42 protein-coding genes, 6 tRNA genes, 3 rRNA genes and 2 pseudogenes (2 of these 53 running past the window's edge) are annotated in these 57671 nt (G+C 33.5%); 42 read left to right on the top strand and 11 right to left on the bottom strand.

Annotated features, from left to right (window positions below):
* The 3 genes from AOB58_RS13870 to AOB58_RS12530 all read left to right on the top strand — a co-directional run.
* On the top strand, nucleotides 1–551 hold the 3' portion of the coding sequence (locus tag AOB58_RS13870; RefSeq protein WP_237283159.1) for a hypothetical protein. 187 nt of this gene lie to the left of the window's left edge; 551 of the gene's 738 nt are visible here — the last part of the coding sequence; the start codon falls outside the window, past its left edge; it ends in the stop codon at nucleotides 549–551.
* Between the two features lie 391 nt (nucleotides 552–942).
* The gene (locus AOB58_RS12525) at nucleotides 943–5706 is read left to right on the top strand and encodes a type ISP restriction/modification enzyme (protein ID WP_064783536.1); all 4764 of its coding nucleotides are present in this window, start codon (nucleotides 943–945) and stop codon (nucleotides 5704–5706) included.
* A 367-nt stretch (nucleotides 5707–6073) separates the two neighbouring features.
* Nucleotides 6074–6952, top strand: a complete 879-nt coding sequence (locus AOB58_RS12530) for an alpha/beta hydrolase (protein WP_021338385.1) — start codon at nucleotides 6074–6076, stop codon at nucleotides 6950–6952.
* 72 nt (nucleotides 6953–7024) lie between these two features.
* Here the strand turns inward: AOB58_RS12530 and AOB58_RS12535 are convergent, their stop codons facing one another.
* Nucleotides 7025–8020, bottom strand: coding sequence for an LLM class flavin-dependent oxidoreductase (locus tag AOB58_RS12535; protein WP_021338384.1), 996 nt, complete (start codon nucleotides 8018–8020; stop codon nucleotides 7025–7027).
* 147 nt (nucleotides 8021–8167) lie between these two features.
* On the opposite strand from AOB58_RS12535, the gene AOB58_RS12540 reads away from it, so the two are divergent.
* From AOB58_RS12540 to AOB58_RS12565, 6 genes are all read left to right on the top strand, one after another.
* Nucleotides 8168–9175 (top strand): NADP-dependent oxidoreductase, encoded by a 1008-nt coding sequence (locus AOB58_RS12540; RefSeq protein ID WP_002506995.1) that lies wholly within the window; start codon nucleotides 8168–8170, stop codon nucleotides 9173–9175.
* A gap of 21 nt (nucleotides 9176–9196) precedes the next feature.
* Nucleotides 9197–10216 (top strand): zinc-binding alcohol dehydrogenase family protein, encoded by a 1020-nt coding sequence (locus tag AOB58_RS12545; protein ID WP_064783537.1) that lies wholly within the window; start codon nucleotides 9197–9199, stop codon nucleotides 10214–10216.
* 259 nt (nucleotides 10217–10475) lie between these two features.
* On the top strand, nucleotides 10476–12086 hold the full coding sequence (locus tag AOB58_RS12550; protein ID WP_031265816.1) for a BCCT family transporter: 1611 nt from the start codon (nucleotides 10476–10478) through the stop codon (nucleotides 12084–12086).
* Nucleotides 12087–12212: 126 nt separating this feature from the next.
* The gene (amaP, locus tag AOB58_RS12555; protein ID WP_002506998.1) at nucleotides 12213–12749 is read left to right on the top strand and encodes an alkaline shock response membrane anchor protein AmaP; all 537 of its coding nucleotides are present in this window, start codon (nucleotides 12213–12215) and stop codon (nucleotides 12747–12749) included.
* A gap of 12 nt (nucleotides 12750–12761) precedes the next feature.
* Nucleotides 12762–13001 (top strand): DUF2273 domain-containing protein, encoded by a 240-nt coding sequence (locus AOB58_RS12560; RefSeq protein WP_002506999.1) that lies wholly within the window; start codon nucleotides 12762–12764, stop codon nucleotides 12999–13001.
* Nucleotides 13002–13069: 68 nt separating this feature from the next.
* Complete coding sequence (locus AOB58_RS12565; RefSeq protein WP_002507000.1) at nucleotides 13070–13576, top strand: Asp23/Gls24 family envelope stress response protein; 507 nt, start codon at nucleotides 13070–13072, stop codon at nucleotides 13574–13576.
* A 124-nt stretch (nucleotides 13577–13700) separates the two neighbouring features.
* On the opposite strand, the gene AOB58_RS12570 is transcribed toward AOB58_RS12565, so the two are convergent.
* On the bottom strand, nucleotides 13701–15662 hold the full coding sequence (locus AOB58_RS12570) for an IucA/IucC family protein (protein WP_064783538.1): 1962 nt from the start codon (nucleotides 15660–15662) through the stop codon (nucleotides 13701–13703).
* A 402-nt stretch (nucleotides 15663–16064) separates the two neighbouring features.
* Between AOB58_RS12570 and AOB58_RS12575 the strand changes: the two genes are divergently transcribed.
* The 6 genes and pseudogenes from AOB58_RS12575 to AOB58_RS12600 all read left to right on the top strand — a co-directional run bounded on the left by AOB58_RS12575 (nucleotide 16065) and on the right by AOB58_RS12600 (nucleotide 23577).
* The gene (locus tag AOB58_RS12575; protein ID WP_064783539.1) at nucleotides 16065–17822 is read left to right on the top strand and encodes an IucA/IucC family protein; all 1758 of its coding nucleotides are present in this window, start codon (nucleotides 16065–16067) and stop codon (nucleotides 17820–17822) included.
* A gap of 2 nt (nucleotides 17823–17824) precedes the next feature.
* Complete coding sequence (locus tag AOB58_RS12580) at nucleotides 17825–18886, top strand: alanine/ornithine racemase family PLP-dependent enzyme (protein WP_064783540.1); 1062 nt, start codon at nucleotides 17825–17827, stop codon at nucleotides 18884–18886.
* 92 nt (nucleotides 18887–18978) lie between these two features.
* Entirely contained in the window at nucleotides 18979–19989 is a 1011-nt protein-coding gene (locus AOB58_RS12585) for an ABC transporter substrate-binding protein (protein ID WP_056935812.1), read from the top strand.
* A gap of 11 nt (nucleotides 19990–20000) precedes the next feature.
* Nucleotides 20001–21035 carry a FecCD family ABC transporter permease gene (locus tag AOB58_RS12590; RefSeq protein ID WP_064783541.1) on the top strand — a complete coding sequence of 345 codons (1035 nt, stop codon included), beginning with the start codon at nucleotides 20001–20003 and terminating at the stop codon, nucleotides 21033–21035.
* Nucleotides 21032–21994, top strand: coding sequence for a FecCD family ABC transporter permease (locus AOB58_RS12595; RefSeq protein ID WP_064783542.1), 963 nt, complete (start codon nucleotides 21032–21034; stop codon nucleotides 21992–21994). Before AOB58_RS12590 ends, AOB58_RS12595 begins: the two co-directional genes overlap by 4 nt.
* A gap of 210 nt (nucleotides 21995–22204) precedes the next feature.
* Nucleotides 22205–23577 (top strand): annotated as a pseudogene (locus AOB58_RS12600) (YjiH family protein).
* A 123-nt stretch (nucleotides 23578–23700) separates the two neighbouring features.
* Here AOB58_RS12600 and AOB58_RS12605 read toward each other — a convergent pair.
* Nucleotides 23701–24015, bottom strand: a complete 315-nt coding sequence (locus AOB58_RS12605; RefSeq protein ID WP_002507008.1) for a heme oxygenase — start codon at nucleotides 24013–24015, stop codon at nucleotides 23701–23703.
* A 159-nt stretch (nucleotides 24016–24174) separates the two neighbouring features.
* On the bottom strand, nucleotides 24175–24435 hold the full coding sequence (locus AOB58_RS12610) for a SunI/YnzG family protein (protein WP_002507009.1): 261 nt from the start codon (nucleotides 24433–24435) through the stop codon (nucleotides 24175–24177).
* A 176-nt stretch (nucleotides 24436–24611) separates the two neighbouring features.
* Between AOB58_RS12610 and AOB58_RS12615 the strand changes: the two genes are divergently transcribed.
* The 19 genes from AOB58_RS12615 to glmM all read left to right on the top strand — a co-directional run bounded on the left by AOB58_RS12615 (nucleotide 24612) and on the right by glmM (nucleotide 41272).
* Complete coding sequence (locus tag AOB58_RS12615) at nucleotides 24612–25106, top strand: metal-dependent hydrolase (protein WP_002507010.1); 495 nt, start codon at nucleotides 24612–24614, stop codon at nucleotides 25104–25106.
* A gap of 124 nt (nucleotides 25107–25230) precedes the next feature.
* Nucleotides 25231–26418, top strand: coding sequence for a UTP--glucose-1-phosphate uridylyltransferase (locus tag AOB58_RS12620; RefSeq protein ID WP_064783543.1), 1188 nt, complete (start codon nucleotides 25231–25233; stop codon nucleotides 26416–26418).
* A gap of 17 nt (nucleotides 26419–26435) precedes the next feature.
* Nucleotides 26436–27119 carry a PAQR family membrane homeostasis protein TrhA gene (trhA, locus tag AOB58_RS12625; protein WP_021340028.1) on the top strand — a complete coding sequence of 228 codons (684 nt, stop codon included), beginning with the start codon at nucleotides 26436–26438 and terminating at the stop codon, nucleotides 27117–27119.
* Between the two features lie 338 nt (nucleotides 27120–27457).
* Complete coding sequence (gene sdrM, locus AOB58_RS12630) at nucleotides 27458–28798, top strand: multidrug efflux MFS transporter SdrM (RefSeq protein ID WP_064783544.1); 1341 nt, start codon at nucleotides 27458–27460, stop codon at nucleotides 28796–28798.
* A gap of 224 nt (nucleotides 28799–29022) precedes the next feature.
* A complete protein-coding gene (locus AOB58_RS12635) occupies nucleotides 29023–29475 on the top strand; it encodes a SepA family multidrug efflux transporter (protein ID WP_002507014.1) in 453 nt (150 codons plus the stop codon).
* Nucleotides 29476–29797: 322 nt separating this feature from the next.
* Nucleotides 29798–30862 carry an Mrp/NBP35 family ATP-binding protein gene (locus AOB58_RS12640; protein ID WP_002507016.1) on the top strand — a complete coding sequence of 355 codons (1065 nt, stop codon included), beginning with the start codon at nucleotides 29798–29800 and terminating at the stop codon, nucleotides 30860–30862.
* A 492-nt stretch (nucleotides 30863–31354) separates the two neighbouring features.
* Nucleotides 31355–32907, top strand: a 16S ribosomal RNA gene (locus AOB58_RS12645).
* A 287-nt stretch (nucleotides 32908–33194) separates the two neighbouring features.
* Nucleotides 33195–36116, top strand: a 23S ribosomal RNA gene (locus AOB58_RS12650).
* An 81-nt stretch (nucleotides 36117–36197) separates the two neighbouring features.
* A 5S ribosomal RNA gene (gene rrf, locus AOB58_RS12655) occupies nucleotides 36198–36312 on the top strand.
* The 16S, 23S and 5S rRNA genes sit together here with 6 tRNA genes alongside, the layout of an rRNA operon.
* Nucleotides 36313–36323: 11 nt before the next feature.
* A tRNA-Asn gene (locus AOB58_RS12660) sits at nucleotides 36324–36398 on the top strand.
* A gap of 3 nt (nucleotides 36399–36401) precedes the next feature.
* A tRNA-Glu gene (locus AOB58_RS12665) sits at nucleotides 36402–36473 on the top strand.
* An 8-nt stretch (nucleotides 36474–36481) separates the two neighbouring features.
* Nucleotides 36482–36557, top strand: a tRNA-Val gene (locus AOB58_RS12670).
* Nucleotides 36558–36573: 16 nt separating this feature from the next.
* Nucleotides 36574–36656: transfer RNA gene (locus AOB58_RS12675), tRNA-Tyr, on the top strand.
* 4 nt (nucleotides 36657–36660) lie between these two features.
* A tRNA-Gln gene (locus tag AOB58_RS12680) sits at nucleotides 36661–36735 on the top strand.
* A gap of 4 nt (nucleotides 36736–36739) precedes the next feature.
* Nucleotides 36740–36812: transfer RNA gene (locus AOB58_RS12685), tRNA-Lys, on the top strand.
* Nucleotides 36813–37102: 290 nt separating this feature from the next.
* The gene (gene rocF, locus AOB58_RS12690; RefSeq protein ID WP_064783545.1) at nucleotides 37103–38008 is read left to right on the top strand and encodes an arginase; all 906 of its coding nucleotides are present in this window, start codon (nucleotides 37103–37105) and stop codon (nucleotides 38006–38008) included.
* 138 nt (nucleotides 38009–38146) lie between these two features.
* On the top strand, nucleotides 38147–38953 hold the full coding sequence (gene cdaA, locus AOB58_RS12695) for a diadenylate cyclase CdaA (protein ID WP_002507018.1): 807 nt from the start codon (nucleotides 38147–38149) through the stop codon (nucleotides 38951–38953).
* Between the two features lies 1 nt (nucleotide 38954).
* Nucleotides 38955–39887, top strand: coding sequence for a CdaR family protein (locus tag AOB58_RS12700; RefSeq protein WP_021339811.1), 933 nt, complete (start codon nucleotides 38955–38957; stop codon nucleotides 39885–39887).
* A gap of 29 nt (nucleotides 39888–39916) precedes the next feature.
* Complete coding sequence (glmM, locus tag AOB58_RS12705; RefSeq protein WP_021339810.1) at nucleotides 39917–41272, top strand: phosphoglucosamine mutase; 1356 nt, start codon at nucleotides 39917–39919, stop codon at nucleotides 41270–41272.
* A 95-nt stretch (nucleotides 41273–41367) separates the two neighbouring features.
* On the opposite strand, the gene AOB58_RS12710 is transcribed toward glmM, so the two are convergent.
* The 4 genes and pseudogenes from AOB58_RS12710 to AOB58_RS12725 form a co-directional block, all read right to left on the bottom strand.
* The gene (locus tag AOB58_RS12710) at nucleotides 41368–42471 is read right to left on the bottom strand and encodes a mannitol-1-phosphate 5-dehydrogenase (protein WP_021339809.1); all 1104 of its coding nucleotides are present in this window, start codon (nucleotides 42469–42471) and stop codon (nucleotides 41368–41370) included.
* A complete protein-coding gene (locus AOB58_RS12715; protein ID WP_064783546.1) occupies nucleotides 42471–42905 on the bottom strand; it encodes a PTS mannitol transporter subunit IIA in 435 nt (144 codons plus the stop codon). Before AOB58_RS12715 ends, AOB58_RS12710 begins: the two co-directional genes overlap by 1 nt.
* Before the next feature lie 5 nt (nucleotides 42906–42910).
* The gene (locus AOB58_RS12720; protein WP_021339807.1) at nucleotides 42911–44941 is read right to left on the bottom strand and encodes a BglG family transcription antiterminator; all 2031 of its coding nucleotides are present in this window, start codon (nucleotides 44939–44941) and stop codon (nucleotides 42911–42913) included.
* 37 nt (nucleotides 44942–44978) lie between these two features.
* A pseudogene (locus AOB58_RS12725) lies at nucleotides 44979–46525 on the bottom strand (PTS mannitol transporter subunit IICB).
* A gap of 664 nt (nucleotides 46526–47189) precedes the next feature.
* On the opposite strand from AOB58_RS12725, the gene glmS reads away from it, so the two are divergent.
* The 5 genes from glmS to AOB58_RS12750 all read left to right on the top strand — a co-directional run bounded on the left by glmS (nucleotide 47190) and on the right by AOB58_RS12750 (nucleotide 52623).
* Nucleotides 47190–48995, top strand: a complete 1806-nt coding sequence (glmS, locus tag AOB58_RS12730) for a glutamine--fructose-6-phosphate transaminase (isomerizing) (RefSeq protein WP_064783547.1) — start codon at nucleotides 47190–47192, stop codon at nucleotides 48993–48995.
* A gap of 299 nt (nucleotides 48996–49294) precedes the next feature.
* Nucleotides 49295–50245, top strand: a complete 951-nt coding sequence (locus AOB58_RS12735) for a DNA/RNA non-specific endonuclease (protein WP_021339805.1) — start codon at nucleotides 49295–49297, stop codon at nucleotides 50243–50245.
* A gap of 257 nt (nucleotides 50246–50502) precedes the next feature.
* Complete coding sequence (locus AOB58_RS12740; protein WP_002507027.1) at nucleotides 50503–50862, top strand: DUF2200 domain-containing protein; 360 nt, start codon at nucleotides 50503–50505, stop codon at nucleotides 50860–50862.
* A 56-nt stretch (nucleotides 50863–50918) separates the two neighbouring features.
* Nucleotides 50919–51701 (top strand): ABC transporter ATP-binding protein, encoded by a 783-nt coding sequence (locus tag AOB58_RS12745; RefSeq protein WP_064783548.1) that lies wholly within the window; start codon nucleotides 50919–50921, stop codon nucleotides 51699–51701.
* Nucleotides 51702–51768: 67 nt separating this feature from the next.
* Entirely contained in the window at nucleotides 51769–52623 is an 855-nt protein-coding gene (locus AOB58_RS12750; protein ID WP_064783549.1) for an HAD family hydrolase, read from the top strand.
* 369 nt (nucleotides 52624–52992) lie between these two features.
* Here AOB58_RS12750 and AOB58_RS12755 read toward each other — a convergent pair whose 3' ends face one another.
* Nucleotides 52993–54132, bottom strand: coding sequence for a hypothetical protein (locus tag AOB58_RS12755; protein ID WP_021339802.1), 1140 nt, complete (start codon nucleotides 54130–54132; stop codon nucleotides 52993–52995).
* A 131-nt stretch (nucleotides 54133–54263) separates the two neighbouring features.
* Here AOB58_RS12755 and AOB58_RS12760 point away from each other — a divergent pair, with 131 nt between their 5' ends.
* Entirely contained in the window at nucleotides 54264–54995 is a 732-nt protein-coding gene (locus AOB58_RS12760; protein WP_002507031.1) for a metallophosphoesterase family protein, read from the top strand.
* Nucleotides 54996–55073: 78 nt separating this feature from the next.
* Here AOB58_RS12760 and czrB read toward each other — a convergent pair whose 3' ends face one another.
* Nucleotides 55074–56045, bottom strand: coding sequence for a CDF family zinc efflux transporter CzrB (gene czrB, locus AOB58_RS12765; RefSeq protein ID WP_002507032.1), 972 nt, complete (start codon nucleotides 56043–56045; stop codon nucleotides 55074–55076).
* Between the two features lie 17 nt (nucleotides 56046–56062).
* Nucleotides 56063–56362, bottom strand: a complete 300-nt coding sequence (locus AOB58_RS12770) for an ArsR/SmtB family transcription factor (RefSeq protein ID WP_021339800.1) — start codon at nucleotides 56360–56362, stop codon at nucleotides 56063–56065.
* A 152-nt stretch (nucleotides 56363–56514) separates the two neighbouring features.
* Between AOB58_RS12770 and AOB58_RS12775 the strand changes: the two genes are divergently transcribed.
* Nucleotides 56515–57171, top strand: coding sequence for an SDR family oxidoreductase (locus AOB58_RS12775; protein ID WP_002507034.1), 657 nt, complete (start codon nucleotides 56515–56517; stop codon nucleotides 57169–57171).
* A 141-nt stretch (nucleotides 57172–57312) separates the two neighbouring features.
* Nucleotides 57313–57671, top strand: the 5' portion of a protein-coding gene (locus tag AOB58_RS12780; RefSeq protein ID WP_021339799.1) for a FadR/GntR family transcriptional regulator. It continues 340 nt past the right edge of the window; 359 of the gene's 699 nt are visible here — the first part of the coding sequence; its start codon is at nucleotides 57313–57315; the stop codon falls past the right edge of the window.

Genomic DNA, 57671 nt, shown 5'->3' on the forward strand with positions numbered 1-57671 from the left:
CAAAACCAGCATCTATAATATTAAAATCTTTATTTGGCGATTTTGAATTTGCTAATGAATTTTTAACAACTACAGAAAATTTAGAATCATTTCATTTTGAAAATTTGATTCTGAGGGCAAATAAAAAGAGTTATTACATCGATAATTATCTTAGAGGAATAGGTAATTTTGGAGCACAAGCTATAGATTGGAAAGAAATAGGTTATAAGTGTTTTATCCATAGTTTCAACGAATTCTATAATAATCATGCAGAAATTTTTCTTGAGTTTTTTGAGCAAAATTTATTTCAATACCCGTATCGTGGAATATCAAATAAACAAATAAACTTATTATTTCAAAGCGAATATTTTTTAAATATATTGAATGAAATTTACGAAAGTGATCAATATTTGCTTAACAGAATGTTAGGACATAATTTTACGCGTGCAATGATTCAAAAATTTTCATTAATTGAACATCGCTCAAAAAAATTAGCAAAACTTAACCCTAATTTTAAAAATAGTGAAATAATTAGCCCATCAGAATATTACGATGTAAAAAAATTTATATAGAACGAAGAAAAGATGTCTATGATTTAGACAAATATTTATATGATTTTGAGAATATGACAACATTATTTGCAGATGAAAGAGAAAATGATAAAAGGGCAGGTATGTTTTTACCAGAGTACTTTGATATTACACCTTTAAAATAAATGAACTTTTATTAGAAAGAGTTGTTGCTTTGATTCAAACAGGTAATAATGAAATTTTGTTAGAAAAATTATAATTATGAAGCTAATTTTACAAATTAAATACCATCAATTAGAAAACTAAAGTATGCAACTAAGCTATTTGAGACAATCTATTGAGTCATTTTATTAGTTTATATCATTCAAAATTTGATATTCATCGTTTATTAGATATGAGATAATAATAAAAAGAATACATATAGGAGGTTAATATGAAAACGAAATCAGAAGATAATATCTCTAGTTTTGATAATTTACTTAAACAAATAGAGGAAACATCTAATAATATACAACGTGAAAAAGGCACTCTTTTTGAAAAATTAGTTTTAGCATATTTAAAGAATGAACCTACATATAAAGCACTATATAAAAATGTATGGGAACTAAGAGATGTACCAAATGAATTTGGGTTACCAGATAAAAAAGATAAGGGCGTAGACTTAGTAGCTGAACAATTTAATGGAGATATTATTGCCATACAGGCAAAATTTTATAGAAATACTATTGGAAAATCTGAAATTAACTCTTTTGTCGCTGAAACTGGTGCTAATTATTATCAAGGAGGATTAATTATTTCTACTGTAGATGATTGGAATAAAAATGCAAAATCTACTATAGAAAATAACCAAAAAAATATAGAAATACTTGGTTTATCGGATTTAAGAAACTCTCAAATAAATTGGTCAGATTTTAATTTTGAAAGACCAGAAGAATTGACTATTAAAGAGCCAAAAGAACTTCGCTTCTATCAAAAAATAGCATTAGAAAATGCTATTAATCACTTTAAGAAATATGATCGTGGTCAATTAATAATGGCACCAGGAACGGGTAAAACATTTACTAGCTTGAAAATTTCTGAAGCATTATCCAAAAAAACGAATAAACAATTTAAAGTATTATATCTTGTGCCTAGTATTCAATTGTTAACTCAAACACTTAAAGGATGGAACAATGATACAGAATTAAAAATTGCAAGCATGGCTGTTACATCTGACAGAGATGCGTCTAGAGGGAGAGATGGTACAGTGGATATTAAAGCAACTGATATTGGCTATCCTGCTACAACTTCTAAAGAGCAATTACTCAATAACTGGAAAGATGTAAAGGAAACTCAATCTGATCGAGATATGCTGGTAATATTTAGTACATATCAAAGTATAGATGTAATAGGTAATGCTCAAAAGGAAGGATTCCCTGAATTCGATTTGATTATTTCAGATGAAGCACATAGAACAACTGGTGCCCATGAAATGAATAAAGATGCTAGTGCATTTACTAAAGTTCATAATAATGAGAATGTTAAAGGTGAATTGAGAATGTACCAAACGGCAACACCTAAGATTTATGGTGATAATGCTAAGAAAAATGCTAAAGATAAAAGTATATTGTTATCTTCTATGGATGATGAATCAAAATACGGTGAAGTTATTTATCGTATGGGCTTTGGACAAGCTGTTTCTCATGGAATTTTAACTGATTATAAAGTAATGGTTTTAGCTGTTGATGAAACCGCTATTAAAAAAGATATGCAGAAAACTTTAGCAGACCTAGAAAATGGTCTTGATATCGATGATGTTGGTAGAATCGTTGGTATTTGGAATGGGATGATGCGTCGTAATGGATATAAAAATCCAATAAAGAATAGTCCATATGATGGTGCACCACTAAAACGAGCTATTGCCTTTACAAAAACTATTGAAGACTCAAAAAAAGTGTCTAAACAATTTGAAGAAGTTGTGAATGAATATATTGGAGCTTCGACTGACCAACAAACAACAAAATTATCTATGAAACACGCAGATGGGACAATGAATGCATTGCAAAAAGGTGAAATATTAGATTGGTTGGCAGATCCAAATAAACCTTCTGATGAAGCTAGAATTGTTTCCAACGTGCGATTTTTAACAGAAGGAATTGATGTACCTTCGTTAGATGCAGTTATTTTTCTAGCACCTAAAAAGTCACAAGTTGATATTGTACAAGCTGTTGGTCGTATTATGCGTAAATCTGAGAATAAAGACTATGGTTATATTATTCTTCCAGTGGTTATACCTGCTGGAGAGACTCCAGAAACTGTTTTAGATAATAATAAGCATTATGAAGCTGTTTGGCAGATTATAAATGCTTTGCGTTCTGTAGATGAGCGTTTTGAAGCGATGGTAGATAAAATAAACATTGCAAAGCCTAAACAATTAGAAGTTATTGGTATTGATGGACCACCTAGCAAAGGAAATGATATAGAGAATACCGGTAATGGGGAGCCACCAACAAATGAATTTCAACCAACACAGCTAGAATTTGATTGGGATCAATTTGAGAGTGCCATATTTGGTAAGATTGTTCAAAAAGTCGGAGATAGAAAGTATTTAGAGAATTGGTCAGCTGACGTAGCAAAAATTGCTCAAAGGCAAATTAGTTGGATAAAAACAAAGTTAGAAGATAAAAATGATCCTATTTTTATAGAATTTAAAAAATTTGTTTCCTCATTAAAATATAATATAAATAATAGTATCGATGAAAATCAAGCAGCTGAGATGTTATCACAACATTTAATAACTAAACCGATATTTGAGGCATTATTTAGTGAATATAGTTTTGTTAATAATAATCCAGTATCAACTTCTATGGAGAATATAGTTAAAGAATTAGAAAAGGCTGGGTTTGCTAAAGAACAAGAAAATCTTGCACCTTTATATGAGTCTGTAAAAATGAGAGCCGAAGGTGTGGAGAAAGCTGAAGATAAACAAAAAATTATTATCACTTTATATGATAAATTCTTTAGTACGGCGTTTAAATCGACTACTGAGAGGTTAGGTATTGTCTTTACACCAATAGAAGTTGTAGATTTTATAGTTAAATCTGTAGATGATGTATTGACTAAACATTTTGGTAAGTCACTAGCAAGTGATGGTGTACATATACTAGATCCATTTACAGGAACAGGCACATTTATCGTTAGAATATTAGAATATTTAAAAGAGCAAATGGAATCGGGTGAAATTTCATTAGCGGATATTACTCGTAAATTTACTCAAGAACTTCATGCTAATGAGATTATTCTATTAAGTTACTATATTGCTGCTATTAATATCGAATCAACATTTGATGAGATTAATGGAGAGGAACAAGGATATATTCCTTTTGAAGGTATTGTTTTTACTGATACGTTTGAAGGTATAGAAACTGAAAATCCACTTGATGATGCTTACTTTGGTATTAATGATGAACGACTAAAAAGACAGCAAGAAGAACCAATTACAGCTATTATTGGGAATCCACCTTATTCTGCTGGTCAGAAAAATGAAAATGATAATAATAAAAATAGAGAGTACTCTTTGCTGGACCAAGCCATAACAAATAGTTATGCTAAAAATGCAAGTTCAAAAATGATTAAAAGTTTGTATGATTCTTATTTTAAAGCTTTTAGGTGGGCAACTGATAGGATTGGTGAAAAGGGTGTTATAGCTTTTGTTACTAATAATTCTTTTATTGATAAATTAAGTACTGATGGTTTCAGAAAGACAATTAAGAACGAGTTCAACACAATTTATGTCTTGAATTTACGTGGTGGAATACGTGGAAAAACAGGTGAGGAGGCAAGGCGAGAAGGAGAAAATATATTTGATATAATGACGGGCGTTGCGATAACAATACTTATAAAAGATGACTCAGAACATAGTGGGATTTTTTACTACGACATAGGAGAATTTCTTTCAAGGGCCGATAAACTTAGTAAAGTTAATGATTATAGAGATATATCTAATATCGATTGGGTTAAAATTATTCCTGATGAAAATGACGATTGGATAAATCAACGAGATAAAAATTATAAAAAGTATATTTCAATGTATGAAGATACTTGCAAATCAATATTTAAGTATAGAACAATGGGGATTGTTACTAATAGAGACTCATGGGTTTATAATTTTAGTAAGTTAGATGTTATAAACAATTCGAATAGAATGGTTAAAAATTACAACAATGAAATTGTTAAATTTGGAGAGGTTTCTGGAAAAGAAAAGTTTGATTATACTAATAAAGCAGAAAGTTATATCAAATGGACAAGAGCTTTAAAAAATAAATTTCTTAAAGGTAATAAAATTGAAATATCAACCCAAAATGTTACTAGTGCCATATATCGACCATTCACTAAAAAATGGCTAATGTATGAGAAAGATATAATTGAAAGTCCAAGGGATTTTTCAGATGTTTTTAGTGGCAAGGAGAATATTGCAATAATGGTAACAGGAGCAGGATCAAGAAAAGGATTTTCTTGCGTAGTTGTAGATTGTATACCCAACATGGATATGTTAGAAAAAGGACAAGTGTTTTTACACTACACTAAAAAAGGAAGCAAGAAAAATGATGTCATAAGCAAAACAAGTAATATAAGCGAGGATTTTTTAATAAAGTCTGATCTGAACGAAGATGATGTGATGAGTTATATATATGGGGTACTGCATTCTACTGAATATCGTGAGAGATATACTAATGATTTAATTAAAGAAACACCTAGAATACCAATTCTAAGTAGTAAGGAGACTTATATTGCAATTGGAAGGAATTTAATTGAATTACATCTTGAATATGAAAATGTTGAACCATACCATAATGTTAAGATCAATGGAATGAATTATCAAAAATTTGTAGATAGTTATTCTGGTTCTTATAAAGTGAAAAAAATGAAGCATCCCCGAAAAGGAGAATTAGGGACTATTATATTTAATGACAGTATTATTATTTCAGATATTCCTGAAATAGCATATAAATATGAAGTTAATGGGAGACCTGCTATAGAATGGATAATTGATCAATATTGTATTAAAAATAATGAAAAAGCAGAGATCACAGATGATCCAAATGAATACAGTAAAGATCCAAAGTACATTTTTAATTTATTACTATCAATTATTACGGTAAGTATGAAAACTTTAGAATTGATAGAAGATTTACCAGATTTCAAAGTGATTGACTAGTCTATTTTATGGTGTTAATTGGTGTCAGATTTATCCGAAATAATGAACTTTTATCATTGAATAAGTATTTTGATACTCCATAAATATTGATACAAAAGGATTAGTAGGTTCTGAGTATTCTTCAGTTTCATCTATAGAATTCTCAAAACGTTAATATTACTACTGCAACTTTTGCGAATTTATTCGCTTCCAGATACAGTACGCAAATTAGTGTAGACAGTTTGTGTTCGATATTAAAAAGCACTTTCCAATTATATTGGAAAGTGCTTTTTTTGTATTACAAAATAAAAATTTATTTTAAAACGTTAAGTATGATAAGATGTTGGGTAATTAAGGAAAATAACTCTATAATATAAGGCGTGATTACATGGAAGATAAAAAGAACTCTCATAATTTCTACACAGTACTACTTATCATTTTGCTCGTTGCCTTATTAAGTGTAGTTATTTTAGTAATTAAATATTATGGAAATAACGAATATCCTGTCAGAAGTGATTCCGAGGAAGCAATACCTACATTTTATCTTCATGGATATAAAGGCTCAGCTGACTCAGGAAATTTTCTAGTAAATTCAGCTATTAAGTCAGGTGCATCAAAAGAGGTTATTCAAGCATATGTTTCATCTGATGGAAAGGTGACATTCGATGGAAATTTAACAAGTAAATCTAAATATCCAATTATTAAAATTAAGTTAGAAGATAATAATAATGAAAATGTAGAAAAAAATGCAAAATGGATAAGAAATGCCATCATTGCCACGAACTATCAATATAACTTTGAAAAATTTAATTTTGTCGCACATTCTATGAGTAATAAATCATTTAGTTACTATATGTTAAATTATGGAGACGATGAACAACTACCTACTTTAAATAAAGTAGTAAATTTGGCCGGGAACTTTAATGGTGAGGTAGATGTAGATGGCAAAAAATTAAATATTGAATTAGATAAAAAAGGCAAACCTAATAAAATGATGGATGATTATAAAGAATTACGAGCTATGAAACATAAATTTCCTGATGACGTCAATGTGCTAAATATATATGGAGACATTGAAGATGGTACAGACTCAGACGGTAGGGTGACTAATGTATCTTCAAGATCATTAAAATATTTATTAGGTAACAACGTAAAATCATATGATGAATTTAAAGTGCATGGGCCTAATGCAGAGCATGGAAAACTAGCAAATAATAAAAAAGTGCAAGATAAAATAAATGAATTCTTATGGGATAAAGATCTGTAAATTAAAATATCATGCAAAAAGCAATATATCAGCCGATAGTTAAATGTGGGCGATATATTGCTTTTATTATTATTATGTCATATTTTCCTTGGCAATTAACTCTAGCAGTGTTTTTCGGTGTGTTTCACCAAAAACGTGTGGTTGAATCATAATTTCGTCAGCATTAAATCTTAAAGCAACATCATTCAGTGCTTTTATAACATCATTAGGTAAACCTGAAATCACTCTATTTTGGTTAGAAATCTTTTTATCTTGTTCACGTGTTGAGAGTTGTCGATGCATTGCAAATTCAATTGAAGGATAAAACTCAGGCTGATCCAAATAACCAATGCGCACTAACCATAAATGAAATGCATGTTCTAATTGAGCTATTTGTGATTGCTGTTGTGCAGTAATTACAAACGTAGAAATAATAACATAAGATTCACTTTCAGGATGAAATTGTTTAAATAAGTCACGATAATGATTAATTACATTTTCAGTAATGTGGTTAGCTTGACCCATAAGTGCAACTACGAAAGGTAATCCTTTTTCTGCAGCGATTGCAGCACTTTGTTTACTCATGCCTAATATAAACATACTCGGCTTCGTATCGATTAATGGCGTTGCTTGTAACCCTTTAAAACGGTGATTATAAGTATTGTCATCATTAAAATAATGCATTAAATCATTAATTTGTGTTTTATAACTTATATCTTTTGTTTTAGCTTCATTTAAAGCATGATTCACATTTTTGAAGCTAGGCGAGTGTCCTGTGCCTAAATCGACGCGTCCAGGGTGACGTGCTTCCATTAATTTAAATTGTTCTGCAATTTTATATGCACTATAATGAGGCAGCATAATACCGCCACTTCCAATATGAATGGAGGATGTTTGTTCTAAGAGTGACATCATAACCATTTCAGGCGCACTAGAGGCTACAGAATGCACTTGATGATGCTCTGCCACCCAATAGCGATAAAAGCCTAATGACTCAGCTAATTGAGCTAATTCAACGGTATGATTTAAAGCCTGTGTCGCGTTGCGGCCTTCAAAAATTGGAACATAATCTAAAATACTTAGTTTCACTTCAATATCTCCTTATTACTATATATCAATCAGTATATGAATTTAACGTAAGCATAACATGACCACATAGAGCTCAATAAGCGATTTGATTGATTGCACTGTTATATCACTATAAAATGAAAGAAAATAGCGAATGGAGGCAATATAATGAATACAGAACAAATCGTATTAGCTAAGAGACCTGAAGGCATTCCTTCAGATGAGATATTTAAATATGAAACTGTTGAAATAGATATGCCGAAAAAAGATGAAATTCAAGTAGAAGCGTTATATATATCAGTAGATCCATATATGCGCGGACGTATGGATGATAGTGATTCTTATATCACACCATTCCAAATTGATGAACCTTTATCAGGGCATGTTGTTGGTAAAGTCATTGCATCAGAAGCAGATGGTTTTGATAAAGGTGACATTGTTACTGGACAATTCCCTTGGCAAAAACTAAGCAATGTCCCAGCAAAGCATGTTATTAAGGTATCTAACACAGATGTTCCACTACATTTATATTTAAGCGTGTTAGGCATGCCTGGTCAAACAGCATATCATGGGCTATTAAAAATTGGACAACCGAAAGAAGGCGAAACAGTTGTTGTATCTGCAGCATCTGGCGCGGTTGGTTCAGTGGTAGGACAAATTGCTAAATTGAAAGGTGCTTATGTTGTAGGTATTGCAGGTGGCCCTGAAAAAACAACATACTTAACAGAAACATTAGGTTTTGATGCGAGTGTGGATTATAAAGCAGATGATTTTTCAGAACAACTTGCTAAAGCAGTACCAAATGGTGTAGATGTGTATTTCGAAAACGTCGGTGGATTGATTGCTGATGAAGTAATGAAACACTTAAATCAATTTGCTCGAATTCCTGTTTGTGGAGCAATTTCTGGTTACAATGATACAACGATTGAACATGGTCCACGTATTCAACCCATCCTCATAAAATCACAAGCATTAATGAAAGGCTTTATTGTGGCAAATTATGCAGATGATTTCGCAAATGCGAGTAAACAACTTGCCCAATGGGTCCAAGAAGATAAAATAAAAACAAAAACGTCAGTCATGAATGGATTTGAACACATACCAGAGGCATTTAGAAACTTATTTACAGGCGATAACTTTGGCAAACAAGTTGTACAGGTGTCAGACAATATCTAAACATTAAAGGAGATATGTAATATGAAAGCAATAGGTGCAGATACTCGTTTTGATCTAGATGAAGGAAATCAGTTCTATGAATTTGAAGATGAACGACCTGAACCAACGCAATACGAACTTTTAGTACGTGTAAAAGCGATTAGTGTTAATCCTGTAGATACTAAAATAAGACAGTCTCCTGTTAACGAGCCACCACGAGTTCTAGGATTTGATGCTGTTGGTGTGGTAGAAGCGGTAGGTGAAGAAATTAATCATTTTAAAGTTGGCGACGAAGTATTTTATTCTGGCTCTCCTGCATATCAAGGTTCTAATCAAGAATACCAACTTGTTGATGAGCGTCTTGTCGCTAAAAAACCTAAAAATATAAGTGTTGCTGAAGCTGCAAGTTTACCTTTAACAGGACTCACTGCATCAGAAACATTATTTGATGTATTTAAAATTTCGCATAATCCAGAAGATAATAAAGGTAAGTCTATTTTAATTATCAATGGTGCAGGTGGTGTAGGAAGTATTGCAACGCAAATAGCTAAACATCATGGACTCCATGTTATTACAACCGCTTCACGAGAAGAAACGTATCTTTGGTCTAAGGATATGGGTGCAGATATTGTATTAAATCATAAAAATGATTTAGTTAAAGAGTTTGAAAAATATGAAATAAGCGAAGTTGATTATATTTTCTGTACATTTGATACAGATCAATACTATGAAAAAATGATCGAACTCGTAAAACCAAGAGGGATCATTGCAACCATTGTCGCTTTTAAAAATAAACAAGATTTAAACTTACTCAAACCTAAAAGTATTACATTTACACATGAATATATGTATTCAAGACCGCTACATGAAACTGAAGACATGACTTTACATCGTGACTATTTAACGGACATTTCTGAAAAAATAGAAGCGAATGTATATCAACCAACTTTAAATGAAGTGATAGATGGTTTAACAGCAAATAGTCTGTTCGAAGCACATACGAAACTTGAAAATCAAAACATGATTGGTAAATTAGTAATTCAACTCAATCAAGAATCATAAGTTATAAATATTAAAATCTGTCATGTTAATGTGTTATGAAATTAATATACTAGATAAGCCTTCCAAGCAATTACCTTATGGGTGAATAATTGGAAGGCTTTTAAATATGTAAATTTATTATAATTACACATTTAATAAATCTATTTATAGTGTTTAAATAAGATTATAATAATCCTTAAAAGTGGTTACAAATATGGAATATATTAAGTATGATAGGGTATGTATCTTACATAAAGCAAAGGGAGAGTGTAATTTTGTTATGCATTTTAAAAAAATGACAGCAGTATTTTGGGTGGCATTAGCTATTTGTACGGTATTTGTACTCTATGGTGCAATATTACCGAAACAATTAGAATCAGTCACTCAATCTATCACGAATTTTATAGCAGTTAATTTTGGTTGGTATTATTTATTACTTGTATTAGTCATATTAATTGTATGTGTTTATCTATTATTTTCTAGATATTCATCTATTACATTGGGTGAAGAAGGCGAAGACCCTGAATTTTCATTAAAATCATGGTTCGCAATGTTATTTAGTGCAGGTATGGGTATTGGTTTAGTCTTTTGGACAACTTCTGAACCAATTAGTCATGCATTTACTTTAACCCCATTACATAAAGCAGGCACGCAAACTGCAATTAATGATGCGATGCAATTTTCATTCTTTCATTGGGGTGTGCACGCATGGGCTGTATATGGTATCGTGGGACTCGTTTTTGCGTACTTTAATTTCCATAAAGGTTATCCGGGACTAGTCAGTGCTACGTTAATACCTATTTTAGGCAGTAAAATGATGAAAGGTCCTATCGGTGGGGCGATAGATGTCCTTGCAATTATTGCTACTGTAACAGGTGTTGCTGCAACACTTGGTTTTGGTGCGTTGCAAATCAATGAAGGATTGAATTTCTTATTTGAAATACCTTCTAATTTTGGGAGTCAAGTTATTATCATTATTATAGCAACCTTATTATTTAGTTGGTCAGCTTGGTCAGGTATTGATAAAGGTATTAAGAGCTTAAGTAATATTAATATGGCGTTAGCTTTCCTCGTGTTACTCTTATTGTTCTGTGTAGGACCTACACTAACGATATTAAATACGTTTACCAATTCATTAGGGGATTATATTGCTAATTTCTTTAACATGAGTTTACGTATACCGCAATCGGGTGGCGAAAAATTCCAGTGGTTAAAACAATGGACAATCTTCTATTGGGCTTGGTGGATTTCATGGGCGCCGTTTGTTGGAATCTTTATCGCCCGTGTCTCTCGAGGTAGAACGATTAAAGAATTTATATTAGGTGTATTATTTGTACCAGCGCTTGTATGTTTCATATTTTTTGCAGTATTTGGCGCCTCAGCAATTTACTTACAACAAAACGGTATTGCGAATATCGCGAAAGAAGCAACGGAAACAGCGACCTTTGCTACGTTGGAACAATTTCCATTAGGATTTGTATTGAGTATTATTACGCTGATAGTCATTATGATTTTCTTTGTAACATCAGCCGACTCAGCTACGTATGTATTAGGTATGTTGAGTTCTAAAGGTAGTATTAATCCTTCTGGTTTAGTCAAAGTCAGTTGGGGCATTATTTTAGCGTTATTTGCGATGATTATGATTTATACGGGTGGAACGCAATCGATTCAAAACCTTTTAATTATTGCAGCTTTACCATTCTCCATTGTCATTATATTAATGATATGGTCACTCTTTAAATCATTAGCAATAGAAAAGCCGAGACCTAGCAATAAGCTACTTGTCACGGATAGTCAGCTTTTACAATATCGTAAAGCAAATCAAGATGATTCAGAAACAGAAGACGATAAACAAATAGAATCAACTGAAGATCGGAAGAATAATAACTAGAGCAAACTTATTTTGCCATAGAAAATATTTAACAAATACAATAAAAATGTTTCTAAGATTTTTTTAAAGGGTATTATTCATATATAACAAGTACATAATCTAGAAACATAGGAGGTGGCATACGAGGTGAAGCGACTTAAAAATTTCATATTAGGACTTTTAATTGTAGTAATCGTTGGTGTTTTACTGTTTATGTATATCAAAGACTCTAGAATTACTCAATATCAAGATTACTTAACACAGTTTAATTGGTTTCAACCAACCTTAATAACTTTAGCAGCGTTACTCATTTTAATTGGCCTGATACTAGTATTCAGCTTGTTTAAACCTACGTATAGAAAACCCGGACTTTACAAAGATTTCAATGATGGTCATATTTATGTATCGAGAAAAGCAATTGAAAAATCAGCATACGATACACTTGTACAATATGATCAAATTCGTCAACCGAACGTGATTGCAAAATTGTATAACAAGAAGAAGAAATCACATATTGCTTTGAAAGCGGATTTCTTTGTACCAGGTGATGTTCAAGTTAAATCATTAACGGAAGAAATTAGAAATGACATTAAGCAGAACGTAGAACACTTTACTGAATTACCAGTATCAAAACTAGAGGTCAACGTTAGAGATCAAAAAACCTCAGGCAAACGTGTGTTGTAAGGGAGGGTTATCATGACTAATAATAATCACCAAAATGGACAAGATTCTACACAAGAAGTTGTTGATTTCTTAAAAGTATTTAAATGGAGAATCATTGGATTCTTAGCATTCTTGATTATCGCAATATTATTCTTAACACTAGGTTTCTGGAGTACAATATTAATCTTAGTATTATGTTTGATCGGAATTGCAATCGGGTATACTAAAGACCGTAAGCAAGACTTTTTAAATTTCTTAAATCGATGGAGTTAGTATTTCCAAAGTTTGAAAATAACTTAAAATTAAATTTTAAAAATTGAGAAGACAAAGGAGATTTTAATATGGCAGTAGATAATAACAAAGCAAAACAAGCATATAATAATCAAACTGGAGTTAATGAACAAGAAGCACAAAAGCAACAAGAACAAGAACAACAAAAACAAGAACCGCAATTTTCAAATAAATTAACATTTTCTGATGAAGTAATTGAGAAAATTGCAGGCATCGCAGCGCGTGAAGTAAGTGGAATTTTAGAAATGAAAGGCGGATTCGTCGATAGTATTTCTAACTCATTCGGAAGCAACGAGAACGTTTCAAGAGGCGTAAGCGTTGAGGTTGGAGAAAAACAAGCAGCTGTTGATTTAAAAGTAATATTAGAATACGGTGAATCAGCACCTAAAATCTTCCGTAAAGTAACAGATTTAGTTAAAGAACAAGTTAAATATATTACTGGTCTTGACGTAGTTGAAGTTAACATGCGCGTTGAAGATGTAATGACTAAAAAAGAATGGTCTCAAAAAAATGAAAAAAGCCAAAACTCAAATAATGAGGAAAAAGGCTTACAATAATTAATTGAGTATCAAACTAAAAACCGCTAAAGTTAATTTGCTTTAGCGGTTTTAAAATGTCGAAAAACCAATTGCTATAAAAGCATTTGGTTTTTTAATATTTATATAGACTTAATATCATACTTTAATGAGATTCATGATTTCGGTGAAGTGGATTATTCACTTTTATATATGTATAAACATCTGCTTCATCTTCTAGTCTCATCGTGGTTACACATTTATAGTCAATTTCAGACGCGAATAATAATGCTCTAATTTCATCGATTCTTTTAGAATCATCCATAGTATTGGCGATAACATTTAACTTGTTAGCTAATAGATCACTCACGTTTGACCATATGCTTTGTTCTAAATCATCAATAGCACTAGATTTTGCTAAAGTACAGATTAATTCTCCAAGATGGTTTTGAATACTAGAATAAAATACTTTATTAAAAACAGTTTGTGGTTGATTCGTTAAAATTAAGGATTTCTCATGAAAATTTTGGGTTCTATATCCCATGTGATTCAAGTAAACTTCATCAATGCGTAAACCTTCAAAATCACGGACATATAATTTGTTTAACGAGCCATCACTATTAAATGTAGCGATAGTATTTTGTAAATGTGCTTCAAGAGCGATGCCATATTTAATGTATAAAGGTAGCGTAATATCAATTAGTGCTTGACTATACTGTTCTATCCAAGTGATACATGCTTCTTTATAAGAAACAAAAGCATGTGTTTGTGCATACTTTTTGATAAGTGTATTGATAGGTGTTTCATAGTTATAAACATAGTTGGCAACTAAACTTGATGGAATCATAGGTGTTGTATTATTATCAATAACATCATAAATATTAGTTCTAAATAACGAACCTAATTGTTCACTTCTTATAGTTTGTATATCATGTGGATCTTCTGTTTTAAAAAAGTGGATGCCAGCAACTTCATCAATCGTATCTCCAGCAATATTATGAAATAGGGTATCGCTATGTTTAATGTCATTCAAAATTTTTGTGACTTGAGGGCCATTAATTGTTGTTTGTTCAGATAAAGTTCTAATTTCACCTGTGATATGCACATTAGTTGATAGTTTAATGTGGGGTAAAGCTATAGGCAGCTTTGGCATTAGTGTTCTAAACGATAGACCAGCGTGATAATCAAGTTGATAGTGAATTGGAATAATTCGTTTTTCTTTAAGCTCATTGTCATACTGATTTATTAATACTTCATTATATTGCCATGGATGTATGACCATGACATAGTACGTATCAATATGTTCAGAACCAACCTCTCTTAAAACTTCGGAATATAAGCCTTCGAATAAATCATATAGAGTTTCATTGTAATTTTTGGATAATGTTTCAACTTTTGCAATATCTTTATGTATTAAGATAAACTTTAAGCCTATAACATTATTGAACTCAGAAGAATAATTAATTGTAGTTTCAGGTGTCATACCTTTACGTAATTTTGCACCTGGATGTAAGGGATGCCCTTCAACAACTGCTTGTTCGGATCTTAAATAACTATCTTCCGCTTCAATAATTAGTTGACCAAGAGGCAAAGTTTCATCAGCTAATGTAATCATTTGAAAGCTAAGCGAAATAGCCATATTAGCTACGCTATTATTTATATCTTCTCTAAATTGATAACTTGCGTCATTATTAAGTGTTGGTGCTTCGGTTAAAATACAACTTAATATCTCATTAGGATGTAAAATTCTTTCAAGATTATGCTTACTTTCAAAATAAAAGGGGCCTTCAACATCAATTCTATCGAATGCATGTAATCCAGTAATAGGTGCATATAAAGTTTTTTGAGCGTGTGGGAAATTTATTTTTAATGTTTGTAATTGGTTAGTAGCTAAGTTTATTGGTGCATCGTGTGTTGTAATGACCTGACTATAATCGCGGCTATTAACTAAATTCTCTCTATGTAAAGAAGTGATGAGCCGCTGTGATATTTTATCTCTACTGATTAATAACGCTTTCATAAATGCATCACGCCATTCATAATTGATAGATTCTAAATAGGTTAATGCATATTGTTCATCTTTAGTGAGTTTATTAATTGAATTGTTAAAGTCTATGTTTGTATTCATAAGGCACCTCTTAAAATTATTTTACAAAAGTATAAGGTATTTATATAATCTATATTAAGTACATTGATAATAATTATCAATTATAAAAAATAAGTATGGGTTCTATCATAATAGTGTTAATTTGATTGTATGACATATGAAATATAACAGTTTCATCATTTATATTTACCACTTTTCTATGTATTTTAACATCCCAAAGTGAATGGACACCGAATAATTTATTTTTAGTACTGTGTTGATTTGAAAAATAGAGGGAACATAGTGAGTATTAAAATGGAAAAGTAGAACTAAATTACTTTAAATACAGTAATCATATGCTTTGTAATAAAATTGAATACATTTGTGATTACAGCATTATTCAATATATAATAAATAGATTGAGCAAAATGGAGGCATTGTTGTATGACGGATCGGACATGGCAATCTGCAGATAAAAACGTACAGTATCGTATTTATAATGCGATTATTAAGGAACATATTTTTCCTGATCAAATGATAGTTAATGAGTTTGAAGATTATATTGAATTACAATATCATGGACAACTTTTACAAGTGGATAAAGTACATAAAAGTGATATGGAAAGATATGTATTTAGAGGAAAGATACGTTACATCAAGGGTAACACTATGATGGAAATCGAAACTGTAGAACACTTGCTCGATGTATTGGATAAGCAATTTGATATACCAATGAGTAACAGATTGAGAGAAGAACTCATTTCTAGTAGAGATGGTTTTGCATTGACGTATGACCATTTTTCTCATAGACAAGCGTTGATTCATGCAACATTGAAATTTTCGAGAATGCCTGAAACTATTAATTTCTTCATCTGGTTAAAGCATTTTAAAGATTCAGAAGAAATTAATGATTTAACTTATTCGGAGAGTATCGTTGTAGAAGGGCATCCAACGCATCCCTTGTCTAAAACAAAATTGCCATTAACAAGAAAAGAAGTAAAATTATATGCGCCAGAGTTTGAAAAGATTATTCCATTAAAAGTAATGCTTATTCATAAAGCAGATTGTACTACAACGTCAATGGAAGATGATGAACAATATATTTTAAATCATATTATTCCTGAATATCGTTATAAACTCAAAGCATTTTTAGAACCGTACCAGTTTGAACTGGAGGATTATAGAATAATACTTGTACATCCTTGGCAATATGACAATGTGATTGTGCATCAATTTTCGGAATGGATAAAAGAAGGTCGATTATTACCCACACCATTTGATGTAGCATCTAAAGCAACGTTATCATTTAGAACAATGGCGTTAATCAATAAGCCGTATCATATTAAATTACCAGTAAATATTCAAGCTACGAGTGCCATCCGAACCGTTGCAGCTGTGACGACAGTAGATGGACCTAAACTCAGTTATGAATTACAAGAGATGTTAGAGCTACACCCACAATTACAAGTCGCTTTGGAACCTTATGGTATTCATGTAAATATAGATGACGATACCGCACGTCAATTGGCTTGCATAGTGAGACACAAACCTTATACCGCAGATAACGGAACGACGTTGGTAACAGCTAGTCTAATTAATAAAAATCCAGTTGATAACAAAGTCGTTGTAGATAGTTACTTGGAGTGGATTGGAGAAGGACCTACATCAATCGCCATCAAACAATTTTTGTGTAGTTATGCGAAAACTTTAATTGAACCATTAATTGCATATATACAAGATTACGGTATCGCCTTAGAAGCGCATATGCAAAATACGATTATTAATCTTGGACCGGATTATCAAATGAAATTTATTATTAGAGATCTAGGTGGTTCAAGAATAGATTTAGACACTTTAAAGCTTAAATTACCTCATGTTGATATAACGAATTCAAGTCTGATTGCTGAAAATATTGAAGCGGTTATCGGAAAGTTTCAACATTCAGTAATTCAAAATCAAATTGCAGAACTGATTCATTATTTTTCAAAATATGAAGAAGTAGATGAGCGAGCGTTATTTAAATTAGTTGGGAACATAGTAGATGAAGCGATAGATTCACAAAAAGCTCATGCACAAGTGTTGAAAGCAGTTTTGTTTGGACCTACGATTTCAGTCAAAGCATTGTTGCGCATGAGAATGGAAAGTAAAGTGAAACAGTACGTAACGATAAAATTAAAGAACCCATTATATAAAGAGGTGTAAACATGGCACAATTACAGATTAATTTATCTAAAATTAAATATAACGGTCATGTATTAAACGCCTTGTGCAGTCAAAATAATATTTGTTTTACACCTGTAACCAAATGTGTGGCTGGTGATAGCAAAATTATAGAAGTGTTAAAAGACATTGGTATGACACACTTTGCAGATGCCAGAATTGATAATATTACGAAGAGTAAAGATACGAATCTATCTTTTGCAATGATAGGAACTACAAATCAATATGAACTTGAAGATGTAGTGCGTTATACGAATATAAGCATTCAAACTGAGATAGAGACGATTCGACAATTAAATAATCTTGCAGGTAAACAACAAGTGAAGCACCAAATTTTACTCATGGTGGATTGGAAAGATGCTAGGGAAGGTATCTTAACTTATGATGTGATTGACTATATTAAAGAAATAATTCAGATGCATCACCTTAATATTGCAGGGTTAGCATTTAACTTTATGTGTTTTCAGTCGAACGCACCTACAGATGAAGATGTGAAAATGATTAATCAATTTGTAAAGTCTATTGAAGAAGTGACCAATATAAGATTTAAAATTATATCAGGTGGAAATTCAAGTTTGTTAACTCAAATGGCTTATAGTGATTTAGGTAAAATTAACGAACTGAGAATAGGCGAAACGCTCTTCAGAGGAATTGAGACCACAACAAATCATCCAATTGCAATGTTATATCAAGATACAATTATTTTAGAAGCAGAAATAGTAGAGATTAAGCCACGTATGAACTATGATACAGGCAAACAATATTTACAAGCCATTATTGATATTGGTAGTTTGGATACGCATGTCGAAGCGATTACACCTATACATCATCAAGTGAAAATATTAGGTGCTACAAGTGATCATGTCATGATTGATTTATTAAATCAGGATTTTTATCAATTAGGAGACAAAATACAATTTAGTCTAGGGTATAAAGCTTTAGCACAAGGCATGTATATGCCTAATTTAACAAAAGCATATACACGTGATGAAGGTGTTGAGCAAGCATGCACTAACATTAAAAATCAAGTGTTTAATTCATTGTAGAAAATTAAAAGTTAATTAAAAATATGTTGACAACGATAATCATTCTCAATAAAATTAGATATGTAAATATACACATCTAAGGAGTGAGAACGATGAAGCATAGTTTTAAATTTATGAGTGTGCTTATATTAGCTTTGACAGTAGTATTATTGACCGCTTGTGGAAGTGGTAATGATAAAGACACTGGGGAATCTAAAAGGGATAACGCTAATAAAGTTGACGTGATGATTAAACATGATGGCGGTACAACAAAGCTTGATAAAAATCCTGAGCGAGTCGTAGCGTTAGAATTTTCATATGTAGACGCACTTGCAGCTTTAGATATAAAACCAGTGGGTATAGCAGATGATGGTAAAAAGGATAGAATATTAAAACCAATTCGTGAAAAAATTGGTGATTATAAATCAGTTGGTTTACGTAAACAGCCTAACTTAGAAGAAATTAGTAATCAAAAACCAGATTTAATTATAGCTGATACTAATAGACATAAAGGCATACAAAAAGATTTAGAAAAAATTGCGCCGACAATTCTACTGCCAAGTTTTGATAGTGACTATAAAGATAATTTAGATGCGTTTAAAACAATTGCGAAAGCAGTAGGCGAAGAAGATAAAGGAAAAGAAAGATTAAAAGAACATCAGGATTTAATGTCAGAATACAGTAAAGAAATTACTATGGATAAATCTGAGCCAGTGTTAGCTACTGTCATTGCAAAATCAGGATTATTATCTCATCCTGAAAATACTTATGTTGGTGAACTGCTAAAAGAGCTAGGTTTTAAGAACGCATTAAATAAAACAGAAACAGATAATTTGGCTAAATACTTAAAAGGTCCTTATTTACAATTAAATTCTGAGGTACTTTCAGATATTAATCCAGGACGAATGTTTATCATGGTTGATGAAGGAAAAGAAGACCCGAATTTGAAAAAACAAGAACAGGATCCAGTGTGGAAAAATCTAGACGCAGTGAAAAATAATAAAGTATCTATTTTTGATCGAAATACATGGGCACGAGCACGTGGTATTATTTCTTCTGAAGAAATAGCAAAACAACTCGTAGAAGTTTCTAAAACCAAAAATAATGATAAACAACAACAATAGGGTGATGGTAAATGGCTAAAGTAAAGCGTATTAGTCAAACCAATAGGTCTGAAAGCAAAATACAAAAACGCACAGCACTCATATTCATTGTGAGTGTGTGTGCGCTTTTTGTTATGATGTATTTTAATTTAACGGTTGGTGCTTCACACATTACAACGAAGGATTTTATAGATTATCTATGGACACACGATCAAACGAAACAAACATTTTTAATTCATAATGTGCGTATGCCTAGAATGATTGCAGCACTATTCATTGGTGCAGCACTTAGCGTGGCTGGATTACTCATGCAAGCTATGACGAGAAACCCTTTGGCATCGCCTCAAATATTTGGCGTTAACTCGGGCGCTTCTTTTGTTATCGTATTTATCACGATGCTTATACCTGGCTTAACACCATTTGCTACAATACTAGCATTTTTTGGCGCGTTTGTAGGTGGTTTAACAGTTTATCTGCTGTCAGGATCTACAAAAGGAATAACACCAATTAAGTTAGCACTAGCAGGTATGGCCATTCATTTATTTTTTACAAGTATGACTCAAGGAATTATTCTACTAAACGAACATGCAACTTCCACAGTTATGTTTTGGCTTGTAGGTTCATTATCTACTATCAACTGGACACAAATTTTAGGCATCTTACCTTGGCTTATTATTGCTTTTATTGGGACTATTATGATAGCAAAACAATTAACAATTATGGAGCTAGGTGAACAGTTAGCTACATCTTTAGGGCAAAATGTAAAAGTAGTGAGAATTATTATAGCTATACTTGTTATTTTATTAGCAGGAACTTCTGTTTCAGTAGCGGGTCCTATTGGCTTCGTAGGATTAATCGTCCCACATATTGTTAAATATTATGTACATACAAATTATAGGGTGATGATTCCTTTAGCGATAATTATTGGTGCAGACTTATTATTGCTATCTGATGTACTCAGTAGATTAATTGCATTTCCATTTGAATCGCCTGTAGGTATTGTTACTTCATTTGTAGGTGCATTATACTTCCTTGCAATTACTGCTAAAGGAGTGGATCGCATATGAATATTAGACTTATATTAAAATATACGATTGTGACGATATTACTTATTATTTTTGCAATTGGATTATTGTCCATAGGTTCAGTATTTATACATCCTGCTGAAGTGGTTAAAAGTTTACTTTCACAAGATAACTTTATTTTAAATGAGTATCGAGTGCCACGAATGTGCTTGGCTTTGATTGTTGGTAGTAGCTTAGCGATTTCTGGTGCTCTGATACAAGGTGTTGTAAGAAATTCACTTGCATCACCAGATGTTATTGGTATTACAAAAGGTGCGAGTTTATCCGCTGTTACGGTTATAATGCTATTTCCTACAGCGCCTTTATATATTTTGCCATTTAGTTCTTTCTTTGGTGCATTTTGTATTAGTTTGATTTTGACTTTGTTAATATCTAAATTTAATATGAAAGGTTCCAAAATCGCATTAATTGGTTTAGCAATAGGTGCAATTTGTACGGCGATTGTTCAATATATGTTAATACGTAATCCGCTAGATGCAAATACTGCATTAGTTTGGCTTACTGGAAGTTTATATGGTCACAACATGTCGAACATAACAGTGATATTACCATGGTTTATCATTACCTTACCGCTCATTTTTTATTACTGTCATCAGTTAGATATTTTAATTCTTGGTGACGATGTAGCGCTGGGACTAGGGACAAAAATTAAAAAGATTAAAATGATTTTATTATTTTTAGCAGTAGCTTTAGCAGGCGCTTCAATTTCACTCGTCGGGGGATTAAGTTTTCTTGGACTGATTGCACCGCATATAGCACGACGAATAGTTGGCCATAAACATATCCACATCATAATTATGTCAGGTTTGATTGGTGCACTTATACTGTCAATTAGTGATGGACTTGCAAGAGGTATTCATCCACCTATCGATATTCCTGTCGGTGTAATCGTTGCTATTGTCGGCGTTCCATACTTTTTATTTTTAATAAGAAAAATATAATTCAAAAATAAATTGCAAAAGTAAGCGTTTTCGTATAAAGTGTAATTGACCCTAAATAATATTAGAGTCAATTATTTTATTTATACATATACAAGAAGGCAATAAAAACCTAAAATTATTGATTTACATATTTATACATAATAGGTTATAATTATTGCTGTTGCTTTTTTAAGTGTATATAAAAATATAAACACCTAAGGGGTGAATGAAATGAATAAATATAGTAAATCACAATTAGTACGAGGTAGATTAAAATTCATTGTCATGTCATTAATTGGTATTATCTTGTTTTTAGTACCTATTACTGTGACTGAAGATGGTGTTAAACAAACCACATTACCCGTTGCGTTTTTAGCAGGACTATTACAAGATGTGCTAGGGAATGCCATGCCATTAATTATTGTTTTGATTGTCACAATATCAGGCATATTATCGATTTTATGCTCTACAATACTGAAAAATAAATTAAAACCAGACGGTCTTTTATATAATGCATTTAATGTGAACATCGTCTGGTTGCTATTAAGAATATTAGCAGTTGTCTTTGTATGGATGACTTATTTGAAAGTTGGTACTGAAGTAATATATTCTGCAGACACTGGCGGGCTTGTATTTGAAAGTTTATTGCCAACATTAGTTGCTGTATTCTTATTTGCAGCATTATTTTACCATTACTTATGGAATATGGATTGTTAGAATTTTTAGGTCCAATCTTTAGACCTATTATGAGACCTTTATTCACATTACCAGGGCGTTCTACAGTGGATAACTTAGCATCGTTTATTGGAGATGGCACAGTAGGGGTATTAATAACAAGTAAGCAATATGAAAGTGGTTTTTATTCTAGACGTGAGGCAACAGTTATTGCTACTACCTTTAGTGTAGTATCTATAACATTTGCTATCGTCATTGCGGAAACAGTACATATGCAAAACCATTTCTTCTATTTCTACTTTTCAGTTATTGTTTCGTGTATTGTTTGTGCATTGATTTTGCCAAGAGTCTGGCCATTAAAATCTATCAAAGACGAATACTCAAAAGAAGTATCTGAAGAAATGAGAACGGAAAAATTACCAGAAAATAAAACAGCATTAAGTCACGGTTTTGATATGGCAACAGAAACAGGTATTAATGCACCAGGATTCAAATCATTTTTCAAATCGGGACTTAAAACAGTTGTAGATATGTGGTTTGTTATTTTACCAGTTGTTATGAGTATAGGTACACTAGCGACAATCGTTGCGACCTACACACCAATATTTGCAATTATAGGTAAACCATTTGTACCATATTTAGAATTGCTGCAAATTCCTGAAGCTGCTCAAGCATCAGAAACAATATTAATAGGCTTTGCCGATATGTTTTTACCTTCTATATTAATTGAGGGCGTAGGCAATGATATTACATTATTCGTTATCGGTGCATTAAGTATTAGTCAGTTAATCTACTTATCAGAAGTAGGTGGGGTGATATTAGGCTCGAAAATTCCAGTCAGTATCTTTAAACTATTTGTTATTTTCTTAATCAGAACAATTATTGCATTACCGATTATAGCGTTGATGGCGCATCTATATTTTAATTAGTTTAAAAACATTATGAATATGAATACAATTAAAACACCCCGAAAGTTAGATTGAAAAACTAATCTTCGGGGTGTTTTGCAATATTTACTGTTTTGTTGTATTTAAACTTACAAACGTATCTGATTAATTAAGTGTTGATAAAACATTTGCTTTAACAACTTTATTCCCTATGACTGGTGAATCTTCACTTTTAGATTTTGACTTACCTGCGTGTGCTTCTTTAAACGCATCACTTTCAAGCCATGCTTTGAAATTTTCTTCAGAATCCCACCAAGTATTCACATACATTTGATCGTAATCTGTTTCGTCTTCGATTAGCCAAACTTCAACTTTACGGAATCCTTCTAATTCATTTATTTTGCCTTTTTTTGTAAAATTAGGCGCCATTTTTTCTGCAAAACCTTTTTTAACATCAATTCTATTCGTAACAACGTACATGATATGCACCCACTTTCTAAGATTTAGCTATAGTATATCATCATTGTGAATTAGAGGTTAATTGATATCCCTTATATGTTTAAGTCGTGATTAATATAAAAAAGACGCAATTCTAACGTGGGGTTAGAATTGCGTCTTTTTATTGTTAATTGTTTAATATTATTTTGTTACTTCATTATATACTTTTTGATCATTTTGCGTATAAATAATGTATTCATGGTCATTAGTGTCGATGATAACACGGTTCGTTTTTCCGAAAGTAGAACCAATTCTCGAAACTTTGTTTCTATCTAATTTTGGAATTTCATGGATATTTTGATCTTGTGAAATGTTCTTAATATCACTTGTTGGAATCTTAATATCTGCAACTCTCCATTGAATTCTTACTTCATTGTTATCTTTTTTAACTGTCATTGCCATATCTAGAACACATCCTTTAATTAATTTATAGCTATATCATACAATAACATGCAACCGTTTTCAAGTAAATGTGTGATACTTTTATTTAATATGTTATACTCAGTGTTTTTTCCGAAAGTACGTTCGCATTGATATAAAAGATATGATAAAATATATTGCGATAAGGAGAAGTGAAAATGACAGGTAAAACCCACGCATCATGCGGTTTATTAGTAGGCGCATTAACTATAGAATATTTTCATACAGATTTGTTTACATCAATTACGGTTATAACGCTTGCAGTTATATCAAGTTTATTACCTGATATTTGTCATGCACAAAGTAAAATTGGTAGACGATTTAAAGTTTTGAGCTTTTTTATTAGATTATTATTTGGTCACAGGACATTTACACACTCGCTATTATTTATTTCAATTATAATTTGTTTATTATATGCTATTCAAACGCCAATTTATTATTTAATTACGATTATATTAGGAATGCTGTCTCATGTTATACTAGATATGTTAACACCTAGGGGAGTTAAATTTTTATATCCTATCCCAATCAGTGTGAAATTCCCTTTAGTTTTTAAAACAGGTGGTCTCGTTGATTTATCACTTGCGAGCGCGTTAACTATAGGCGCAACTTATGTGTTTTTTCAACCATTTATTAAGCAGCTGTTTTTTTAAATGGTTATGATTAAGGTTGTGCATATAATCATAATAATATAAAGTACAAATAGTGAAATTATATATTCAAGTCAGTAATAAGATACTATTTTTATCTAATATTTGAATATTAAGGAGAGAGAACATGCTAGATAAGAAAGGTTTAGAAAAGTTTAATCAAGACCATTTAATTGAATTTGAAAAACTAATGAGTACAAATGAGAAAGAACAATTGGCTAATAAAGTAGACTCTTTAAACTTATCTGATATTCAAGATTTATACGAAGATTTGTATGTAAATAAAAAAGTAATCGATGACGTTTCCTCTATTAATGAGGTGAAATATGATGTTAAAAATGATTTTTCAGAAGAAGAAATCAAAAAATATGAAGAAGTTGGTTTAGACGCAATTCAAAAAGGTAAATTTGCAGTGTTATTAATGGCAGGTGGACAAGGGACGCGTTTAGGTTATAAAGGACCTAAAGGTTCGTTTGAAATTGAAGGCGTTAGTTTATTTGAAATTCAAGCACAACAATTAATATCATTAAAAGAGCAAACAGGTGTAGCTGTCGATTGGTATATCATGACTAGCAAAGTAAATGACAAAGAAACACAACTATTTTTCGAAGCTAAAGATTATTTTGGATATGATAAAACACATGTGCACTTTTTCAAGCAAGAGAACATTGTTGCCTTATCTGAAGAAGGCAAGTTAGTTTTAGACGTAGATGGTAATATCCTAGAAACGCCTAACGGTAATGGTGGCGTGTTTAAATCACTTAAAAATTCAGGCTATTTAGATGAAATGACAGACAATGGAGTGGAATATATTTTCTTGAATAATATTGATAACGTTCTTGTGAAAGTATTGGATCCATTATTTGCAGGTTATACATTCCAAAAAAGTATGGATATCACTACAAAGTCAATTCAACCTAAAGAGGGAGAAAGTGTTGGTAGATTAGTGACAGCTAATCAAAAAGATACTGTACTTGAATATTCAGAATTAGACCCTGAAGTTGCTAATGAATTTAATAACGCTAATATAGGAATACATACATTTAAACTTTTATTTATTAACAATGTGGTTGATCATGCATTGCCATATCATTTAGCGATTAAAAAACTAAAACAGTTAGATGATGATTTTGGCGTAATTGAGCAACCGACACTTAAGTTTGAATTATTCTATTTTGATATTTTCCAATATGCTAATAGCTTTATTACATTACAAGTACCGAGAGAAGAAGAGTTTTCTCCTTTAAAAAATAAAGAAGGTAAAGATAGTGTTGAAACAGCTACAGCTGATTTGAAACGTATGAATTTGATATAAAAAAGGTGGTTACACTTATGTCTCATACAGTAGATGTAGATAATAGCAAAGTGGCTAAAACATTTAAAAATATTGTACCTTTAACATTTGGTGAGGAAATTGGAAATGCAGTTTCACATGGGGCAGCTGCATTCATTGCTTTATGTGTATTGCCTTATGCAGCAATACAAAGTTTTTTGGATCATGGCATATTAGGTTCATTTAGCGTTTCGCTATATGTGATAAGTATTTTCCTAATGCTTATATCTTCAACGATTTATCATGCGATGCCTAATAATTCTTCGCATAAATATATACTCAGAATTATTGATCACAGTATGATATATGTTGCAATTGCTGGAACATATACGCCAATATGTTTAGTGTTAATTGGTGGATGGTTAGGATGGACTGCAATGGCAGTACTTTGGGGTATTACACTCTGGGGTATTCTATACAAATCTTTAGCTAAAAATGTTAGTCATAAATTGAGCTTAACTATGTATTTAGTTATGGGATGGATTGGCGTTTTATTTTTACCGACAATTATTTTCGATTCATCGGTAACATTTATGCTATTTATACTATTTGGTGGGATTGCTTATACCGTTGGAGCATGGTTCTATGCACAAAAAGATCGTCCATATTTTCATATGATTTGGCACTTCTTTATAGTAATTGCATCCGTATTTCATTTTATAGCTATTTTATATTTTATGTAATTCTAAAAAAACATAGATTTAGTAGTCTCTAGGACATAAATCTATGTTTTAAAAGCAATTATTATATGGGCACTAGCTGTCTGATATATATCGGCTTGTTTTAAGTACTTATGCAAGAGTTTCGGCTCTTGTATTATTTTTTAGTAGGCTTTGTGGGGGCGGGAATATGAAATCAGATTTTGATTTCTATCCCGCTCTTTTTTTAAAAAAAGAAAGATTTAGACTGTAACATGTATTTCTGCCCTAGCCTCAAAAAGTCGATTTGAAACTTATTACTACATAGTAATTGCTCTGATTATGCTAAAAGAATTTTAATTTGTTATGCAAGGAGGTAGATTATGAATATTAAGTCTTTAGGTGTCGTAGTTGCATTAATATTAATTATGTTTATGTCTGCCATCGAAACATCAATTGTTTCTTTAGCAATTCCTACTATAAGAGATGACTTAAATGTTACTTCATCCATTTCATTGATTTTCGCAGTTTATTTTATTGCAATTGTCATAGCTAATCCGATTGTAGGAGAACTACTAGATCGAACGAAAATTATTTATATCACACTTTTAGGATTATTGCTTTTTACTATAGGAAGTTTCTTATCCGGAATAAGTGGCACTTTCGAGATACTTATCATGTCTCGTTTTATACAAGGTTTAGGTGCTGGTGTAATGATGGCATTGAGTCAAATAGTACCTAAACTTGCCTTTGAAATCCCATTACGTTATAAAATTATGGGAATTGTTGGTAGTGTGTGGGGGATTTCTAGCATTATTGGCCCGGTTTTGGGAGGAACTGTTTTAGAATTTGCAACGTGGCACTGGTTATTCTTCGTGAATATTCCGATTGCAATTGCTGCTATGGTATTGGTGATAATCACATTCCATTTTGAAAATGAAAATACAACTGCAAAAAATAAATTAGACGTGAAGGGCTTAACGTACTTCTATGTATTAATCTTCTTTTTAATATTTACAGTTATGAATAAAGCGAATTTATATTTAAACATCATTTCACTTATCTTAGCTTGTATAATGGCAGTGGTTCTATACAAAAATGAAAAAAACATAAAAACACCATTTGTACCAGTTACAGAATTTAATAAGACAATTATTTTAATATTCTTTACTGATTTTGCTTATGCAATTATTTTGATGGGTTACAACTTATATATGCCTATTTATTTACAAGAAGAAATGGGCCTCTCACCATTACAAAGTGGCTTTGTAATATTTCCAATTTCATTTGCTTGGTTAGCGCTTAATTTTTCATTAGATAAATTAGAGGTTAGAATGAGTAGAAAAGGATTATATATTTTTGCTTTCACACTATTAATGCTATGTGGCATTTTAATATTTATAGGCACCGAATCGCCATTATTTATAGCATTTAGTTTATTACTTGCAGGGGTTAGCTTTGGCACAGTTTATACAAAAGATAGTGTTATAACTCAAGAAGAGACTTCATTAAATAATATGAAGCGGATGATGTCACTCTATACATTAACTAAGAGTTTAGGTAATTCAATAGGTTCTACTGTAATGGGTTACGTTTATGCTTTATCGTTCACTTTTATCAGTCTGCAAATACACAATGTTATCTTACTTAGTTTAATTATATTGATTATACTAATAGTTTTATGGATTATGTTTTATAAAGAACAGAAACAAGAATCTAATTAGTAAACTGTATCTATATAACTAAAACATGATTTACTTCATCAATAAACGATATAATTTGAAGAGTAGAGCTTCGTGTTAATTTGTATTTGGTAGTGAGTTGTTATAATGGTAATATAGTTTATGCGATTATAGTTTTAATAATAAATACTAGCGAGGTTGTAATAAAAGTTAGGTGATTATTAAACGGAATATCGAAATAGAGTGAAAAGGGAGGACAGTAAGCAATGAAATATATAAAATATTTATTTACAACGCTTATTGTACTTTCGGTATTTATTATTTCTGGGGCTATATTTTTAACATTTTTAGGATTTGGATTATATGGTTTGAGTAGAATCCTAATTTATTTCCATCTTGCGTATTTTGGATATAACAAAAACTTTTACGATAACTTAATTTATTATGGTAGTTATATTGTATTAGGTTATTTCAATTTGTTTATAATAGAGAATTTAATGGATTACTTTAGAAAAAAATTACCAGATAACCCATATTTTAAAGGGTTAACTTATCACTTAATTACTTTCACTGTAACAACTTTGCTATTTTACTTCATAGTGCATATCCATTACACTTATATAAATATTGATTTTTGGGTGATTGTATTTATCATTGGACTCTTATTTATATGTAAGGAAATATTTTATCCAGATAGTGAAAACTTAAATGGAAAATAAGCATCTTATTTTAGAAAATCACAACAGTTAATTGAAGCACTTTAACTGTTGTGATTATGAAGAATGAATATAATGTTAATATATAGTAGAAACTGTAATACTTTAACTTTATCTCCGATAGTTAAAGTAACCATTTAAGAAAGACATATAGCAATTACTTTAAGAAGTTAGTTTATTTATTCTTTAATAGAGAGTGAAGTGAGCTAACTTCTTTTTTAATAAGCTGATTATATTTATACTGAATATAAACTATTTAAAGCAAACTTAAGTTTTGTTTGTTAGAATATAAATAATGATTATTTTATAAAGAGGGGGACGCATTGTGTTAACGACTGAGCAAGTTAAAGAACTTGTTGGAGAATTAAAAGATCCAATAATAAATGTACCTTTAAAAGAAACTGATGGAATAATAGAGGTTACTATTAAAGAAGAAATAGAGCATGTAAGTGTCAAAATAGCTATGGCTCAATTAGGGGGACAACCTCAATTAGATTTACAAATGGCCGTAGTGGAAGTATTAAAAGAAAATGGGGCTAATACAGTTGGCATCAGATTTGAAGAATTACCATCTGATGTAGTAGAACAATATAGAGGTACGAGTGATGACGAGCAACAAACAATAGAAGGCTTATTATCTAAAGACAATCCTGTAGAGTTTATAGCTATCGCTTCTGGTAAAGGTGGCGTTGGAAAATCAACAGTAGCAGTCAATTTAGCAGTATCATTAGCTAGAGAAGGTAAAAAAGTTGGTCTAGTTGATGCTGATATTTATGGCTTTAGCGTTCCAGACATGATGGGAATTGATGAAAAACCAGGGGTACAAGGTAAAGAAATCATACCAGTTGAACGTCATGGTGTGAAAGTAATTTCAATGGCTTTCTTTGTTGAAGAGAACGCACCAGTTATATGGAGAGGCCCAATGTTAGGGAAAATGCTTACGAATTTCTTTGTTGAAGTACGATGGGGAGATTTAGATTATTTAATTTTAGATTTACCTCCAGGTACAGGGGATATTGCTTTAGATGTACATACGATGTTGCCATCAAGTAAAGAAATTATTGTAACAACACCTCATCCTACTGCAGCATTTGTTGCAGCAAGAGCTGGAGCAATGGCAAAACACACTGAACACACGATTTTAGGTGTAATAGAAAACATGTCTTACTTCCAAAGCGAAGAAACTGGAAATAAAGAATATGTATTTGGAACAGGTGGCGGTGAAAAGCTTGCTGAAGAATTACAAACAGACTTATTAGGTCACCTACCATTAGAACAACCATCATGGAATCCAAAAGATTTCGCGCCTTCCATTTATCAACCAGATGATAGATTAGGAGAAATATACCAATCAATGGCACAACAAATCATTGAAAAGACTAGTAAATAGTAGTATTTAAGGAGTGGGTAGAAATTAATTTAATTTTTACCCACTTTTCTCTTGCAATTTTTTTGAATGGTGGTAGAATTATTTCTTGTGACCAACGAAAGCACGATACAGTGTAAACGTAACAAATCACAATAAACAAAAAAGTATTGACTTTCTCTTGTGGAATTGATATTATATAAAAGTCGTCAAAAACGACAAAAACATTATTTAATTCAATTTCGAAAAAGTGTAAAAAATATACTTGAAACTTTATAAAAAATACTTTAATATTATTAGAGTAATGTTAAATGATTGTTAAAGAATATTAATTTTTTATTGACACAACGTCAATTGAAATGGTATAGTAATAAAGGAATTATCCAAATGAACATTGAAAACTGAATTGCAATATGTCAACGTTAATTCCGAACACAACATTAAATTGTTGGTTCAAACGTGTTAGAGATAACACACAAATTAGTATTTTATGAGCTAATCAAACATCATAATTCATTTATGGAGAGTTTGATCCTGGCTCAGGATGAACGCTGGCGGCGTGCCTAATACATGCAAGTCGAGCGAACGGATAAGGAGCTTGCTCCTTTGAAGTTAGCGGCGGACGGGTGAGTAACACGTGGGTAACCTACCTATAAGACTGGAATAACTTCGGGAAACCGGAGCTAATGCCGGATAACATTTGGAACCGCATGGTTCTAAAGTAAAAGATGGTTTTGCTATCACTTATAGATGGACCCGCGCCGTATTAGCTAGTTGGTAAGGTAACGGCTTACCAAGGCAACGATACGTAGCCGACCTGAGAGGGTGATCGGCCACACTGGAACTGAGACACGGTCCAGACTCCTACGGGAGGCAGCAGTAGGGAATCTTCCGCAATGGACGAAAGTCTGACGGAGCAACGCCGCGTGAGTGATGAAGGTTTTCGGATCGTAAAACTCTGTTATTAGGGAAGAACAAATGTGTAAGTAACTGTGCACATCTTGACGGTACCTAATCAGAAAGCCACGGCTAACTACGTGCCAGCAGCCGCGGTAATACGTAGGTGGCAAGCGTTATCCGGAATTATTGGGCGTAAAGCGCGCGTAGGCGGTTTCTTAAGTCTGATGTGAAAGCCCACGGCTCAACCGTGGAGGGTCATTGGAAACTGGGAAACTTGAGTACAGAAGAGGAAAGTGGAATTCCATGTGTAGCGGTGAAATGCGCAGAGATATGGAGGAACACCAGTGGCGAAGGCGACTTTCTGGTCTGTAACTGACGCTGATGTGCGAAAGCGTGGGGATCAAACAGGATTAGATACCCTGGTAGTCCACGCCGTAAACGATGAGTGCTAAGTGTTAGGGGGTTTCCGCCCCTTAGTGCTGCAGCTAACGCATTAAGCACTCCGCCTGGGGAGTACGACCGCAAGGTTGAAACTCAAAGGAATTGACGGGGACCCGCACAAGCGGTGGAGCATGTGGTTTAATTCGAAGCAACGCGAAGAACCTTACCAAATCTTGACATCCTTTGAAAACTCTAGAGATAGAGCCTTCCCCTTCGGGGGACAAAGTGACAGGTGGTGCATGGTTGTCGTCAGCTCGTGTCGTGAGATGTTGGGTTAAGTCCCGCAACGAGCGCAACCCTTAAACTTAGTTGCCAGCATTTAGTTGGGCACTCTAGGTTGACTGCCGGTGACAAACCGGAGGAAGGTGGGGATGACGTCAAATCATCATGCCCCTTATGATTTGGGCTACACACGTGCTACAATGGACAATACAAAGGGCAGCTAAACCGCGAGGTCATGCAAATCCCATAAAGTTGTTCTCAGTTCGGATTGTAGTCTGCAACTCGACTACATGAAGCTGGAATCGCTAGTAATCGTAGATCAGCATGCTACGGTGAATACGTTCCCGGGTCTTGTACACACCGCCCGTCACACCACGAGAGTTTGTAACACCCGAAGCCGGTGGAGTAACCATTTATGGAGCTAGCCGTCGAAGGTGGGACAAATGATTGGGGTGAAGTCGTAACAAGGTAGCCGTATCGGAAGGTGCGGCTGGATCACCTCCTTTCTAAGGATATATTCGGAACATCTTCCTTGAGAAGATGAAGAGGAATGACATTGACATATTGCATTCAGTTTTGAATGCTCATTACGAGTATTCATTGCGTTATTTTGTACATTGAAAACTAGATATGTAAGTAAAATTTATGATTTTACCAAGCAAAACCGAGTGAATTAGAGTTTTAAAAAGCTTGAATTCAAAAAAATAGAAATAATCGCTAGTGTTCGAAAGAACACTCACAGATTAATAACATTTTAGGTTTTCAACCGATTTATCGTGTTGAAGGTCGAAAAGATTAAGTTATTAAGGGCGCACGGTGGATGCCTTGGCACTAGAAGCCTACGAAGGACGTTACTAACGACGATATGCTTTGGGGAGCTGTAAGTAAGCTTTGATCCAGAGATTTCCGAATGGGGAAACCCAACACGAGTTATGTCGTGTTATCGATATGTGAATACATAGCATATCTGAAGGCAGACGCGGGGAACTGAAACATCTTAGTACCCGCAGGAAGAGAAAGAAAAATCGATTCCCTGAGTAGCGGCGAGCGAAACGGGAAGAGCCCAAACCAACGAGCTTGCTTGTTGGGGTTGTAGGACACTCTATACGGAGTTACAAAAGAACAAATTAGACGAATCATCTGGAAAGATGAATCAAAGAAGGTAATAATCCTGTAGTCGAAAGTTTGTTCACTCTTGAGTGGATCCTGAGTACGACGGAACACGAGAAATTCCGTCGGAATCCGGGAGGACCATCTCCCAAGGCTAAATACTCTCTAGTGACCGATAGTGAACCAGTACCGTGAGGGAAAGGTGAAAAGTACCCCGGAAGGGGAGTGAAATAGAACTTGAAACCGTGTGCTTACAAGTAGTCAGAGCCCGTTAATGGGTGATGGCGTGCCTTTTGTAGAATGAACCGGCGAGTTACGATTTGATGCAAGGTTAAGCAGTTAATGTGGAGCCGTAGCGAAAGCGAGTCTGAATAGGGCGTTGAGTATTTGGTCGTAGACCCGAAACCAGGTGATCTACCCATGACCAGGCTGAAGTTCAGGTAACACTGAATGGAGGGCCGAACCGACTTACGTTGAAAAGTGAGCGGATGAGTTGTGGGTAGCGGAGAAATTCCAATCGAACCTGGAGATAGCTGGTTCTCTCCGAAATAGCTTTAGGGCTAGCCTTAAGTAATGATTATTGGAGGTAGAGCACTGTTTGGACGAGGGGCCCTTATCGGGTTACCGAATTCAGACAAACTCCGAATGCCAATCAATTTTATCTTAGGAGTTAGAACGCGGGTGATAAGGTCCGTGTTCGAAAGGGAAACAGCCCAGACCACCAGCTAAGGTCCCAAAATATATGTTAAGTGGAAAAGGATGTGGCGTTGCCCAGACAACTAGTATGTTGGCTTAGAAGCAGCCATCATTTAAAGAGTGCGTAATAGCTCACTAGTCGAGTGACACTGCGCCGAAAATGTACCGGGGCTAAACATATTACCGAAGCTGTGGATTGTCCGTAAGGACAGTGGTAGGAGAGCGTTCTAAGGGCGTTGAAGCATGATCGCAAGGACATGTGGAGCGCTTAGAAGTGAGAATGCCGGTGTGAGTAGCGAAAGACGGGTGAGAATCCCGTCCACCGATTGACTAAGGTTTCCAGAGGAAGGCTCGTCCGCTCTGGGTTAGTCGGGTCCTAAGCTGAGGCCGATAGGCGTAGGCGATGGATAACAGGTTGATATTCCTGTACCCCAAATTTCGTTTTAAGCGATGGGGGGACGCAGTAGGATAGGCGAAGCGTACTATTGGATTGTACGTCCAAGCAATGAGACTGAGTGTTAGGCAAATCCGGCACTCTTAAGGTCAAGTTGTGATGGGGAGAGGAAATTGTTTCCTCGAGTCGTTGATTTCACACTGCCAAGAAAAGCCTCTAGCTAGAATTTTGGTGCCCGTACCGCAAACCGACACAGGTAGTCAAGATGAGAATTCTAAGGTGAGCGAGCGAACTCTCGTTAAGGAACTCGGCAAAATGACCCCGTAACTTCGGGAGAAGGGGTGCTCTTTAGGGTTAACGCCCAGGAGAGCCGCAGTGAATAGGCCCAAGCGACTGTTTATCAAAAACACAGGTCTCTGCTAAACCGTAAGGTGATGTATAGGGGCTGACGCCTGCCCGGTGCTGGAAGGTTAAGAGGAGTGGTTAGCTTCGGCGAAGCTACGAATCGAAGCCCCAGTAAACGGCGGCCGTAACTATAACGGTCCTAAGGTAGCGAAATTCCTTGTCGGGTAAGTTCCGACCCGCACGAAAGGCGTAACGATTTGGGCACTGTCTCAACGAGAGACTCGGTGAAATCATAGTACCTGTGAAGATGCAGGTTACCCGCGACAGGACGGAAAGACCCCGTGGAGCTTTACTGTAGTCTGATATTGAAATTCGGTACAACTTGTACAGGATAGGTAGGAGCCTTTGAAACGTGAGCGCCAGCTTACGTCGAGGCGTTGGTGGGATACTACCCTTGCTGTGTTGGATTTCTAACCCGCACCATTTATCATGGTGGGAGACAGTGTCAGATGGACAGTTTGACTGGGGCGGTCGCCTCCTAAAGAGTAACGGAGGCGCTCAAAGGTTTCCTCAGAATGGTTGGAAATCATTCATAGAGTGTAAAGGCATAAGGAAGCTTGACTGCGAGACTTACAAGTCGAGCAGGGTCGAAAGACGGACTTAGTGATCCGGTGGTTCCGCATGGAAGGGCCATCGCTCAACGGATAAAAGCTACCCCGGGGATAACAGGCTTATCTCCCCCAAGAGTTCACATCGACGGGGAGGTTTGGCACCTCGATGTCGGCTCATCGCATCCTGGGGCTGTAGTCGGTCCCAAGGGTTGGGCTGTTCGCCCATTAAAGCGGTACGCGAGCTGGGTTCAGAACGTCGTGAGACAGTTCGGTCCCTATCCGTCGTGGGCGCAGGAAATTTGAGAGGAGCTGTCCTTAGTACGAGAGGACCGGGATGGACATACCTCTGGTGTACCAGTTGTCGTGCCAACGGCATCGCTGGGTAGCTATGTATGGACGGGATAAGTGCTGAAAGCATCTAAGCATGAAGCCCCCTCAAGATGAGATTTCCCAACTTCGGTTATAAGATCCCTCAAAGATGATGAGGTTAATAGGTTCGAGGTGGAAGCATAGCGATATGTGGAGCTGACGAATACTAATCGATCGAAGACTTAATCAAATTTAAAAGTGTTTTGTTTGGCATTATCAAATTTTACTTACTATCTAGTTTTGAATGTATAATTTTTTATACAGTTCATTGTCTGGTGACAATGGCAAGGAGGTCACACCTGTTCCCATGCCGAACACAGTAGTTAAGCTCCTTAGCGCCGATGGTAGTCGGACTTACGTTCCGCAAGAGTAGGACGTTGCCAGGCAATTTCATTATTCCACAGTAGCTCAGTGGTAGAGCTATCGGCTGTTAACCGATCGGTCGTAGGTTCGAGTCCTACCTGTGGAGCCATATGGCCCCGTGGTCAAGCGGTTAAGACACCGCCCTTTCACGGCGGTAACACGGGTTCGAGTCCCGTCGGGGTCATACATATTGGAGGATTAGCTCAGCTGGGAGAGCATCTGCCTTACAAGCAGAGGGTCGGCGGTTCGAACCCGTCATCCTCCACCATTTTTAATTTAATAGCGGAGGGGTAGCGAAGTGGCTAAACGCGGCGGACTGTAAATCCGCTCCTTCGGGTTCGGCAGTTCGAATCTGCCCCCTCCACCATTAATGGGCTATAGCCAAGCGGTAAGGCAACGGACTTTGACTCCGTCACTCGTTGGTTCGAATCCAGCTAGCCCAGCCATTTAGAGCCATTAGCTCAGTTGGTAGAGCATCTGACTTTTAATCAGAGGGTCAGTGGTTCGAGCCCACTATGGCTCACTCTATAGCATTTCTCTTATGAGAAATGCTTTTTTTGTGTTGAAAATTAAAATTACTAAAAATTTTAAATGATAATATAATAAAGAAAATTCAAAATAATTTATATACATTTTTATGATTAGAATAGTATGTAAAAGCTAATATAAGGCCTTTTTATGAATTATAAATCATTATACTGGTTTTATATGTAAAATGTCGATTTTATAAAAAAATTATGATATTACATTAACTTGAAACATAAAGCGCTTTCGATTATTCTAGTAACAGATGAAAGCAAAGGGGTTTTTAACATGAATAAAAAAATAGAAATAATTGGAGCACCATCAACATATGGTCAAAGGAAATTAGGGGTTAACTTTGGTCCAGATGCTATACGATATGCAGGTATTGTTGATCGTATTAGAGCGATAGGTTTATCCATTGAAGATTCTGGTAATATTGAAGTACCAGCAATCGATTTAGATAAGTTTAATTCAGAGCAAGAGGGCTTACGAAATTTAGATGAAATTATTACTGTTTCTAACAACTTAAGTGAAGCTGTATCGAATAGTATTGAGAAAAATAACTTCCCATTAATTCTTGGAGGAGATCATTCCATTGCTATAGGTTCAATATCTGGCGTAAGTAAACACTATAATAATTTAGGCGTTATTTGGTATGATGCACATGGGGATTTGAATGTACCTGAAGAATCACCATCAGGGAATATACATGGGATGCCATTACGTGTGCTTGCTGGAGACGGGGATGATCGTTTAGTTAACATTTCAAATTATACACCTAAAGTAAAGCCAGAAAATATCGTTCTTATAGGAATGAGAGACTTAGACGATGGCGAGCGCCGTTACATAAAAGAAAATAATATTAAAACTTATACTATGGCGGAAGTTGATCGATATGGTATTAAACAAGTAATGGATGAAACTATAGAGTATCTAGAAGCTAAAACAGACGGTATACACTTATCATTAGATGTCGATGCGTTGGATCCTGTTGAAACACCAGGAACAGGCACTAGAGTCTTAGGTGGTTTGACATATAGAGAAAGTCATTTTGCGTTAGAGTTATTACATAACTCGAAGTGTGTAACTTCTATGGATATAGTTGAAGTTAATCCATTAATAGATCACACCAATGATACAGCTAAACAAGCTGTTGGTTTAGTAGGTAGTTTCTTTGGAGAAACGCTTCTATAATTAGTAATGAAACTGATGTGGATTAAATCCATATCAGTTTTTTTTAATTTTTACAATAAAATTAAATACTAAATATGACAGTTGGCTTTATGATTGGTATAATATATATCATGGGAACAGATAACCGGAGGAGATGTTATGGATTTATCCAACTTTTTTGATGACTGGAGTACAGTGAAAATAATTGCAAGTGTACTCGATTTGCTCATAGTATGGTATGTACTTTATCTTCTCATTACAGTTTTTAAAGGTACCAAAGCCATTCAACTATTAAAGGGAATTGTCGTAATAGTTATTGGTCAACAAGTGAGTAAAATGTTAAATTTAACAGCCACAGCCAAATTGTTTGATTTAGTTATTCAATGGGGTGTGTTAGCTTTAATCGTAATATTCCAACCAGAAATTAGACGCGCATTAGAACAACTTGGTCGTGGAAGTCTATTTAAACGCTATTCAACTAATTTAAATAGTGATGAAGGAAAACTTATATCCTCTGTATCCAAAGCAGTGCAGTATATGGCAAAACGACGTATTGGCGCATTGATTGTTTTTGAAAATGAAACAGGATTACAAGATTATATCGAAACTGGTATTGCCATGAACTCGGAAATATCACAAGAACTTTTAACAAACGTGTTCGTGCCTAACACACCTTTACATGACGGTGCGATGATCATACAGGAAAACAAAATTGCAAGTGCTGCAAGTTATTTACCATTATCAGATAGTGCCAAGATTGCTAAAAGCTTAGGTACAAGACATAGAGCAGCAGTTGGTATTTCTGAAGTGTCTGATGCTTTTACAGTTATTGTCTCTGAAGAAACAGGGTCAATTTCCGTTACATTTGATGGTAAATTAAGAAAAGATATTTCTAACGAAGCTTTTGAAGAATTATTGGCTGAACATTGGTTTGGCACACACTTTAACAAGAAAGGTGTGAAATAATATGCTAGAAAGTAAGTGGGGATTAAGGTTAATAGCACTTGTATTAGCGTTAATATTTTTCTTATCAGTTAATAATATGTTTGGCAATATTTTTAATGCTGATAACTTAGGACAGAAATCTTCAGAAACAATTGAAGATGTACCAGTTCAAGTGAAGTATGACAACACATCATTGTATGCCAGTGAAGTTCCAAATAAAGTAGATGTAGAAATATCCGGACCACAATCACAAGTACTAAAGGCTGAAAATGGTGAAAGTATTAAAGCCGTATTAGACTTGAGTGAAGAAAAAGCAGGTAAGCATACTACACAATTCCAAGTGAATGGGTTAAATAAAGATATTGATTATAATGTGAAACCGAAAGAAACAACCATAAATCTGGAAGAGAAAGTAAGCAAAACATTAAAAGTAGAACCAGATGTAAGTAATAATGATTTGGATCCGGAATATAAAGTGAGTGAACAGAGCGTGTCACCAGAAACTGTTAAAGTGACTGGCGGTAAAAATCAAATTGATAAAATTGCTTATTTAAAAGCAACATATAAAAATAAAAGTAAAATTTCTAAAGACACAACAGATGTTGCACAAATTACTGCATTTGATAGAAACTTAAATAAAATTGATGTGATGGTTCAACCAAATGAAGTCAATCTAAGTGTGAAAGTAGAAGACTATAGTAAAAAAGTGAAAGTAAAAACTAAAACAGTAGGCTCATTATCAAACGGTCGTGAAGTAGATAATATCGAATTAAATAATGAGGAAGTTGAAATTTATGGTAATAAAGAAGATCTAGAAGATATTGATGAAATTACAGCCAATATTGATTTGGATGATGTGGCAGGTTCTACTGAAAAAGATATTACGTTTGAAGTACCTGATAAGGTTACTAAAGTAAGTCCTAAAGATACAACTGCAACAATTACAGTCAAATAGATTTTTTTAAAATAAAGGAGATATATATAATGGCAAAATATTTTGGAACAGACGGCGTAAGGGGCGTAGCTAATAAAGAACTTACCCCTGAACTTGCATTTAAATTAGGACGCTACGGTGGTTACGTATTAGCACATAATGAAGGGGAAAAGCACCCTAAAGTACTCGTTGGTAGAGATACGCGTGTTTCTGGAGAAATGTTAGAATCAGCTTTAATTGCTGGACTTATTTCAATTGGTGCAGAGGTAATGCGTTTAGGTGTTATATCAACGCCCGGAGTTGCTTATTTAACTCGTGCAATGGAAGCTGATTTAGGCGTCATGATTTCTGCTTCTCATAATCCAGTTCCAGATAATGGTATCAAATTCTTTGGTTCAGACGGTTTTAAATTGTCAGATGACCAAGAACAAGAAATAGAAACTCTTTTAGATCAAGATAATCCTGACTTACCTAGACCAATTGGAGAAGATATCGTTCATTACTCTGACTATTTTGAAGGTAGTCAAAAATATATCAGTTATTTAAAATCAACAGTAGATGTAAATCTAGACGGCATGAAAATTGGCTTAGATGGAGCGAATGGTTCTACTTCATCATTAGCGCCATTTTTATTCGGAGATTTAGAAGCAGATACTGTGACAGTTGGATGTAATCCAGATGGTTATAATATAAATAAAGAAGTTGGTTCAACACATCCTGAAACATTAGCTAAGGAAGTTGTAGAATCTGAATGTGACTTTGGACTTGCTTTTGATGGTGATGGAGATAGACTTATCGCTATTGATGAAAATGGAGAAATCGTTGATGGTGATCAGATTATGTTTATTATCGGGCAAGCGATGTCTAAGAATCGTGAGCTTAATAACAATATGATTGTTTCAACAGTGATGAGTAATTTAGGATTTTATAAAGCTTTAGAAAATGAAGGTATTCAATCAAACAAAACTAAAGTTGGAGATCGTTATGTTGTTGAAGAAATGAGAAGAGGCAATTATAATTTAGGTGGCGAACAGTCGGGTCATATCGTTCTTATGGATTATAATACGACAGGTGACGGTTTATTAACAGGTGTACAATTAGCAAGTATTATTAAAATGACTGGTAAAAGTCTAAGTCAACTTGCAGGCCAAATGAAAAAATATCCTCAATCACTAGTCAATGTACGAGTTACAGATAAATATCGTGTAGAAGAAAATATTGATGTTCAAGAAGTAATGACAAAAGTAGAAGTAGAAATGAACGGGGAAGGTCGTATATTAGTAAGACCTTCAGGTACAGAACCACTTGTTCGTGTAATGGTTGAAGCTTCAACTGATGAAGATGCACAACGTTTCGCGCAAACAATTGCAGACGTGGTACAAGATAAAATGGGATTAGACGAATAAACAAATTCCATTTTTGATAAAATAAAAAAACTGGGAACAAGGTTAAAACACTTGTTCCCAGTTTTTTATTACTATTTGACAGCAATTTTAAAATATTATAGTACGTTATATGCTTGAACAATTTCTGTAGTTAATTGTTCATCGATTTTAGCATAATTTTTTAAGAATGCTTCAACGCTGTTGGATTTAATATAATCATTTTTCTCTACTGTTTCGGGATCGTTAGAGTCATCATATTTTAACAACAATGCAGCTGCTTTAACTAAACCGTCATGCGCTAAATTATTTTGATATAAATAATTTAATGGCTTAATGATACGATCTTGAGGTCCTATTTTACGAATTGTGCCACGACCGACACGTGTAACTTCGTCCGATAAGTTAGGATTTTTAAAACGACCTATAATTTTTTCAACATACTGTGCTTGTTCATTTTCTGTAAAATCAAATTGACTTGTAATATACTGGCTAGTTTCTTTAAGCACTTTATCTAAATCATGTTTAATATTCTCATCATTAATAGCATCTAATACTGTAGGTTGATTAAAGTATCGACCTGCATAAGCTAGGTAAGCATGACCAGTATTCACAGTTAGTAGTTTTCTTTCAATATATGGTGTTAAGTTATCTACATATTTAATGTGATTTAATTCTGGACCGAACCAATTATCTTTTTCTATAACCCACTCATAAAATGGTTCAACCACGACATCTAAAATATTTTCATTCTTTTGCATTGGCACGATTCTATCGACTGCTGAATTAGCAAAATGGATATGGTCATCTAAAGGACCAGTTATATCTAGAATCGCTTTTTTTAAAGTGTTCGTGGCCATAATAGCATTTTCACATGCCACAATATTTACAGGTGTTTCTTTTTCTTTTAAATAGGGCGCAAATGATTTAGCAATAATTGGTAAGATATTAACACCAACTGCAGTGGTAATTAAGTCTGCTTCTAATACTGCTTCTTTCAAACTTTCAGAAAGAGAACCTGAATCAATTGCATCAACGTTATGCACGCGTGTTGTTGTTTGAGCTTCATCAGCTAAAATGACATCATATTCTTGTTTTTCATCTAAAGCATTAATAATATCAGCGTTCACATCTGCAAATGTTACTTTAACGTCATTATCAGCTAAGATGTAACCGATAAAACCTCTGCCTATGTTACCTGCACCAAAGTGTAATGCTTTCATTATGCGTCAGCCTCCTCAAAGACTTGTTTAATTTCTTCTGCAGATGAAGCTTTAACAATACGCTCAACATTTTTTTCTTCACTAAACGTAATTGCAATTTTAGAAAGTAAATCTAAATGTTCACCGTCTTTACCTGCAATTCCGACAACGACTTTAACTTCTTCACCGTCCCAATCGACACCTTCAGGGATTTGAATTAATGTTAATCCTGATTTTAAGACACTTGTTTTAGCTTCGTCAGTACCATGTGGAATTGCTAAGCCGTTACCCATGAAAGTCGTAACGACTTGTTCACGGTCTTTCATTGCTTGAATATATGCTTCTGTCACGGCACCACTTGAAACTAAGGCTTGTCCCGCTTTTTCAATTGCTTCGTTTTGGTCTTTCATTGATTGGTTAATAAAAATGTTTTCATTACTGAATAATTCGCTCATTTTCTTCACTCCAAGTTTAATAGATTTTGTAATTGTATAAGATAACTCTGTTTTAAAATATCTAACAATTGTTCTGGATGTTGCATAAATTCATCAATATTGTCTAAATGTTCAACCATTTTTCCTGATATGTCACTGACAAGTTGTGACATCGTATCATCATGCGGTACAAACATATTTAATAAATAATTTACTGATAAATCGTCATTTTGATTACTTTTAAGCATGATAGGCTCATTTAAAATCGTAATTAAAATAAAAGGCTTTTGAATTATTTGATTCTTTAAATGAGGTATGGCTATCGGATATGGTTCCAAGACAAATCCTTGAGTGTCCATATGATGCTTAATGAGTTCAGCGAATGACTGACCATCTGTAATAATTTGGTGAGATAATAATGTTTCAGTTAAATAGTTAGTCCAATTAGAAACGCTTATATAATCAATATATACTGAATCAATAAGTTCTAAACCTTTTCTGATATAAGATAGTTTAGCTTCAGGATCTGGTATATTTTGATGTGTATAATCTAATGTGTCGCTTGGTTGTACGTCTTTTTGCATGTTTAGAAATGCAGCAACATGATTAATATCTGAATCAGGCAGTAATGGATTTACAGTGATATAAGGTGTTGTAATATCTAAATCTACGGTCGTGATAATCGCATCAAATTGTGTTGAATCTAATTCATTTAAATCTCCAACAGAAGCTTGTGTCGTTTTTTGAATCTCACTGAATGTTTGCTGTAATCGTGTAGCTAGTAAGCGACTTGTGCCAATACCGCTACTACAAACAACTAAGACGCTATAAAATGGACTTCCTTGATTTTGAATAGCGCCACCAAAATGCAACACAATAAATGCAATTTCACTATCTGGAAAATTAAAATCTGGCCAAATATGTGATAAACCTCGATGTACACTTTCAAAAAGTCTAGGGTATTTATGTTTAATCATTTCTGTTAATGGATTATATGTCTCAATATTTGCGTTCAATCGATTAATTGCAGGAATAAGGTGCAATTTCAAACCTTCACTCAGTGTATCCCAATCTTTAAAGTCTTGTTGTGAATATTTAGCAACAGAGTGAATAAGTTGATCGATACGAGCTTCATCCTTATTATCTTTAAACACTTCAACGGATTCCTTACGTTTCGCACCACGCAAATGAATTGTAATAAAGGTTACTTCTGCTTGATTGAACTGCACGCCATAAATATGTTCTAAATGTAAGGCGAGTGCAGCAGCTACTTTGTGTTCAAATGAATCTTTAACATTATTATAGATATCATTATTTAGCGCAACGTATTCACCATTAAGCATGCGATCGATACTTAATACAATATGCACAGTCAATGTAAGGTAACTAGATTCAGTCAATGAATAGGGGAGTTGATCTAAATGATCCATAAGTATGCGTTCTACTTGGAAAATTTTATCCATATCTACCATCGCCAGTTGAGATTGGTTAATGGATTGATAGACAAAATGATTTTCAATCACTGAATAGACACTTGTACTATTTAAATTATTGACCATAAGTTGACTTAATAATTCACGTTTTTTTGATTCAGCGCCACTTAAATGAATACCTTCGCCGCGTTTTTTCTGTAATTTTAATTGATATTGATCAAGTTCAATGTCTAATTCATCCAAAAGTTTGGTTAACGTCTGTGTAGATACACCAATTTCATGTGCTAAGCCATATTGCTTGATAGGTTCTTTAGCTTGAATCAAAGCATATAAAATAATAACTTTTTGTTCTTCTTGAGATAAATCGATTGTATTTTGTTGTGACAGTACATTTTTCAGTGAGGTCACTGCATGCTCATCTGCATCGAGTTGTATTCCTTTTTTAGTCACACGTTCTAATTTAATATTAAACGTATTTATGAATGACTCAATGGATTTTAACTCTCTATGAATAGTACGAGAGGATACAGCTAGATGTTGAGCAATGTCATAAATCGTGACATATTGACCGTGATACTTAATTAACATTTCGATAATTTCTTTTTCACGTGTACTCAAAAACATAGTCATACCCTCCAGTATTATTCTATATAATTTTTAATTAATTTTCGTCTTGCTTAAGATTTTCAAGTAATTCATCATATCTAGGTGAATTTAAGAAATTGTCTACTGAAATATGAATTGCATTAGGTGCTTGTTTAATTGCTCTATCGGTAAGTTTTTTCTGTGTAATAACAAGTTGTGCATCCTCAGTTAATTGATTGATTGCGGTATTTGAAACATCCACATCTTGGATACCTGCTTTTTTAAATTTATTACGTAACATACTTGCTCCCATAGCACTTGAGCCCATACCAGCATCACAAGCGAATATAGCATGGTTTACTTTACTATAATCATGCGCATGTACATTTTCTGTATCATAATTATCTAATAAGTCTTCTTCAGATTGTGCTTCACTACTTTCAGTATCTGAAGATGTAGCTGCAGCACCAGTCGTTCCAACAGTATTATTATCTTTATTCCCTGTTAGTTTAGAAGATACACTTGATTTTTTACCTTTAGTAGATTCCATTTTATCTGTTGCAGCTTCTAAATCTTCATCAGGTTCTTTTGTGAACTTCAAGATGATGGCAGCAACGATGAATGAAACTAAGGCTGCGAGTACTACACCGATAAGCATGTGTAAAAATTCACCTTTAGGCGCGTTCAGAACATAAACGATAAAGGAACCAGGTGAAGCTGGGCTCTTGAATCCAAAGTCAAATAGTGAATAAGTAGCAACGCCTGTCATACCTCCTAAAATTACAGCTACGAATAGTAACGGACGCATTAATACGTAAGGGAAGTAAATTTCATGAATACCACCTAAGAAGTGGATAATACCAGCACCGTAAGATGTAGCTCTTGCAGTTCCAGTACCAAAAATCATATAAGCAACTAAAATACCTAAACCAGGTCCAGGATTAGATTCAATTGTATATAAAATGGATTGACCAGCAGAAGCTGCCTGATCGGCACCAAGAGGCGTAAACACGCCATGGTTGATTGCATTATTTAAGAATACGATTTTTGCAGGTTCTACTATAATACTTACTAATGGAAGTAAATGAGCATGTACTAACGTTTCAACTGCTAATGAAAGGATGTACATAATGAATTCCATAATTGGTGCTAAAAGTTTGAAACCTAGGATAGTCATTATAAAACCTAAAATACCAGCAGAGAAGTTATTGAATAACATTTCAAAGCCTTGTGGTGTTCTCGGTTGAATAAATTCGTCAGTTTTTTTCATTAACCAACCAACGAGAGGTCCCATAATCATTGCACCAAGTAACATTGGTGTATCTGGTAAAGCAACGATAACCCCATTGTTGCTACAGCAGCAATAATACCGCCACGCATTTCATGAATTAAACGTCCACCACTATAAGCAATAAGTAATGGAATCAAGTATGAAATCATTGGTCCAGATAATTCACTTAACTCTTTATTTGGCCACCAACCACCATCAATGAAAATAGCAGCGATAAAACCCCATGCGATAAATGCACCAATGTTTGGCATGATCATACTACTAAGAAACGAGCCAAATGCCTGGACTTTGCGCCCAATACCTTTGTTTTCTTTAGTCTCAGTTTGTGACATAAATTGCACCTCTTTTTCTCTTTTTATTTATAAGTTCATTGTATGGCTGTTTACATTAATAAACAACTTAAAGTAATTTCAAGTTTGTCATAGAGTTTTTGACAACTTTACGACAGTTATCTAATATAAAAAAGAAAGAAAATTACGTAGTGTGACAACATATAAATAAAATTTTAAGTGGTTGTAAAAATAATGTTAATAAATGATTTGCAAAAAACATTGTTTACATTGTACAATAAGAATTATTGAGGGAAAGGAGGACAGTTAAATCGTTTAGTTCAATTATAGCGCCTGTGCAAGTGAAGTGATAAATGTTAAATATTTAAGGTTTATAACAGAAATCTTAATAGACATGATATCAGTACTTGTAGACGAGGAGGATAGTTATCGAACCATCGGCGGATGCTATCCCGGATGTGGCTCATTCGTGAACTTATTAAGGAAAACATTAGGGCAACCTAGTGCACAAAGTTAATAAGATAGCCAAAAATAAAATAAAAATAATATTATAAGGTGTATGGGACTAATATGCCTATCTTAGACATGGATTCGCTTTTAAATAAACAAAGGCACCAGTCCGTCTATGATGGCTTATAAGCAATTGAACAGGTTCGTACACGCTGAACGTTCGTTGCCCATCGCCATTACATTGGAGGAAAATTAAATGTGTGGAATTGTTGGATATATTGGGCATGATAATGCCAAAGAATTGTTATTAAAAGGTTTAGAAAAATTAGAATACAGAGGTTATGACTCTGCCGGTGTTGCAGTAGTGAATGACAAAGGTAACTCAGTATTTAAATCTAAAGGACGCATTGCTGAGCTTAGAAAAGTTGCAGATAGTGATGATACTGATGGTAATGTAGGTATCGGACATACACGTTGGGCGACACATGGTGTGCCGAATCATGAAAACTCACATCCGCATCAATCAACATCAGAACGATTTACACTTGTGCATAACGGTGTAATTGAAAATTATGAAGAACTTAAAAACGCATACTTAAAAGATGTTTCATTTATCTCAGAAACAGATACAGAAGTGATTGTACAATTAGTAGAATATTTCTCAAATACAGGCCTTGCTACTGAAGCTGCATTTACAAAAGTAGTTTCTTTATTAGAGGGTTCTTACGCACTTGGTTTAATCGATAGTGAAGATAAAGATAAAATTTATGTAGCTAAAAATAAATCACCATTATTAATTGGCGTAGGCGATGATTTCAATGTGATTGCATCTGATGCAATGGCTATGTTACAAGTTACGAACCAATATAAAGAAATTCACGATCATGAAATTGTTATCGTTAAACGTGACGAAGTTATTATTAAAGATCAAGATGGCACTGTTCAAGAAAGAGAAGCTTATACAGCACAAATTGATGCAGCTGATACTGAAAAAGGTGTTTATGACCACTACATGCTAAAAGAAATTCATGAACAACCAGCAGTAATGCGTCGTATTATTCAAGAATACCAAGATGAAGAAGGTAACTTGAAAATGGATGAAGACATTATCAAAGATGTTGCAGCAGCGGATCGTATTTATATTATTGCTGCAGGTACAAGTTATCATGCAGGTTTAGTAGGTAAAGAATTTATCGAAAAATGGGCTGGTATTCCTACTGAAGTTCATGTTTCTTCAGAATTTGTGTATAACACGCCATTACTTTCTGAAAAACCATTATTTATTTATATTTCACAATCGGGTGAAACAGCAGACAGTCGTGCGGTATTAGTTGAAATGAACAGATTAGGTCACAAATCGTTAACGGTTACGAATGTTGCAGGATCAACGTTATCACGTGAATCTAACCATACATTACTATTACATGCAGGCCCGGAAATAGCTGTTGCTTCAACAAAAGCATACACAGCGCAAATTGCCGTACTTTCTATTTTTGCAAAAATCGTAGCGAGAGAACGTGGTAAAAAAGTAGATGTAAGTTTATTACGTGAATTAGCTAAGGTAACAACTGCAATCGAAGCGATTGTAGATGACGCTGATGTTATGGAACAAATTGCAACAGATTTCTTAAGAACTACTCGTAATGCATTCTTTATCGGTCGTACAGTAGACTATAATGTGAGTCTAGAAGGTGCTTTAAAACTTAAAGAAATTTCATATATCCAAGCAGAAGGATTTGCTGGTGGAGAGTTAAAACATGGTACGATTGCGTTAATTGAAGAAGGCACACCTGTGATTGCATTAGCAACACAAGAAAAAGTTAACTTATCAATCCGCGGTAATGTGAAAGAAGTTGCAGCGCGTGGTGCAAACCCATGTATCATTTCAATGGACGGTCTAAACAAAGAAGGCGATACTTACGTAATTCCAAAAGTACATGAACTATTAACACCATTAGTTTCTGTAGTAACGATGCAACTCATTTCTTATTACGCATCACTACACAGAGATTTAGACGTAGACAAACCACGTAACTTAGCAAAATCAGTTACAGTAGAATAAATAAAGATTAAATTATAACTTATTGTTTATATAAAAAAGGCTGAATTCATTGGTGATTCAGCCTTTTTATTATGTATTAAATTTAGTGAAATACATTGATTTTACTCAAAAAAATTAGGCATAAAATAATTATAAACAATTGTTGCATAACTAAAACAAAAGTAATGTTATTCCTGTATAATAGGAAATAAATAATATCATACAAAAATACATAAAAAGTTGTAAGTACTATAATGTCCGAGATTATAATTTTGAGGGTTTTGAATGATTAACAAGTAACATAATAGGAGCGTACTAAAATGAAGAAAATAAAATATTTAGTTTTACTTTTAATGACTGTTTTTATTGTTGGTTGTGCCAACGGAGAAGATACATCTTCTGCCGATAAAGATACGGATGCAAAGGTAGTCACAGATTTAAAAAATGAAAAAGAAGAAACAGCTACCAAGGTAAAGAATGAAAACAAATCAGAGGAACCTCAAGTAGAAGGTGAAACGACAACTGAAGCTAGTGATGATACGTTTCCAGGCTATGAAAAAATTGAAGTCGATGGTGGTGATATGTCTGGGAACCGTGACGCGAACGTCGTTGTAGATATCGGTTATGGTGATCGAAAATATTGGGCGTTCACTAACGAACACGGGCAATTGACACGAGTTATTGCGGATGAAATTAAAATACAAGATGATGAGACAGAGGATGTGTTATCGTCAGGTAGATATTATGCTGATGAGGCAAAGGTACCTGGTGTTGAAAGTGATGACTTAGACGAAGGACACATTATTGCTGACTCACTTGGTGGCGTGTCGAATGCTTATAATATTACTCCACAAGATAGTACGCTAAACCGACATGGTGATCAAGCTTATCTCGAAAAGACTATCCGAGAAGCGGGCGGAGCTACTAATTTTGAAGCTAATATAACTTATCCCGATACCGAAACACAAATTCCTTCTAGCTATCAATATACTTATACTATAAATGGAAATGAAGTAACAGATTCATTTGATAATGTGAACCCTGATGAACTAAATGAGTCACTTGGGTTAACTGGTAATAAGGAACCAGAGTCTGAGCCAGCAACTTCAACGGGGGATGATGAAACAGTTGCGGATGTTGATTCTGATGGTAATGGACAAGTGACAATTGCAGAAGCTGAAGCTGCAGGGTTCAGCATGCCAATAAATAGTGATCATTGGTTATATGCACATATGGACGATCGAGATAATGATGGGGTCGTAGGTGAATAATATTTCACTGTTTTAATGAAACATTAAATAAATGATATAAGTTTAATTCTATACTGACATACTGTTGATAATTAAAGAAAAGTTTATTGCTGTATATGTATTACTTTCATAAAAGGCTGGTTGCTTTTGTAAACCTGCCTTTTATTTTTGATTTTGAAAGGTATATAGTATTCATATTATTTTCAAATTATAAATTGTTCTATTATGCTAAGATTATTATAAAAATTGTTAAGAGAAACTAAGAGAGGATTTTTAAAATGACGAAACCGAAAATATATACGATGGCTTTCGGCTCTGTATACCCGCATCTGATTAAAAAAGTTGAAAAGAAAGCAAGAACTAAAGCTGAAGCAGATGAAGTTATTTGTTGGATGACAGGATATACGCAAACACAAATAGATAAACTTATTGATGACGGAACGGATTATGAAACATTTATTTTACAAGCACCAGAGTTAAATCCTAATAGAACTAAAATTACAGGTGTCATATGTGGTATTCGAGTTGAAAATATGGAGCCGTCAGTTATGAAAGAAATTAGATACTTAGATAAAATGATTGATGAACTAGCTAAAGGCAAAACTTTGGAAAAAATATTTAGAGACGCTCAATCATAAAATAATTTAAGTAAGTGTTTAAAATCAGTTGAAGTGTAAAGAATAGGGGTGATTTCATGCTTGTTGAGTTGAAAAATGTTGCAAGAAGAAAACAAGGAAAAGAAATAATTGAAAATGTGAGTTGGCAAATAAGCGAAGGCGAAAAATGGATGTTATACGGCTTAAATGGTGCAGGTAAAACAACATTACTCAACATCTTAAATGCTTATGAACCACATACATCAGGGACGCTATCATTGTTTGGTATGCAGCCTGGGAACAAAGGTTATTCTGCAGATAATGTACGTGATAAAATAGGGTTTGTTTCAAGCAGTTTAATGAATCGATTTCAAGATGGCGAAATTGTATTAGATGTAGTCATCAGTGGTATTTTTAAATCAATAGGCGTTTATAAAGAAGTGAAAGCGAGTCATATTGAAATGGCTAAACGATATTTAGAGCAAATGGGTATGCGTCAATTTGAAAATCAATATTATGGTTATTTATCAACGGGTGAAAGACAAAAAGTATTGATTGCTAGAGCATTAATGGGTGATCCTAAATTAATGATTTTAGATGAACCTGCTTCAGGATTAGACTTTATAGCACGCGAAGATTTACTCAGTGCACTTGATAAATTATATAAACAAAATCCAAAACTTGCGGTGATTTATGTAACACATTTTGTTGAAGAAATTACACAAAATATTCAACTCGGCTTTTTATTGAAGGATGGTACATGTTATAAGCAAGGAGAACTACAGTCTGTATTAAATAGTGACACTTTAAGTGATTTTTTCAATAGAGATGTGAGTGTGGTTTATCAAAATCAACGCTACTCACTATTTTTAAGACGATAACGCGTTGCGGAAAAGGAAATATAATGCCATAATTTAATACGATAACATGTGATGGAGGATTACTTAAATGGATAATGTGAGAGCAATATTTTTAGATATGGATGGTACGATTTTACATAAAGATAACAGGGTAGATACGGAAACAACTGAAGTGATTCAACAATTAAGAAACCTTGGTTATAAAGTGTTCTTAGCAACTGGTAGAGCACATGACGAAATTCATTATTTGGTGCCTGAAACTTTTGAAGTAGATGGCATTATAAGTTCGAATGGAACGTTAGGTGTAGTGGAAAAAGAGACTATTTTTAAACATGGTCTTTCATATAATACAGTAAGTGAAGTTATTAAACGTGCAAAACAAGAAGCAATATATTATGAAATCTTCCCATTTGGCAGTGACCGTGTCGTACTTAAAGAAGATGAAGCATGGGCGAAGGCTTTATTTGAACCAGCAACACCACCAGGCAAAGTAGGAGAAAGTGAATGGACTTCTAGAAGAGAGTCTTTAAAAGGCAAAGTAGATTGGGAAGATACTATTCCTGATACGTCATTTTCAAAAATTTATTTATTCTCACCTGAATATGAGAAAATCACTAATTTCCGTAATCAATTAATCGAAGATAGTGCAGTATTACAAATCAGTGTATCAAATTCATCACGCTTTAATGCAGAGACTATGGCGTTTAATACAGACAAAGGCACAGGTATTAAAGAGATGATTGAACACTTTGGTATTAATCAGGAAGAAACTTTAGTCATTGGTGATAGTGATAATGATAGAGCAATGTTTGAATTTGGACATTATACTGTTGCTATGAGAAATGCGAGACCTGAAATTCAGGCTTTAGCAAAAGATGTAACATCTTTAACGAATGAAGAAAATGGTGCGGCAGCATATCTAAAAGAACATTTCATAAAATAATAAACATAAAACTGATAGGTTTTCTTGAAAAAGATTATCTATCAGTTTTTTAATATGTTCAAGAACTTTATAATACACGATATAGATAGAATGCACATAATAGGGGTTTAAAACTCGACGGATAAATAAGCGGTATAAATGTATCGAAATATAAAAATTGCCAATGTAGACATTTAAAATGCTACATTGGCAATTCGTGTTTCTGATATATATTATTTATCTGTTTTGTTAATTTGATCTTTTAAATCTGAAGCTTTATCTTTTGTAGTATCTTGAATATTATTACTTTTATCGTTTAAGTTATCTTTTGCATTTTCTTGTATATTGTCACTTTTATCACTTAGATTAGACTTCGTTTTTTCAGTAGTATTATTTATCTGTTTTGTTAATTTGATCTTTTAAATCTGAAGCTTTATCTTTTGTAGTATCTTGAATATTATTACTTTTATCGTTTAAGTTATCTTTTGCATTTTCTTGTATATTGTCACTTTTATCACTTAGATTAGACTTCGTTTTTTCAGTAGTATTATTTACACTGTTTTCTATTTTTGAATCATTGTTTGATTGTTTTTTAGAGTTCTTTTTATCTTTTTTAATTTCAGCTTTATCTATACTTTCACCATTACGGTTATAATATTGAATAATCGCTAATATATTCATATAGTAAATGGCTAATCTTACAATAATAACGATAATAGATATAATGTAAATTAAAATCATTGCGACAGTTTGTGAAATACCGCCTGTTGAAATTGAAATTAATTGACTAACAGGATTTGCAAGGATAATTACGATTAAGTTTAATAGTAATATACCAAGGTAGAATTTAAACCAAGTTTTCTTACCATTTTTAACGCCCTTGAATCCACGTTTAACAGCTGCCCAAGCACCAACACTAGGATCTTTAACAAATGCTACAGTAAAGTTAATAATTACAATAGCAAAGAACCAATAAATAAATGATTGAATAAAGACGGTAATTGTTGCTGCAATAATTTGGAAAGTTAGTGAAAGACCAAGTGCATGATCAGAACTACTTAATGGACCTTGTAGTGCAGTGAATAATTGCATGATACCTAAATTAAGTACTTTAGATACGAGTAAATTGAGCGCGAATAAAATTAGAATGAACAATAAAGTGAATAAAGCTAATTTTAAACTTTTAAGATATTTACCTTTTTTAAAAACTGAGAATAAATCTTTTAATTTAACCTTGTCTTTATTTAATGCTTTGTCTATAGTGTATATAGTTCCAGCTATTAATGGGTAACCGATTAATACAAAAATCAATAGTGGAATCAGAATTGTTAGTATCAACATAAATATTGAACCACCGATTGGTTGTTGCATTGCCATCGACATTGCGAATTTATAAATTGCAGGTTGAACTGGTATAAACGATAAAATTGTTAAAGCAAATAATATGATAAAACTTACAATTGAAAACAGTATTGTTTTAGCATTTTGGGGTTTTACATTTTGCAAAGCTAGTTTATGATATTTAAACAAATTTTAAGCACTCCTTTTTAGTGATAACAATACGATATCAAAAAATTGAAGATTTTAAAATTAATAGGTAACAAATTGGCTATAAAATGTTAGAATATCCTAATGAGAAAAAGTTGAAAGGAGATATCATCATGAAATTTGCAATTATTACTGATGTACATGGAAACTTTGATGCATTGGAAACCGTTTTGGATGATATTGATAGAAGAGAAGGAATCAATAAAATATTTAATCTAGGCGATAATATCGGAGTAGGGCATGAAACAAATAAAGTGCTTGATGAAATTTTCGATAGAGATGATATGGAAATCATTGCAGGTAATCATGATGAAGCGGTTATGTCGATCGTAAATGATACTCCTTATCCAGAAGACTTAAAGGATAAATTCTATGAACATCATCAATGGATTGAAAGTCATTTAGATGAAGACTATTATGACAAATTAGATGAATTACCACGTGTAATTGAGAAGACTTTTAATAATAAAAAAGTATTGTTTATTCATTATGAAATTGCCAATGAGAAATTAAGTACACCTATTGATGGACAACCTTATAGTCCAATTGTTGAGCCAAGTGAAGAAAACGTTAAAGCATTATTTGAAGACAAGAATGCTGATTTAATCGTTTTTGGACATAATCATACAGTGCATTTTTATGATGACAAATCTACTGTATATTTTAACCCTGGTTCTGTAGGACTTAATAATGGTGCTTATGCAGTATATGGCATTATAACAATTGATGAAAATGAATTCTCATGTGAACGTATTAAAGTTCCGTATGATAATGAAGAATTTATAAGAGGATTTACTGAAAAACAAGTACCAGCAAAAGATCTAATCTTTGATAAGTTTATTTAAATTATCAACGGTCTATTAAAAATATAAGGTTTCATAAATGAAAAGTGATTTTCCAATTTTGTTTGGAAAATCACTTTTTTAATGTGAGTGTGAATGATGTGTTGTTTGTTTTGAATAAATTGCAGAACATAAAATATTATTATCATGTAGATGATCAGTTGTTTCTAGTTGTATGGTCATATGTTGAATATTTAAGTGTTCTAATTTATGTTCTAATCTGTTTAAGAGCACTTCACCTTCTTCAATAGTCATCGTATTTGGCACTACAGCATGACAACTTAAAGCATTCATTTCGTTGGAAATTGTCCAAACATGACAATCATGTATATTTTTAATTTTTTCTTCTTCCGTAATCATAGAAAAGACTTGATTCATATTAACATCACTTGGCGTACCTTCCATCAAGATATTGAGAGAAGATTTTGTTATGCCCCAGCTACTTTTAATAATAAGTACAGATACAATGATACTGGCAATTGGATCGGCGATTGTTAAGTTGAAATTCCAGATAAGCACAGCAGCTATAATTGCACCTACTGAACCTAATAAGTCTCCGATTACATGAAGAAATGCGCCACGCATATTAATATTGTGTGATGTGTCTCCGCCCTTAAACATTAAATAAGCAACTATAATATTAACTATTAGTCCGGTAACACTAATTATAAACATTTCTGTGGATTGAACTTCTTGAGGATCAAAGAAACGACCAATAGCTTCAACAATAATAATAATGCCTATAACGAATAATGTGACTCCGTTAAATAATGCAGCCAATATTTCAAATCTTTTATAACCAAATGTTTTATGTTTATTAGCATGTCTTTCAGCATAAATAAAAGCAAGTAGCGCTACACCTAAAGAAATTGTATCACTAAACATGTGTAGACCATCAGAAAGTAATGCCAAACTATTAGAAACAAAGCCGCCAATAATCTCAACAATCATAAAGATTCCAATAATTAGAAAACTAATAAGTAATATTTTTTTGTTATTTGTGTGCACATGACCATGTGCATGATTGTGTCCATGGTGTTCAGATTCAGACATGTCAAACGCCACCTTCCTTATGATTGATGTGTTGCGTGATGTATCGCTTGTTTTAATAGGGTAGTAACATGCGTATCATCTATGGCATATATCATAGATTGACCATCACGTTTAGCTTTCACTAAATGAGCTTGTTTCAGTACACGCAATTGATGAGAAACATTTGATTGGCTCATCTCTAATTTGTGAGCAATATGACCGACACTATTTTCGCCATGCGATAATAAGTGCATAATACGTAAACGATTGCCTTCACTTAATGCTTTGAAAATTTCAGTCACGTTATCAATTGTTTGTGAATCTAAAGATTCATTCATTACGTAAAGCCTCCTTATATTAATACATGAACATTTATTCATATATTAATATAAGGAGGCTTTATTGTCAAAGTATAATTCACTTTAGTTTTAAAATCCTACATAAGTGGTAGACTTTTAAGTAGCAACTACCTTTAAGGAGGCAATAATTTATGAGTATATTAGTAATTGGAGCAAATGGTGGCGTTGGCCAACATCTAGTAAATCAATTAAAAGAACGTGGTGAAAGCTTTACAGCTGCTGTAAGAAAGCAAGAACAAGTAGACGCGTTAAAAGATAAAGGCATAGATGCAACTTTAATAGATGTAGAAACGGATGATATCAAAACATTGACTGAAAAGGTTAAAGGATTCGACAAAGTTGTCTTTTCTGTTGGATCTGGTGGTAACACAGGTGCAGATAAAACAATCAGTGTGGATTTAGATGGCGCAATTAAATCAATTAAAGCAAGTGAAGCCAATAACGTAAAACAATATGTGATGGTTTCAACTTATGATTCTAGAAGAGAGTCATTCGAAGCAAGTGGAGGTTTAAAACCATATACAATTGCGAAACACTATGCTGATGAATATCTTAAACAAGCAGATGTAGGTTATACAATTGTACATCCGGGCGGTTTATTAGATGATGCAGGTACGAATAAAATTGAAGTAGGTGCATTTTTTGAAGGTCGAGGATCAATCCCTCGTGAAGATGTAGCATCTGTATTAACAAAAGTATTGACTGAAGATGACTACTTAAATACTGAGTTCCAAATTGTTAGTGGCGATGAAGAAATTTCAACCGCTTTATCAAATTTTAATAAGTAATTATCGATTTTAGAGCGGACTTTAGAGGGCCAATTTACATAGAAGTGTAAATTGGTTCTTTTTTTATTTGAAATATATAGCTTATAATATAAATAAATAGCAAAAATTTGATACAATAATAGATATCGTTTGGAGGTAATTATGAAAATTTCAAACACGAAAATCTATGAACAAATCGCTGACATTCTGTTAGAAAGTATAAAATCAGGGGAGTATCAAGTGGGTGATAAGTTACCTTCTATACAAAAACTTGGTCAACAGTATGGTGTAAGTGTTGCATCAGTGAGAGAAGCATTAAATGCTTTAAGAACAATTGGCATTATAGAAATGAAACAAGGGTATGGCACATTTATTAAGCAAATAGAACCAACCTTTTTTGAATTAGGTGATAAGTTCACGTCGTTAGATCAAATTACAGAACTTTTAGAGTTAAGAGAAATCGTAGAAAGTGCTACGGTAGAAAAGGCTGCCATACATCGTAATGAAGCAGATTTAGTGAG

The organism is Staphylococcus sp. AntiMn-1 (assembly GCF_001663395.1).
GTDB lineage: Bacteria > Bacillota > Bacilli > Staphylococcales > Staphylococcaceae > Staphylococcus > Staphylococcus equorum.

Bases quoted from the DNA above. Each gene is read 5' to 3' on its own strand.
- AOB58_RS12525 (WP_064783536.1), top strand. From the start codon at position 943: ATGAAAACGAAATCAGAAGATAATATCTCTAGTTTTGATAATTTACTT.
- AOB58_RS12530 (WP_021338385.1), top strand. From the start codon at position 6,074: ATGGAAGATAAAAAGAACTCTCATAATTTCTACACAGTACTACTTATC.
- AOB58_RS12540 (WP_002506995.1), top strand. From the start codon at position 8,168: ATGAATACAGAACAAATCGTATTAGCTAAGAGACCTGAAGGCATTCCT.
- AOB58_RS12545 (WP_064783537.1), top strand. From the start codon at position 9,197: ATGAAAGCAATAGGTGCAGATACTCGTTTTGATCTAGATGAAGGAAAT.
- AOB58_RS12550 (WP_031265816.1), top strand. From the start codon at position 10,476: ATGCATTTTAAAAAAATGACAGCAGTATTTTGGGTGGCATTAGCTATT.
- AOB58_RS12560 (WP_002506999.1), top strand. From the start codon at position 12,762: ATGACTAATAATAATCACCAAAATGGACAAGATTCTACACAAGAAGTT.
- AOB58_RS12565 (WP_002507000.1), top strand. From the start codon at position 13,070: ATGGCAGTAGATAATAACAAAGCAAAACAAGCATATAATAATCAAACT.
- AOB58_RS12570 (WP_064783538.1), bottom strand. From the start codon at position 15,662: ATGAATACAAACATAGACTTTAACAATTCAATTAATAAACTCACTAAA.
- AOB58_RS12575 (WP_064783539.1), top strand. From the start codon at position 16,065: ATGACGGATCGGACATGGCAATCTGCAGATAAAAACGTACAGTATCGT.
- AOB58_RS12580 (WP_064783540.1), top strand. From the start codon at position 17,825: ATGGCACAATTACAGATTAATTTATCTAAAATTAAATATAACGGTCAT.
- AOB58_RS12585 (WP_056935812.1), top strand. From the start codon at position 18,979: ATGAAGCATAGTTTTAAATTTATGAGTGTGCTTATATTAGCTTTGACA.
- AOB58_RS12590 (WP_064783541.1), top strand. From the start codon at position 20,001: ATGGCTAAAGTAAAGCGTATTAGTCAAACCAATAGGTCTGAAAGCAAA.
- AOB58_RS12595 (WP_064783542.1), top strand. From the start codon at position 21,032: ATGAATATTAGACTTATATTAAAATATACGATTGTGACGATATTACTT.
- AOB58_RS12605 (WP_002507008.1), bottom strand. From the start codon at position 24,015: ATGTACGTTGTTACGAATAGAATTGATGTTAAAAAAGGTTTTGCAGAA.
- AOB58_RS12610 (WP_002507009.1), bottom strand. From the start codon at position 24,435: ATGGCAATGACAGTTAAAAAAGATAACAATGAAGTAAGAATTCAATGG.
- AOB58_RS12615 (WP_002507010.1), top strand. From the start codon at position 24,612: ATGACAGGTAAAACCCACGCATCATGCGGTTTATTAGTAGGCGCATTA.
- AOB58_RS12620 (WP_064783543.1), top strand. From the start codon at position 25,231: ATGCTAGATAAGAAAGGTTTAGAAAAGTTTAATCAAGACCATTTAATT.
- trhA (WP_021340028.1), top strand. From the start codon at position 26,436: ATGTCTCATACAGTAGATGTAGATAATAGCAAAGTGGCTAAAACATTT.
- sdrM (WP_064783544.1), top strand. From the start codon at position 27,458: ATGAATATTAAGTCTTTAGGTGTCGTAGTTGCATTAATATTAATTATG.
- AOB58_RS12635 (WP_002507014.1), top strand. From the start codon at position 29,023: ATGAAATATATAAAATATTTATTTACAACGCTTATTGTACTTTCGGTA.
- rocF (WP_064783545.1), top strand. From the start codon at position 37,103: ATGAATAAAAAAATAGAAATAATTGGAGCACCATCAACATATGGTCAA.
- cdaA (WP_002507018.1), top strand. From the start codon at position 38,147: ATGGATTTATCCAACTTTTTTGATGACTGGAGTACAGTGAAAATAATT.
- AOB58_RS12700 (WP_021339811.1), top strand. From the start codon at position 38,955: ATGCTAGAAAGTAAGTGGGGATTAAGGTTAATAGCACTTGTATTAGCG.
- glmM (WP_021339810.1), top strand. From the start codon at position 39,917: ATGGCAAAATATTTTGGAACAGACGGCGTAAGGGGCGTAGCTAATAAA.
- AOB58_RS12710 (WP_021339809.1), bottom strand. From the start codon at position 42,471: ATGAAAGCATTACACTTTGGTGCAGGTAACATAGGCAGAGGTTTTATC.
- AOB58_RS12715 (WP_064783546.1), bottom strand. From the start codon at position 42,905: ATGAGCGAATTATTCAGTAATGAAAACATTTTTATTAACCAATCAATG.
- AOB58_RS12720 (WP_021339807.1), bottom strand. From the start codon at position 44,941: ATGTTTTTGAGTACACGTGAAAAAGAAATTATCGAAATGTTAATTAAG.
- glmS (WP_064783547.1), top strand. From the start codon at position 47,190: ATGTGTGGAATTGTTGGATATATTGGGCATGATAATGCCAAAGAATTG.
- AOB58_RS12735 (WP_021339805.1), top strand. From the start codon at position 49,295: ATGAAGAAAATAAAATATTTAGTTTTACTTTTAATGACTGTTTTTATT.
- AOB58_RS12740 (WP_002507027.1), top strand. From the start codon at position 50,503: ATGACGAAACCGAAAATATATACGATGGCTTTCGGCTCTGTATACCCG.
- AOB58_RS12745 (WP_064783548.1), top strand. From the start codon at position 50,919: ATGCTTGTTGAGTTGAAAAATGTTGCAAGAAGAAAACAAGGAAAAGAA.
- AOB58_RS12750 (WP_064783549.1), top strand. From the start codon at position 51,769: ATGGATAATGTGAGAGCAATATTTTTAGATATGGATGGTACGATTTTA.
- AOB58_RS12760 (WP_002507031.1), top strand. From the start codon at position 54,264: ATGAAATTTGCAATTATTACTGATGTACATGGAAACTTTGATGCATTG.
- czrB (WP_002507032.1), bottom strand. From the start codon at position 56,045: ATGTCTGAATCTGAACACCATGGACACAATCATGCACATGGTCATGTG.
- AOB58_RS12770 (WP_021339800.1), bottom strand. From the start codon at position 56,362: ATGAATGAATCTTTAGATTCACAAACAATTGATAACGTGACTGAAATT.
- AOB58_RS12775 (WP_002507034.1), top strand. From the start codon at position 56,515: ATGAGTATATTAGTAATTGGAGCAAATGGTGGCGTTGGCCAACATCTA.